The following is a 54,991-nucleotide window of genomic DNA, read 5'->3' on the forward strand; positions in this document are numbered from 1 at the left end:
GGGGTATAGCCAAGCGGTAAGGCAGCGGGTTTTGATCCCGTCATTCAGAGGTTCAAATCCTCTTACCCCTGCCACTTTCTTTGAAGATTCTTTTATTAAAATCCGTCATATAGAATAGTAGCATTGTAATTTACATTTGAGTTTTCTGCAGGGGTATAGCCAAGCGGTAAGGCAGCGGGTTTTGATCCCGTCATTCAGAGGTTCAAATCCTCTTACCCCTGCCACTTCTCAACATCTATAAGTTTCAAAATAATCTCGTTTATACTAAAGATTATGTTATGCGCGGGGTTGGCGGAATTGGTAGACGCGCTGGATTTAGGTTCCAGTATCGCAAGATGTGAGAGTTCAAGTCTCTCACCCCGTACCATTTAATATAAGACTTTTTTCTCTCCTATATATTCACATTCGAAAATCACTTTCCTTAGTAAATCAAAAAAATTTCACCGTTTGTTCATGTTAAAAACTTAAAACATCTCGCATTTATAAACCGCATGCATAAGCCAATGCTTTATTTTTAATAGCACCTGAATGGTTAGCTAACATTAATCCAATATTACGTGCTACTTTAACGATAGTGGATGGGTGGCTAAACGAGCTATAAAGCATATCCATTGTTGTCATCATCATTAAGTTATCGTTTCTTCTTTGCTTTTCATAACGAGCAAGTACATGAATATCAGACCAAGACTCGCCATTACCGATAGCTTTTGCAACAATTTGCTGTAGAGCCTTCACATCTTTAAAACCAATATTAACTCCCTGTCCTGCCATAGGGTTAATGGTATGAGCTGAATCACCTAATAATAAAACCCTACCTTTTTGGTACGAATTGGCATGTTTGCGAGTAAGAGGAAATGCACCTTTATCAATTACCTTTATTTTCCCTAAACGAGTAGGGAAATTATCCATAATTTGCTCTTCAAGCTGATGATTACTTAAAGAAGATAAACGTTTAATCTCACTTTTTTGATGGTACCAAACTAAAGACGCATAACCGCCTAATTCACTTTCCCCGCTGAGAGGCAACATAGCCACGGGACCTGTTTCATAGAATTGCTGCCAAGTAATATTTTGCTGAGGTAATTGTGTTTCAACATTTATTAACATGGCTGATTGATTATAATCCCAGCCAGTAACACCAATATTTGCTAATGTTCTCACTTTACTATTAGCGCCATCGGCTGCAACAAGAAGCTTGGCTGTTATGGTTTGACTCTCCAACTCAACAATCACTTGCTCTGTATTTTGTGTAAAAGCTTTGAGCGTATCTGGACAAAAAGTAGTGATATTGTTATTGCTTGATACCACCTCCCATAAGGAAAGCTGGATAAGCTTATTTTCAACAATATGTCCTAAAATTGGCTGTTCAATTTTTTGAGCATCAAATTCTGTATATGAAAGTTCAGTTTCCCATACACCTAATCTAGAGTATGGACACAGTCTTTTTTGTGATAAAGAATGCCATGCATCAAGTTGCTCAAGTAGTTGTTGAGTAGCTACCGAAATGGCTGACACTCTTAAATCAAAAGAAGATTGAGCAGAAAACTCATGACAAGGAGATAATTCAACAAGAGCAATTTTCAACCCTAAATTTGCTAAAGCTACAGCAGATGCCGCACCAATCATTCCACCACCAATCACTACACAATCAAAATTTTTCATATTTAAAATCTTCAGTCTTTTAATAAACTCATTTTAACTAACCTTACAGATTTATACGATGATTAAATAAAATCCCAGACTATTGGCTATAGATAGTTGAAATAGGTAGTATTTCATTTTAATTTTCATATACTTTTTAAAGGTATAGATAATTACAAATATGCAATTACCCCATAATAATTAATATTACTCCCAAAGGAATAGAAATGAGTCATTTAGATGAGAAATTACAAATAGCAGAAGACATTAATTTAACGTTTGATCTAACCGCAAAACCTAATACGTCAGATTTAAAAGCTCATGAAGACCGTGCAGTAATTGCTAACTTACGAGCAGACCTAGTTCTACCTAACAATAAAATATTAACGGTAGATATAGATTTTAACTCTACAAGTGGCTACCATAACACTACAATGATGATTATGGATGATTTTGGCGTTGAAATGCTCGCAGCAGGATTTGAAACAAAGTATGGCAAAGAGCACGCTGAAAAAATACGACAAGCATGGGCAAATAGGGATCTCCCAACAGACCCAAGAAAACCATCATATTTATTGGTGCAAAAGCCTATTAATGAAAACGAAATGCCTCGAGTTTATGCTCCTTGTGGTAGAAAAGATCATATCAATACCTCACCACTTGCAATCGTTTAAGTCTATATTTAATAAGTGGCTAGTTCTAATGCCGCTTATTATATTTCTAAGTTCCTTTATTCATAACACTGCTCAAGCAGAGTCTAATGAATCAATTTTAAATTATCTTAAAGTTAGTGGCGTCATTGAAGATGAAAATAATTATATCTGGTTTTCTGGGCAAAGTGGTTTAGCTCGATTTGATGGTACTGATCTTATTCATTTTTCTAATAATAATGAAAAATGGAATATCCCTTATACATGGATATATGATGTTATTAAGGATGGTGATGATTTTATAGTTACCACAAGCACACTTGAAATATGGCGACTTAACCCTAGAACAGCTAAAACAACCAAATTAAATGTTAATCAGAATCGCATTTCTGCTGATAAAACAGTTATTTATAAAGGTAAATATTACTTACAAACCCCAAAAGGTGAAATTTATGAATATTCGCAAAAAAATAAAACAACAAAACTTTTAGTCGATGAAATCAAAACCTCTGCTTTAAAAAACACTAAAGATAATTTATACACAGCAGGCTTTAGTGGATTGTATAAGCTAGAAAACGATAGTTTTACTCAGCTACTTAAAAATAAAGTATCTTCTATTACTCCAATTGGTGATGGCTTATTAGTACTTACTGACGCTGTAATTTTGTATCTAGGTGATGATGGCTCCCGTTATGAAATACCCAACACTCAAAAACATGTTATTAGTACAAAATCAAACGATGGTCATGCTATTCTTTTAAGTAAGGAAGGAGTCATATCAAAAATAGCGATTCCTTCATTAATAAACATCACACATAATTACCCTAAAATAGAGTCAATGATCCCAAGAGATTTGATTCAAGCAGAATCAAATACTTTATGGCTTATCAGTAATAAAGGCATACAAAAAATATTTCCTTCTGTCGTTAAAAATCATCAGAAAATTTATAATGTGGCTGACAATGCTAATGAAATAACAATATTTAATAATGAGTTGGTTATTGGTACTTACGGTGATGGTATATATAAAGCTTTTACTCATGGTGAAAGCCTCTCAAAAAAAATTAACCCATCACTTACCTCGTGGGGTAAAAGAACTATGGATTTATTAGTAATAGATGATGCTTTATATATTGCTGCTTTTGATGGTTTGTGGGTATATAAGAAATCAACCAATACAGTAAAAAAAGTCGACTTTATCGATAATAATCAAATTATATTAAAACTCACTAGAAAAGGAGAGTTTCTCTACTTAGCAACAGATGGTAATGGCTTTTATATTTATAATCTAAAAACTCAGCGAATCATTGATCATATAAGCACAAATCAAGGTATTAAAAATCCAGAAATCATTGATATTTTAACCTTAGATAACAACAATATTTGGTTAGCAACGTCTGGTGGTATTGAGATTTATAACCGGTATACAAAAACTAATCGCCAATTAAAGTTATCGGTAAAAAGTAAAGTTATTTCCTTCGCTACACATAATAATAAAGTTTATGCCGCGACTAAAGGTAATGGCATGTATGTTCTAAATTTTCATGGCGATGTATTATCACAGGTAGCTGAAGGCGTAAGTTTTTCAATGATAAGTCTTATTGGTGATGAAGTTTGGGCTCCTGCTTTACAGGGATTATATCGTATAAATACCGATGATGATTCCATATCATTAATGCCAAATACTGAAAAGTATAACTTTACCGATGCTCCGGTTCTGCATAACAATAAAGTCTTTGTACCTCACTACACAGGTCTACTCGAAATCCCTCTTACTGAAGTAGAAAAATATAATTCCAAAATAGTTATTAGCCAAGTAACAGTATCGGGCAACACACAACTATTAAAGAATGAGATTAGAGTAGGATCTGAAAATGATGTTATCTCTCTTAATTTAGCAAGTTTAGATTTTCGCCCAGGGAAAGATAAAAAGTTTAAATACCAAATAAATAGTGGCGAATGGCAAAATATCTATGGTAACCAATTAACTTTAACGGGTTTAGAGTCAGGTACATATAAACTAGCCATCAAAGGAACAAATAGCTTAGGGCAATGGAGTGATATATTAGCTTTTACTGAAATAAATGTTGCTTACCCTTGGTATTTAACACCTCAAATGAAAGTACTTTATATTTTCAGCATCAGCTTTATTTTCATTGCTGTTATTTGGTTACTTTATTTAAGGTATCGCTCGATAAAACATATACATACTATATTATCAGATGATATTCGCAGCCATGGAAAAGTCACTTTTAATGTAGAACGTAACTTATTAAAAGCTAAAGGTTTGCTTTATAACTTGGAAGACTTACCCAAAGAAAATTTGTATCTAGTGTCTAAAATTATTAATCAATGTATAGATTCTTTAGTACAAAACGAAAACATCTTAGAACCTATAACTAACCGAGGTAGATCTTTAGAAGTTGCACTTCCCTATTTTGTTAACTTTGTGCATCAAAAGTATCATGCAAACATCAAATTACATATTGAGACTTTAGAAACTAAACTCAGCTCAGAAATGGAAGCAGATATATATAAAATAATCTATGAAACCATTATCTCAACCATTATTAATGGTAGTGGAAGAAACTTCGAAATTAACTTACAAGAAGTAAAACAAAAGATGTGGTTAACAATCACGAATGATGAAAATGGTTTTTCTAAATTTAAAAGTAAGATTAACTTCGATATATCTATTTATTACATTCGTCAAATTGCAAACAAATATAATGCTTCATTCAATGTTTTTGATAAAGACAATTCCAGTAGCCAACTTACCATCAGTATACCTTTGATGAATATTTCTTGATCATTGTTACATTGATTATCAAGAGCCGAAGTTAACCTAATAAAGCGGCTACCTTTCCCCTATAAAATGACGCCACATTACAAGCCTTTAGCTGAAAACATAATTCGTTTGAACAAATTTTCCTCTTCAAAGAGCAACAACCCTAGCGTCTCATCTAAAGAAAGAGTAAAATACGACTCCTTTTTTAAAATCACTATTGAATATTAGGCAAGTATTAATGAGTAAAAAGCTTTACATCAAAACATGGGGCTGCCAAATGAACGAGTATGACTCGCAGAAAATGGCTGAACTTCTAGATTCGACTCATGGTTACGAGTTAGCAGACGAAGCTGAGGACGCTGATGTTATTTTATTAAATACTTGTTCAATACGTGAGAAAGCTCAAGAAAAAGTATTTCATCAACTTGGCCGTTGGAAAACCCTTAAAGCAACAAATCCTGATTTGGTTATTGGTGTTGGTGGTTGTGTAGCTTCACAAGAAGGTGATGCTATCCGCCAAAGAGCACCTTATGTTGATATGGTTTTTGGTCCGCAAACATTACATAGATTGCCTGAAATGATCCAACAAGTAACAGGCGATAGAAGCCCTGTTGTTGATGTGAGTTTTCCTGAAATAGAAAAATTCGACCGTTTGCCAGAACCTAAAGCTGACGGTGCGACAGCTTTTGTATCAATTATGGAAGGTTGTAGTAAATATTGTACTTTCTGTGTGGTACCTTATACTCGTGGCGAAGAAGTTAGTCGTCCACTTGATGACGTATTATATGAAGTTGCACAACTAGCTGAGCAAGGTGTTCGTGAAGTTAATTTATTAGGGCAAAACGTAAATGGTTACCGAGGTGAATCTCATGACGGTAGCATTTGTCGTTTTTCAGAATTATTGCGTTTAATCGCAACAATAGATGGTATTGATAGAATTCGTTATACCACGTCTCATCCTATCGAGTTTACTGACGATATTATTGAAGTATACAAAGACGTACCAGAATTAGTGAGTCACCTGCATTTACCTGTTCAAAGCGGTAGCGATAGAATCCTTGTACAAATGAAGCGTGGCCACACAGCATTAGAATACAAATCTCAAATACGTAAATTGAAAAAAGCACGACCTGAAATTTGTATGTCATCAGATTTTATTATTGGTTTCCCTGGAGAGACGGATGATGACTTCAATGCGACAATGAAATTAATTAAAGATATTGATTTTGATTTAAGCTTCAGCTTCATTTATAGCGCTCGTCCAGGTACGCCAGCAGCTGATTTACCTGATGATGTATCAGATCAAACCAAGAAAGATCGTTTACAACATTTACAAGACACTATCAGCAACCAAGCACTGCGTATTGCACGTCAAATGTTAGGTACTGAGCAGCGTATTCTAGTTGAAGGTCCTTCGAAGAAAAATCCTATGGAGCTTCGTGGTCGTACTGAAAACAACCGAATTGTAAATTTTGAAGCTCCTCATCATGTTATTGGCCAATTCGTTGATATTAAAGTAACAGATGTTTATGCAAACTCATTACGCGGTGAATTAGTAAGAGAAGAAAAAGACATGGGGTTACGTATTGCGCTTTCTCCTGCAGACATTCTTGCTAATAACCATCACCAGCAAGCTAAGCAAAATACCGATGTAAATAGCACAAATGAGATTGGCGTAGGCACTTTTACACCTTAACTAAATAATACACATAAATTTTTGGATAGTTACTTTGAGCAAAAACAGCAACCACGTATTAACATTAGAACCAGAAGATAATTCACGTCAGGCTTCATTATATGGACCGATGGACGATAACTTAAAAACCCTTGAAAGACGTTTAGGTGTTGAAATAAGTTATCGAGGTAATCAAGTTAAAATTGTAGGTAAAGAAAGTAACTGTTTAGCTGTTAGTAACATATTAAAAGATTTGTATGTAGAAACCAGCACAGTAAAAAATAAACAACAAGATATTACTGATGAAATGGTCCACCTTGCGATTATTGGCTCTAACGCCTTAGAACAAGAACCAACTAGCAGTAACCTTGATGTTAATTTTGATAAGCTAATTACCATTAAAACAAAACGTGGTGTGATCAAGCCACGTAATGAAAATCAACAAAGTTACGTTCATAATGTTATTACCAACGACATTAGCTTTGGTGTTGGTGTTGCGGGTACAGGTAAAACTTACTTAGCTGTAGCTTGTGCTGTAGAAGCTTTAGAAAGACAAGAAGTTAGACGTATTTTACTTACTCGCCCGGCTGTTGAAGCGGGTGAAAAATTAGGTTTTCTACCTGGCGATCTGTCACAAAAAGTTGACCCTTATTTACGCCCACTTTATGACGCTTTATTTGAAATGTTAGGTTTCGAGAAGGTTGAAAAGCTTATAGAGCGGAACGTAATTGAAGTTGCTCCTCTTGCTTACATGCGTGGACGTACACTTAATGACGCCTTTATAATTCTCGATGAAAGTCAGAATACGACCGTTGAACAAATGAAAATGTTCTTAACTCGCATAGGCTTTAATGCTCGCGCTGTTATTACTGGTGACATTACACAAGTAGATTTACCTCGTGGTCAAAAGTCTGGTTTACGCCATGCAATTGAAGTTTTAGAAGACATTCCTGGTGTTAGCTTCAACTTCTTCGATTCAAAAGATGTAGTACGTCACCCTGTTGTTGCAAGAATAGTTGAAGCTTACGATGCTCATGACAAGAAAGTGAACCGTTTGAAAGCAGAAAAAGATGCTATTGCCGCTGAAAATAGAGCCAAGGCACAAAACTAATGGCTGTACTTTTAGATGTTCAAATTGCTTGTGAAGATAATAACCTCCCTTCAATAGAACAATTACAACTATGGGCAGAAACAGCCTTATCAACTCAAAAAGACGATCCTGAATTAACTATTCGTATAGTGGAATCACAAGAAAGCCAAGAGTTAAATCATCAATACCGCGGAAAAAATAAGCCAACAAATGTTTTGTCTTTTCCTTTTGAAGTACCTGAAGGTATAGAAATTAACTTATTAGGCGACCTTGTTATTTGTTCAGACGTAGTTAATAAAGAAGCTATAGAACAAAATAAAAACATTCACGACCATTGGGCTCATTTAGTTATTCACGGGTGCTTGCATTTGCTGGGTTACGACCATATAGAAGAAGATGATGCCGTTGAAATGGAATCACTTGAAATAAAATTATTATCAACTCTTGGTATAGACAATCCTTACCAAGAAGTATAAATTTCATACTTAAAACATTAATTATAGGATGTAGTAAAACTCTATGGGCGAAGACAACCCCCACTCTAGCAACGGTTCTTCAAATAAGTCATTGTGGTCAAAAGTAACACAAGTATTTACCGGGGAGCCGCAAAATAAAGAAGAGTTAGTTGAAGTACTTAACGACGCTGAAGATCGTGAATTAATACGACCTGAAACCAGGTTAATGATCAAGGGTGTGCTGGAAGTATCAGATATGCGTGTACGAGATATCATGATACCTAGATCACAAATGATCACACTCGATATTAATGATTCTCTCGAAGAGTCGATTCCTAAAATAATTGAATCAGGACATTCTCGATTTCCAGTTATTAATGAAGACATTGATAAAATAGAAGGTATTTTACTGGCTAAAGACTTGTTAATTCATGCCTTTCAACCTCAAGACCATGAATCAACTATAGCGACGGTTATTAGGCCTTCGATTATGGTACCTGAAAGTAAAAAAGTAGAACCTTTATTAAAAGAATTTAGATCACAACGCTATCACATGGCTGTTGTTGTAGATGAATATGGTGGCGTATCAGGTGTCGTTACTATTGAAGATATTTTAGAGCTTATTGTTGGTGAAATTGAAGATGAAACTGATGATGCTATTGAAGAAGATATAAAACACCTTGCTGGCCAAGTTTATCAAGTGAAAGCTCTTACCGAGTTAGATGACTTTAACCAATACTTTAACACCAATTTTACGGGTGAAAACGCAGATACTATCAGCGGCATTATTCTTAATCAGTTTGGTCACATGCCTAAAAAAGGTGAAACAGTGACAATTGATGAATTTGAATTTAAGATCACTGCGGCAAACACTCGTCGTATTCAAACAATTCAGGTTACGACACCTAAAGATCATGAAATAAACGGAAAAAATACTGATTAGCAATAATCATATGGAAATTCATGTTTTCGACCTTAATCAGATCTTCAAAAGAGCTTATATCAGCACCTAAAAATTGGCTCAGCTTTATTGCTGGGCTTAGTTTAGTGTTTGCTTATGCACCATTTTCTTTATGGTGGCTCCCTTTTATTAGCATCCCACTTTGGTTTTTTATTCTCAAAGATTGTTCAGTAAAAAACGCAACTAAGCATGGATTTATTTTTGGTTTCGGTTGGTTCGCTAGCGGCATTAGCTGGGTACATGTAGCTATAGATCAATTTGGAGGTATGCCTCTTGTAATATCAATTTTGTTAATGGTATTACTGTGCTTATATTTGGCACTATTTCCCGCTTTGGCAACTTACCTATCAGCTAAGTTATCTACTAATAAAAAAGCTAATTTGTGGTTGTTCTCGTCATTTTGGCTGATCACTGAATATTTACGTGGTGTGTTTCTAACAGGGTTCCCTTGGTTATCTTTAGGCTATACACAAATAGATAGCCCATTAGCGAGTTTTATTCCGATCACCGGAGAGTTTGGCTTAAATTCAATTGTATTACTCTTGTGCATTGCGATACATCTACTAATACAAAGAAAGAACCTAGTATTGTCACTTACAATCATACTCTCGTTAATCACTACTAGTTCAGTTTTACAGGATAAATCATGGGTTATCCCTACCAATAAAACAGTAAAAGTTGCATTAATACAGGGCAATATTAAACAAGAAATTAAGTGGGAGCCAGATCAAGAATGGCCAACCATGCTGAAATATTTAGATTTAACACGTGTAAATTATGATGCTGATATTATTATTTGGCCTGAATCTGCTATTACGGCTGTAGAACCTTTAGCACAAGAGTTTTTAGAGTTAGCGGATAAATCTGCCGCTATACAAAACAGTACAATTATTACAGGTATCTTAAATTATAACTTTGCAAACAAAGAGTATTTTAATAGCTTAATTACCTTAGGTAAGAAACACCAAGCAGATCCATTAGGAAGCTACGAATATAATGCGAGTAACCGCTACTCTAAATATCACTTATTGCCTATTGGTGAATTTGTGCCTTTTCAAGAATGGTTAAAACCTATAGCTCCTCTATTTAATCTGCCTCAATCATCATTCTCTTCTGGTGAGTATGTTCAACCAAATTTAATAGCGAACGATATTCATATATTACCGCTTATTTGCTTTGAAATTGCTTTTCCAGCGCAATTAAAAGCAAACTTTCAAACAACAACAAATATGTTATTAACTGTAAGTAATGACTCTTGGTTTGGTGACTCACATGGACCACATCAACACTTAGACATTGCAAGAATGAGAGCTGCTGAATTTGGACGCCCACTGCTTAGAGCAACCAACAATGGTGTAACTGCAGCAGTAGATCATTTAGGTAAGGTTATTAGTGTTATTCCACAGTTTACTGAAGATGTTCTTAGAACTGAAATAATGTTAGTTGAAGGAGAAACACCTTTCTCTATCTGGGGGCAATTTACTCAATGGCTGTTTGCTTTAATAACATTGATCATTTACTTGGTTCACCATTTTACTAGGCGCTCAAAATAAAAAACCTTATATTATTTAAATATAAGGTTTTTTTAGCTGTTTATTACAAACTTTAATTCATTGCAATTAAACTTTGGAGTGCACGCTTACTTTATTTCGTCCACTTTCTTTAGAGCAATATAAAGCGGCATCAGCATGTTCGATCCACTCTTCATAAGTTTTAATTGATGGATCAATTTCTGCAATACCTAAACTGATGGTATAAGATAAATCAATATCATTATGTTTAACAATAGATTGTGCAACTTCTTTACGTAACCTTTCAGCAAATATTTGAGCATTTTCTAAAGGTGTGTCTGCAAGTAAAATAACAAACTCTTCACCGCCATAACGACCTGAAATATCAGTTTCTCTTACATGCTGTTTGATTAATGATGAAAGATGTCGTATCACATTATCACCTACAGTATGTCCATATGTGTCATTAACATTTTTAAAGTGATCAATATCTAAAATCACTAAGCTGCTCGCACTCTGACTACGTGTCCAACGCTTAAACTCAGCTTGTAAACAGCTTTCCCAATGACTTCTATTAAAGAGCTTAGTTAAACCGTCGGTTTGGCTTAAAATACCTAATTCACCATTTAGCTTCTCAAGTTCTTGTTTGTTAATGGCATTATCTGTTACATCATAAATCAGTAAACATAGATGCGTCACTAAGCCTGTTGCCGACATTAAAGGAATGAATGTCGTATTCTGATACATATAATCAGCAGAACCTGTGATTGGTCTATAATTTTGAAATTTAAATAAATAAGGTCTTTGTTCCCAAATAGTAAAGGCTTTGTTTTTAAGCATAAAAACAGACTCAGCTTTACGCTTAAACCAATCCTTTGGAATTTCTTCAAATAATGAAAAAATCTCTTTATCTTTTACTTCTCTAGGTAACAAGCCACTGTGGTTTTCCATAAAACCATTCCAGATCTGAATTTTATACTGGCGATCAAGGACAACTAAACCAACATCAATCGTATGGAGCATTTCCATAAGCCAATGTAATTCATTAATTTGTTCAGTTTCAAGCGACATATTTAATCCAATAAGTAAGAAATTTTATTGTTCAGGGTTTTCATCGATTCTTCTGTGAATAATAATAATAAATCACATTTTATCGGGTAATTTTCTATGTTGTAGCTTATTTCAATGGCCAAAGTACGTCGCCAGCGAGAAGAATTAGTCGCAATTAATTCGGAAATTTTACGATGTTGCCCAAGGACAACAGGATGTCCTTGGCTAAAATTCATATCAAGTTGCTCTGAAACACCACTTAAGCATGCTCCAATTAATACGTTCGCCATATCCATTAACAATTCAAGTTCAGAGTTTTCATCTAACTCCTGTTTGTAATTCATTAATGTCGCAATATCTTTGAAGCTTGAATCATTAAGAATTAATAGCGCTTCACCGGATATTCCTGCTCCAATAAAGCCTTGGCAAATACCTGAAGTACTTTCATTCACTTCTACGGCCGATAAAGCCATACTTAATTCACTAACTTCAATTAAATTAACATTAGGAATAGGTAATACAACAAATACGTCTAGTAAACGCGCCAGAAGATCGCCCGCTCGCCCCATAGCAACATTAGCAATTTCTTGATAACAATCTCTGAGATCAGACTCAATAAAGTCAATTTGATTTCTTTTGGTCGGTATACTTTGATCTAGTTGAGCTACAGAAACAGGAGGTAATTCAATTTTTTCTGATAATGCTTCAACAATAGCTTCAGGTTTTTCATCAGCTTGTGAAGCCGTATAAATACCATAAGCCGAAAGAATTTGGGTTAGCTTTTCTTTACTAACCGGTTTACGAATAAAATCTAAAGCGCCTAAACTTGTTACCCTTTTATGTGCTGAAGGTTGAATATCACCAGAAATAACAATAACTAAAGTGGGAAGATCTTGTTCAACAATAGCTTGTAATACTTCATAGCCATCCATTCCAGGCATATTTAAATCTAAGAGTAAAACATCGCCTTTACCTGCTTTAATTGCTTCTATTCCTTCAAAACCATTAGTAGCAAAACTAATATCGACATCCCAGCCGTCTGGTAAAGATCGCGCGACTTGCTTACGCGCCATATTTGAATCGTCACATATTAATAACGGAGTTGACATACACACTTATTTCCTAAATTGACTCAAACAGATAAAAACGGGAAACTTTAAAATAACAAGTCTCTTACTAACAATAGATAATAAAAACGAAGACTGCTGATATTTTTACAAAAAAATCCGGTAAACTCTCATAAACTATATTCATTTTACACCATTATACAATGAAATTATTTACATTAATCAGCTTTATTCTATTAACATCCTCACCTTTAGTTTACGCTCAAGACACTAACCTACCTGAAAATAGCAGCTTAGTTAAAGCAGGTAGTAAGTTTGTTACTTTATTAGGTACACAAATTAATGTAGGTGACATAGCACCAAACTTTAAAGTTGTTGATGAAAACTTCTCACCAGTAACTTTTGAGCGTTATTCAGGTAAAAATGTTTTGATTTCTGTAGTACCAAGTTTAGATACAGGGGTCTGCTCTGCTCAAACAAAAACCTTCAACGAAAAAGTAGCAAGTCTATCTGATAAAACTGTATTTATAACAATAAGTAATGACTTACCTTTTGCTCAAAAGCGTTTTTGTAACACTGAAAACATTAATAACATTCAAATATTGTCTGACTCAGTATGGCGAGATTTTGGTGCTAAGTATGGATTACTAATAAAAGATATGGGGTTATTAACCCGTGCTATTTTTATTATTAACCCCGAACAAAAAGTTGTATATAAAGAGTTGGTAGCCAACATTTCAACCCCCCCAAATTATGAAACTGCATTAGAAAAGATTACATTGTTAAGTAGCCAAACCTCTGAATAACTATAAAAACACCGAGTTCTCACAAAAAAATAAACATTAAATATCAATAAGATAAAATAAAAACCAAATAATATTTAAAATTTATTTGGTTTTTTTCTTGAAAAATAACACATCAATCCCATCTCTTATAGTGTAGTCGCCGATAGGGTCTACATTAACCGCCTGTTCATTTTGAAAGGCACAATAATTCGAAGATTAAATTATTTTTGAATCGTTAATTCGCAATATTTATTGGCTTTAACTTTATAGATTTTAACAAAATAGTTTATTTAACGAATACAGCATATTGCTAACTAAATATAGGATATGAATATTATGCGTACATCTACAGATTTCAGCCCACTTTACCGTTCATTTATTGGTTTTGACCACTTAGCTGGTTTAATAGACAAAGCTTCTAGAGCTGATAAACAATCGTCTTATCCCCCTTATAACGTTGAACTTCTCGAAGAAGACAAATACAGAATAACCATGGCAATTGCTGGTTTTGCTGAAGACGAATTAGATATTGAGTCTAAAGAAAATACATTGATTGTTACAGGAACAAAAATACCTGAAGCAAATAAAATTGAACGTAAGTTTTTACATCAAGGTATTGCTGAACGAAATTTCGAACGAAAATTTCAACTTGGAGACCATGTAAAAGTTATTGGTGCTGCTATGGAGCATGGACTTTTACACATAGATTTAGAAAGAGAAATACCTGAAGCACTCAAACCTAGAAAAATAGCTATTAATGGTAAAAGCCAGGTACAAAAACGTGTAGTTGATAATACGGAGGAAAATGCCTCTTAATATTTAACATCATGTTTCCCCCTTATGTTTTTTGCCCAGCTTTATAGCTGGGCTTTTTTTTGCTTTACAAAACGTCGGTATGATGAGTTCTAATAAACTCAGCTATCTTAGATTGAACTATAGGCGCATGAGAAATAACCCCCATGTGCCCTGCCTCAAAGACTTCTTGTGTAACATCATCTAATGCATTCACAATAATATCGGCTAAGACTTTGCTTAATGTAGGGCTTTGGCTACCTGTCATAATCATGGCAGGCGCTGTGATCTTATTTATTTCATCTTTACCATAAGTCTCAGAGATTAATGCGATAGAATCTAAGTTCACCTTATTCATCTCATGGGCTGCTCCCTGTTGCACACGAGAAGGTAAACTTTTAAAAAAGCCTTTTATGTTCCAATAATCCATAAACTCTTCGGCAGCAATAAATAAGTCGTCAACACTAACTCTTTTAAATAAATCGTTCAAAACCTCTTTAATTTCACTACCTTCCTCTATCAAATGAAAGGCTACCGGTTCATATAAAGATAAAGAGAGTACTTTTTCAGGCGCTTCTACAGCTAATTTCAAACCTAAAGCTCCACCAAAAGAGTGACCAACAATATGATAAGGCTGATCCTCAACATGTAAATGCTGCAATGCTTGCTGAATACGTTCTACTTCAATAGATGCTCTGTAGTTTTCAAGAGAACTAAGTGTTTCTTTATCTCCAACCGAGCCATAACCTAAAATATCAACATTAATCACAGTAAAGTCGTTTTTTAAGTGTTGTACTAAGGTTACCCATTGCTTTGAACTACTTAACGAGCTATGCAACAAAATAACCGTAGGCCCTTTGCCCGAAACATGTATGCCTTGCGGTAAATCAATCATCTAAAACCTTATAAAAAACTTAAAAAATAGCGAAATAAAAATAACTAAAACTCCAGTTTAAACAGTAGTTCAGCTAAATCAGGAGTCCATTGAAAATCAGCAAGTTTAACTCTACTGCCCATAACAACAACTTGCTCATCTTGCAGTAAGCCTTTTTGTCGAATAAAAGCATCGCTGCCAGCGGGAAATGATATTTTCCCTTGAGAGTTAATCACTCTATGCCAAGGTACCGCTTGGTTATTCCAGCCACCTTCAGGAACTTTACCTAAAGCTTTCCCTACAAGTCGAGCTCGTCCTGGCAAGCCGGCCAAATCAGCAACTTGCCCATAACAAGCCACATTACCATAAGGGATCGCCTGCACCGTCTTCCATATTTTAATATGTTGTTGGTTTGCACTCGATCTTTCATTCACAGGCTTATGAAGTCTTTCATTAGCGTCTTTATGAAAGAAATCTTCTACCATGGAAGTAATTCACCATTTGAGTGTTTAAAAACACCTGTTTCCTCTAATGATAAGCTATCGATTAAACCTATAATTCGGCTTGCGGCTTCATTCGCTGAAATATCACCACTATTATTTACCATATCCGTTTGAACATAACCTGGATGATAAATACCAACAGAAACACCTTGAGAATATAAATCTTTACTTAATGACATAGCAGCTGCATTTAATGCAGCTTTAGACATACGATAACCATAACGACCACCAGAACCATTATCAGCAATAGATCCCATTCTAGAAGTTATCATTGCAACCTTACTACCTTCAACTAAATTGCTTTGCAAGGTATCAACAATATTAAGCGGTGCTATAGCATTTACTTCAAACTGCTCTCTTATGGTATCTAAATTCAAGTCTGACAGGCTTTCATCACGTAGAATTCCAGCATTACAAATAAGTACATCGATAAATACACCAGTTAATGCCTTTTTCATATTAGCAATACCAGCAGATGTTGCTACATCAACATCATTCACAACATTAATGCCTAATTGTTCTAGCTCTGTTGAAGTATTTCTGCAAATTCCATAGACATTATACCCTTCTGACTTGAAAATCTTAGCCATAGCTAAACCAATTCCTCGGTTAGCCCCTGTAATTACAACTGTTTTATTCATAAAGAAATCCTTTATAGGTTGAAAGTGTTAAGTACTTTACTCTATAGATATATGGCTACCTAATTCACGAAAACAAGGTAATATGAAACTCTTCATAACATTCTAATTGGATCAATATTCAAACATAAAATTTACAGATACACTTTATATAACGTTGCTTAAGCAAAGAACAAAATATATGACTATATTAAAAGAAATAATCACATAATTTTGTATTTTACAGTACAAAACGTTAGTAAGAGTATGTTATAAATGAAGGCACACGCCAATGCTCTTTTGTCTAGGGGGCTCTTGTAACGTTAGCTTCAAGATGTATTGTTTTTTCATCAACAAATTATTGTTTTATCCCTGAACTTTACCCTGAATAGAGAGTAAGTATGAATAGAACCTCACCATCTATAGAAAAATTAGCTGAACTTGTTGGGTTTCATCGAAGCTATGTAAATAGTTTTGGCATTGAACAAACTCCCAAGCAAGAAGCACTTGAAGCTCTACTTAATGCTATGGGGTACGACTTAAGTAATGAAGAAGTCTTGGTTGAACAAATAACAATTCTAGAAGAAAAAAAATGGCGTAACATTTTACCTGCCACCCACATTATAAAAAATACTAATCCAAATTATTATGTGCCGATCAGCTTAGCTCATTCAGATAATATAAAGTCGATAAAATTTATTATTAATACTGAGCAAAATGATGTTATTGAAACGAGTGTTGATCTTACTAATTTAAAATTAATTGAAACAACAAAACTACACGATAAAATATTTAGTCAATACCAACTCCCACTTCCTGAATTGCAAGAAGGTTATCACCAAGTATCTGTAACTATTGGCAACCTTTATTCTCATTGTCACTTAGTTATAACGCCAGCGACCTGTTTCAGTGCTGAAGAAGCGCATAGTAAAAAAGTATGGGGATACACAGCTCAACTGTATTCAATACGTAGTGATGAAAACTTTGGAATGGGGGATTTTGGTGATTTAAGTAACATTATAATCAATACAGCTAAACAAGGTGCTTCAACTGTTGGGCTTAATCCATTACATCCTTTGTATCAGAATAATCCTGAGCACATTAGCCCATATTCCCCCACTAGTCGCTGTTTTCTTAATGTACTTTATATAGATGTTCGCGCTACTCATAATTTTTTAAGCTGCCAAAAGGCTAGCGATACATTTAACAGTGCAGATTATCAATCAAAGTTAGCTTTAACTAGAGCTGAGGATTTAGTTAATTATGCTGCTGTAGCTAGCTTGAAGTATGAATTATTAGAAATACTTTTTGACGATTTCATGTCAACTGGTGGTTTCGAAAATAAAGACGAACATAGCCAAAGTTTCACTCGTTTTATTGAAGAACAAGGTGAAGACTTATATACATTAGCAACATTTGAAGCCTTATATGAACATTTCAGAAATATTGATGCTTCTATTTATGATTGGAAATTATGGCCAGAAGAGTATCAATCACCAAATACAGAACAAATTAAAATTTTCCAAAAGTCTCACGATAAACGTATTCAATACTTTATGTATTTACAATGGTTAGCTCATGAACAATTAACAAAAGCAGCTATTTTAACCAAAACACACAATATGCCATTAGGTTTATATTTAGATTTAGCGGTTGGATGCGATGGTTCTGGTGTTGATGTTTGGTCGAATCAAGAGGTTTATGTATCAGGAGCTTCAGTAGGAGCACCACCTGATGCGATGAATACTTTAGGTCAAAACTGGGGCTTAACTCCAATGAACCCTGTTACTTTAAAAGAGCAAGGTTATCTTCCTTTAATAAAAGCGCTGCGTTGCAATATGAAGTATGCTGGTGCTTTACGAATAGATCATATTTTAGGTTTGCTGCGTCAGTATTGGGTTGCACCTGGAATGGGAGCTCATGAAGGTATTTATATTACATTCCCCCTTGATGACATTTTAAATATTATCGCATTAGAATCTCGTCGGTCACGTTGTGTAGTTATTGGAGAAGACCTTGGTACTGTTCCTGAAGGCTTTAGTGACATTATTGCTAAATCAGGACTACTTTCTTATAAAGTTTTATATTTTGAACGTTGGTGGGAAACAGGTTTATTCAAACGCCCGGAGTTATATCCAAGTCAATCAATAGCCACTGTTTCAACACACGATGTACCTACATTAGTGGGTTGGTGGACAAGCCGAGATTTGACATGGCGTAGAGAATTAAATTTATATCCAAATGACCAATTAAAAGAGCAAGAACAGAAAGATCGAATAAAAGATCGTCACTTTCTAATCTCAGCATTAAAAGATGTTGGTACTTTATCTAACGATGATGTGAGTGATGAAACATTGGAAATAACAAATTCAGATCTTAATATTGCTGTTCAAAAATATATAGCAGTTTCACCAAGCCATATACAATTAATCCCATTAGAGGATGGTTTAGAGCTGATTGAGCAAGTAAATATTCCTGGCACAATAGGTGAGCATCCCAACTGGCGTCAAAAACTCCCTATTGATTTAAATGAAATATGGAAAACGTCTTCTATTGTTAATATACAAAAGCTTATGAATAAAGTTCGGCCAAAATAGCGGTCATATTAACTACCACTTAAACTGCATACTTAAACGTACTAACCATAAACTTTTAGTACGTTTAATTTCATATACCTAATCCTTAAGTTTCAGCCCCCCCTACTCTTTTATGTAAATAAGAAGATTTTTGTTATAAGACTCGTTAAAATATATTTATCTCGCAGACTAATCCCTTAAGACTCTTTAAATTATTTATGGCTAAAGCAAACATTCAACATACGATCACAAGTTTTGGTATTTACGACAAATGGGATAATTCAAATAAAGCTCTTCCTAAAATCACCCAATTCACTTTGAATGTTCCAGCTAAAATAGATATTGAATTTGGTTTTATTGTTAATATCAAAAAAGGCAAAGGTAAAAAAATAACTTATTGTATTTATCACCCTGATATACCTGACGATAAAGGAAAAATTATGCCTCCTTTTGATGGTAATATTTATATTAAAGATAACAACTGGGATTTCTACTTAGGTGATACTATCTGGGAGCCTATACACAATAAAATAGGTGACTGGCGAATGACAGTAGAGTGCGATGGAAAAATCATTGCAGATAAAACTTTTGTTATTGGTGAACCTAATAAAATTGAAGAAGCAAAATTCTGGAAAAGAGCAGGCTATTAACAAAGAGTATATTTCCTCAGGTAATTAGCCTTAAATCATAAAGTTTATGTTTAATTTAGCATCTTCATGTGGTTGCTTTTTTAGAGATATACTCTTCAAAATCAAGCTTTTTGACAGGTACTGAAAAGTAATAACCTTGTCCATAATCACAACCGATATTCGTTAACATATCTTGCTGCTCTTTAGTTTCTATACCTTCAGCGATCACTTTAATATTTAATTTATTCGCCATAACAACCATAGCCTCACATAAAGCTAAATCTTTACTATCTAGAGACATTTTCTGTACAAAACTTTTGTCTATTTTTAAAAAATCAGTTTCATAATTCTTTAAATAAGAAAGTGACGAATACCCTGTACCAAAATCGTCAATTGAAATAGGGATCCCAGATTCTTTTACTTGCTGTAAAATATCTGCCACACCTTTTTTATTTTCCATTAAAAGATTTTCGGTTATTTCAAAAGCAACTGAATCGTTAGAATGTTCTTCACTAACAAGTGTCCCCATCCATGCCGATATATTTCCTGTGTTCTTTTTGTACTGAATGGGCGATGTATTAATACTGACTTGAAAATCAGGATGAATAGTATTTCTCCACTCTTTTACATCAGATAAAACCTCATTAAAAACAAAGTCACTAATTTCTATAATCAAACCTGTTTCTTCAGCTAGTGCGATAAAATCAAACGGGCTCACTAAACCTCTTGTTGGATGTTGCCAACGCACTAACGCTTCTGCTTTATAAACAACATTAGTTTGTAAGTTTATAATGGGCTGATAAACGACAAAAAACTCCTCTCGTGAGATCGCATTTCGTAAGTCTTGGATAAGCTGCATTCTGGCAACAGCTCTATTTCTCATAGATTTAGTAAAATAATGGTAGGTGTTTCGTCCTAAACTTTTAGCTCCGTACATGGCTTGATCAGCATTTTGAAGTAAATCATCTATTTCTGTTCCATCATCAGGATAAATAGTTATCCCAATACTTACGGCACTATGAACTACCTCATTTAAAAGGTAATAAGGTAAGGCAATTGAGCTTAGTAACTGTTCAGCCACAACTTCTACACCATCATAATCTTTAAGGTTAGACATAATAATAACGAACTCGTCACCTCCTAACCTTGCAACTACATCGTTTTTACGAATACTTTGCTTTATCCGTTTAGCCGTTTCCTTGAGTAAAGCATCACCAATATGATGACCCAAAGTGTCATTCACATCTTTAAAGTGGTCCAAGTCTAAGAAGGCAATGGCGAGTTTTTCATTATCACGATTGGCTCTAGCTATAAGTTGAGTTAAATGCCCTCGCATCATATTTCGGTTAGGTAAACCTGTTAGACTGTCAAAATTCGCTTGCTTCCAAATAAGTAAACTGTTTTTTTCTCTCTCGATAGAAACACTAGCTAAGTGAGCAAATTGTTCCACTAAGAAGAAATCCTGTTTTGTGGGCTTATATTCTATACAGTGATAAATCCCAAATACGCCAATAACTTCACCTTTAGAACTAATTACCGGTTCAGCCCAGCAAGCTTTTAGATTTGCTTTATCGGCCAAGTTTACAACCCCACTTAAGCGAGGGTCTTGGCTAATATCTTCAACAATGATTCTTTTTCCATAAAAGGCAGCCGTCCCACATGTTGAGCTCTCAGGTCCTATTTCAGAGTTATGTATTTGCTTTACCATGGCATCAGGTAAGTTGGGTGCCGCACCTACCATTAAGAATTGTCCTGATTTATCAAAGAGAGAAATACTGCAGTAAACGTTTGAATTTTCTTGTTCTACACTTTTAACAATAAACTCTAAAATATGAGATAAAGGATGAGAGCCAACAATAAGTTCTAATGTTTTATTTCTTAAACGTCCCCATCGTTCACTTTTGATTAATGAACTATGTTTTTCACTAATATTACGTGCTGAGAAATAAGCGAACATATTTGCCATCGACAAAGTGGCTATTATTGTAGCGAAGTGAAATAGATTTATTTGAGAAAACGTCATTAACCCCACAATAAACATAAGGGCCAAACTAGAAATTACAGCAAATTTAATTCTTAGTAGATAATACGCTGCAATAGTGACAGGATATTCCCAATAGATTTGTGATGCTCCTTTCATCCAAATAAGCAACACTGTTGATAACATGAGAAAAGTGGACAAGATTATACTAGCTTTTTCCACATTCCTTGTTTTATAGACATAACAAAAAAGAGAAAAAAGAGTAATAACAATCAGAAAATCTAAGGCAGCCGTATTCCAATCTTGTTGATAAATCCGAATCAACATTAATAAGGCGATAACAAACGCACCTGAAGAGGTAAAATATAAGAGTAAAGTCTCTTTAATTGAGCGTTGGATCATTAGCGCTCACCTAAAACGTTTAAAAACATAAAATCCTTTTATTTGCTTCAAGCTCAAACTTATCTAGAATACGATTAAATGAAAAACTAGGTAAAAATAAAGAATAAACAACTACTTTATATAATAGGTGTAAATATCCATTAAACCAAGTAGAAATAAAAATATAAGCCTCAAGGCATTTAATAAAACACTTATAGATAAAAGCAAGTATCATTAACTTCGGCTTGATAATCTGTGTCTTCAAATTTATGATGGCACTATCTCCTTTCTTTGATGAAACTAACTTAATTTCATCTGCATTAATTCTCTTAGTAGGAACTCTCTTTGGAACATTTAATTTGGAATATTGATCCGGTATTAATTTCTTTCGGTGCAATAAAAATTCATTGGTATGGCGTATTATTTTCTGCAGCTATCCTTTCTGGTTTACAAGTTATGAAATGGATTTATAAAACAGAAAACATAGAGCTAGGAACGTTAGATACACTTTTAGGTTATGTTGTTGTGGGAATAATAGTAGGTGCTAGATTGGGCCACTGTTTTTTTTACGACCCAAGTTATTACTTCGCAAACCCTATGAAGATATTAGCCATATGGGAAGGTGGACTCGCCAGCCATGGTGGTGGATTAGGCGTTATTCTCGCCATTGGTTTATATGTTAAAAAATACAAAGTCAGTTACTTATGGATTTTAGATAGACTAGCAATAGGCACCGCGTTATTTGGTGTATTTGTTCGTTTTGCAAATTTTATTAATTCAGAAATACTCGGCGTACAAACCAATGTCCCTTGGGCTGTAGTATTCGCTAGAGTAGATAATGTTCCACGACATCCTGCACAGCTTTATGAAGCTTTTGCTTATTTATTTATATTTATTATTCTAATCGGTTTATATAAAAAGTTTAAAAGTAAATCTCCTAACGGATTATTACTAGGTATATTTTTGATCTTGGCCTTTACTGCTAGATTTCTAATTGAGTCTGTAAAACAAAAACAAGCAGCTTATTCCTCAGAATTTATTTTAAATACAGGACAAATGTTAAGTATCCCATTTTTCATTGCTGGGATTGTATTAGTTATTTTAGCGCTGAAGCAGCTTAAGCAACCCTCAACCATTTCAAATAAGAAGTAGAAAACAATGAGTAAAAAACATTACGTTATTTGGAAAGGAAAAAAAACTGGGGTTTTTGATACTTGGAGTACAGTGCAATCATTAGTTGCAGGTATGAATAATGCTCAATACATGGGGTTTGCTTCTAAAGCTGAGGCCGAAGCTGCTTATAAAGAAACTTATACTAAAGCCCTGATGAAGCGCTCTTTAGCGAAAGCCCCTAATTCAAGCTCAAAACCTGCAACAGCTTCTAAATCAACATCAGTTAAAAGCACAAAAACATCTCTTAATTTTGCTGATTACAATATATATTGTGATGGAGCTTGTTCACCAAACCCGGGGAAATCAGGCTCAGGTATTGCGATATATGAAAAAGAGCAAGTTAAAGAGTTATGGTATGGCTTATATGACAAACATGGCACTAACAACACAGCTGAGTTACATGCCCTGCATGAAGCATTAAAACTCGCAGCTTCATATATTCAGCAAAACCACTCAGTACAAATACTATCTGATTCAAAGTACTCAATTGATTGTATTACTAAATGGGCAAAAGGCTGGAAAAACAAAGGTTGGACGAGAGGAAAAGGAGAAGAAATAAAAAATTTAGACGTTATAAAAGATTGTTATGCGCTCCATGAAAAATTAAAACAAAACCTGACAATTTCTCATGTAAAAGGCCATGCAAATATTGAAGGTAATGAGCTTTCTGATAGAATGGCGGTTTTGGCTAGAACTCAAGCTGAAAAAGGTTTTGTGAAGTACTCTCAAGCTATTGATATACATTCAATCCTTGCGATGGCGTCAGGGTAAACCTAGAACAAACTATAGGATAAAAACCAACTATACCTACAATGACTAATGAGTTGTTGAAAAGAAGATAAAACTAAGGGATAGTTGTTGTTATACAAAGGAATAAATAACGCCATGTTTTATATGGATTGTAACTTATCTAATAATAATTAAAGAATTTATGTTGCATATTGATCAAAATGTAATTGAAGATATTGAGCGTGGTTTTTCTGTACCTGCGCAACCTAAATTACTTCAAAAGCTACAAGATTTGGTTACCAAAGAAGAGCCTGAATTAAATCTTATAGCTAAAACAATTTCACAAGATGTTGCTATTTCATCCACAGTTCTAAAAACTATAAACTCGCCTGTTTATGGTTTAGCAAGAACGGTTTCTGACATCCCTAAAGCTGTTCGTTACATTGGTTTAGAAGGTATAATCACCTTAGTTACCTGTAGCTTAATCAAACAAACCTTCAAACAAAAAGATTGTTCTATTGCTTTAAACGAATTTTGGTCAAATTCAACGAGTATAGCGAATGTTTGTGTTCAAATTGGCAATACACTTAAACAAGCCATTTCAAAAGACATTTTATTCTCATTAGGCTTATTTCATGATTGTGGTGTGCCAATTATGGCAATGAAGCACTCTGACTATCATAAAACCTTTGCTCGTGCGTTAAAGTTTCCGAATATTCCTATCACAACAATTGAAGATACAACTTATAAAGCTAATCATGCGACCATTGGATATTATGTTTCAAGCTCTTGGCGATTACCTAAAGAAATTTGTCAATTAATTTTAGCTCATCATGAAAGAGACTTTATTGATAACCCTTTTAGCCGTATTCAAAAATTCTACTTTGCTATTTTAAAAATGGCTGAAAATATTGTTCATCAAAAAAGGTATAACAAAGATACGCCTGACTGGAGGTTTTTAAAGGATAAAGTTCTTAATTTGTTAGTATTAACTGAAGTAGAATACATCGAGATATTAAATAGTGCCGATGAAAATATCCAAAGTTGATAATAACTAAAGATTAGTAATATAAAGCCAAGTTTGTTATTGCCATTAACAACAAACCACCTACTTTGATACCTGTCTCATACCTGTCTCATACCTGTAACTAAGCGAGAAAACCAAGCATAACAGTCTAGTTCAAGTTCAATCTACTTCGATTATTTAATAAAATTTGACCACTTAACAAGTAGCTCTTTAAAATCTTCGATACCGCATTCTGCAGAACTATCAAAGTCAGTATTTAAACCTTGTTCAATCTCTACATTTTCTAAATTATGTTCTATTTGTTCAAAGTTTGCATTTGAGATAATACTGACTGAATCTTCACTAAAAATAAGCGTGTATTCCACACCATTTACAACAACGTCTTTCGTTTGTCGTTCTTTAAGGTTATCAATAACCTTAATTAACTCTAATAATTTAGTCGTGTTTTTACCAATCTCGACTTCTAGCCATGGCCCCATTATTTCATGTTCCATTGAAAACCTAGCCGTTGCTGATCCTGTTAATGAATCATGAATAAATTCGTATTCCATATCTTCGCTATAATTAAATGTACTATTCATTAATTATATCAAACATAAACTATCTCTACCCTGTGAATGCATTAATTAATACTAAAAAACTCAATGGAACTTATTAATAAATCCCCTATCTAACTTTTAAATTTGGTGATGTAAGTTTTTATGGTGAGTAATTTAACAAGGAAGGAATTATTCATATCAGTATTTATTCATACTGTTATTATCCTGTGCTTATTTTATCAATACTTAAATAAATCTCCTCAACTTATTATTAAAAACAAAGTTAAAACAATCCCTATAGAAAGCTACTTATACTTTATTCCTAAGCCAACTCAAATAAGTGAAATTCAAGATTCACCAGACCCTATACTATCGTTAGAAGGTTCCTCTCTTGCCAAAGAAGCCAAATTAATTGCAAAAAGATCTAAATCTATTGAAAAAAACACTGTGATAAAAACGAATCAACACAAAGCTACAAACCTACCAATATCAAATAACAATCAAGTCACATCTATTAAACCTGACAATCAACTAATCTCTAAAAAGGCAGTAACAAAACAAAATTTAAATGATCAAATAAAAAACATTCACAAATATATTCCTACTGAAAATAAACCAATTAATTATAGTTCGCAGATTAAGAGCATATTCAACCCAACACCTGTTCTTGTGCCAAAATCAACAACAATATCTTCTGCGCAAATGGAATATAGAAAACAACAACGAATAACAAACTACGGTAAAGATATGAAAATAACAAAGGACGACGAAGATAACTGCACAATAACGCAAGATTTAACCGCTGTAGGTATTGAAGGCGTTACTGCCACTCAATATTTTAAATGTGGTGGAAAAACTAAATCGGAAAAGAATTTTTCTCGGCATATGAAAGCCTAGATGGAACGTCATAAGTAAATGGGCAGGTGAAATGATATTTTATAACAAACGATAAACCATGATTACAATGACTGACAATGCTCATTCATGAGCAGAGAGGTTTAACCAGAAGGATAAGCATTGCTTAAATGCAATGTGTTACCTAAACTAAATTGTTTTTAAATGTCTCTACAGAACACAAGGTTACTACCAAAGACATATAACTATAGTTTCTACAAGGTATAACCATTATGAATAGTGTTTATTTTATCAAATGATTCATAGTAGATAAAAAATCAGGTAAAATAGACGCAAAAAATTTGTCCTAGCTAATTATAATATTATTAGCGCCTTATAGCTAAAGAGAGAGTATCACATGAGCCTGTATTTAGAGTATATAGAAGAAATTAACAATCGAAAGAATGAGCTAGGATTAGCACCTAAGCCAATTGATAATGCTGAATTATTAGCGGAAATTATTGAGCAAATCAAAGATAAAGATCACGAACATCGTGAAGATTCTTTAAACTTTTTCATCTATAACACTTTACCAGGCACAACCAGTGCTGCTGGTGAAAAAGCGGCCTTTTTGAAAAAAATCATTTTAGGCGAAGAAACTGTAGCAGAAATTACTCCTGAATTTGCTTACGAATTACTATCTCACATGAAAGGTGGTGCATCTATCGGTGTACTACTTGACCTAGCATTAAGTGATGATGTTGCATTATCAACTCCTGCTACAGCTGTATTAAAAACTCAAGTATTCTTATACGACGCAGATACATCTCGCCTTGAAGCAGCTTACAAAGCAGGTAACACTGTTGCTAAAGATATTTTAGAAAGCTATGCAAACGCTGAATTCTTTACCAAATTACCAGATATTGAAGAAAAAATTGAAGTTGTAACTTATATTGCTGGTGAAGGTGATATCTCAACTGACTTACTTTCTCCTGGTAACCAAGCACATTCACGTGCAGACCGTGAGTTACACGGTAAATGTATGATCTCTCCAGAAGCTCAAGAAGAGATTCAAGCTCTACAAGCTAAGCACCCTAACGCAAAAGTAATGCTTATTGCTGAAAAAGGTACTATGGGTGTTGGTTCTTCACGTATGTCTGGCGTGAATAACGTTGCACTTTGGGCTGGTAAACAAGCAAGCCCATACGTTCCATTTATTAACATTGCTCCTGTAGTTGCAGGTACAAATGGTATTTCTCCAATTTTCTTAACAACAGTTGATGTAACTGGTGGTATTGGTCTTGATCTTAAAAACTGGGTTAAGAAAGTAGATGCAGATGGCAATACTGTTGTTGATGAGAATGGCGATGCTGTATTAGAAGAAGCATACTCAGTTGCTACTGGCACTGTATTAACAATTGATACTAAAGCTAAAAAGTTATTAAATGGTGATAAAGAGCTAGTAGACATTTCTTCAGCTTTTACTCCACAAAAAGTTGAATTCATGAAAGCTGGTGGTTCTTACGCTGTTGTATTTGGTAAGAAGCTACAAACATTTGCATCTGAAGCTTTAGGCGTACCAACTAAACTTGTTTATGCTGCTTCAAAAGAAATTTCACATGAAGGTCAAGGACTTACTGCTGTTGAGAAAATTTTCAACAGAAATGCAGTAGGTGTTCTTTCTGAAACTGATCTGCACGCGGGTTCTGATGTTCGCGTTAGAGTAAACATTGTAGGTTCGCAAGATACTACGGGTCCTATGACATGCCAAGAGCTAGAAGCTATGGCTGCTTCTACTATTTCTCCGTTAGTTGACGGTGCTTATCAGTCTGGTTGTCATACTGCATCAGTATGGGACAGCAAAGCTAAAGCAAACATTCCTAAACTAATGAGCTTTATGAACAAGTTCGGTCTAATTACAGCGCGTGACCCTAAAGGTGTTTACCATGCAATGACTGATGTTATTCATAAAGTATTGAATGATATTACTGTAGATGATCGCGCTATCATCATCGGTGGTGACTCTCATACTCGTATGTCTAAAGGTGTAGCATTTGGTGCCGACTCAGGTACTGTTGCTGTTGCTCTTGCTACAGGTGAATCGGCTATGCCAATTCCAGAGTCAGTAAAAGTAACATTTAAAGGCACTATGCAAGGTCATATGGATTTCCGTGATGTTGTACATGCAACGCAAGCACAAATGCTTAAGCAATTTGGCGGAGAAAACGTATTCCAAGGTCGTATAATCGAAGTACATATTGGTACTTTATTAGCTGACCAAGCATTCACATTTACCGATTGGTCTGCAGAAATGAAAGCTAAAGCTTCAATCTGTATTTCAAACGATGAAACTTTAATTCAATCAATTGAGCTTGCTAAGAGCCGTATCCAAATCATGATTGATAAAGGTATGGAAAATGAAGCTGGCACGCTTAACGGATTAATCGCATTAGCTGACAAACGTATTGAAGAAGTTAAATCAGGTACAAACCCAGCATTAGCACCAGATGATAATGCTAAATACTACGCAGAAGTTGTTATTGATTTAGATGTTATCGATCAACCAATGGTTGCTGACCCTGATGTAAACAACGAAGATGCGTCTAAGCGTTATACTCATGATGTTATTCGCCCTGTTTCATACTACGATGGTAAACATGTAGATTTAGCATTTGTTGGCTCTTGTATGGTTCACAAAGGTGATATGCAAATCATCGCTCAAATGTTACGTAATATTGAAAAGCAAAACGGCAAAGTAGAATTTAAAGCGCCATTAGTTGTAGCTCCACCAACGTACAACATTGTTGATGAACTTAAAGCTGAAGGCGATTGGGACATCTTACGTAAGTACTCTGGCTTCGAATTTGATGATGCAAACCCTAAAGGTGCTGCACGTACTAAGTACGAAAACATCATGTATCTTGAACGCCCAGGTTGTAACTTATGTATGGGTAACCAAGAGAAAGCTGAACCAGGTGATACAGTTTTAGCAACATCAACTCGCTTATTCCAAGGTCGTGTTGTAGCTGATACTGCAGAGAAGAAAGGTGAATCATTACTTGGTTCAACACCTTTAGTTGTTCTTTCATCTGTATTGGGTCGCTTCCCTACAATCGAAGAATATAAAGCAGCTGTTGAAGGTATCGATTTAACTCGATTTGCTCCTCCAACAGAAGAAATGACTACTAAGTACGCTGTACCAATTAAAGTAGTTTAATGTTGAAACGTATGCTTAATTAAGAGTACGTTATAAAATAAAGGGTTAATATTTGCTAAAATGAGATAAAACTCAATTAGCTACAATATTAACCCTTTTTTATTTTTAGAAATAAGCCTAAGAAAAGTATACAAAAAGAGACTTTTCAAAGTAGTAAGTCCTGAAATCCCCTCTCTCCCATAACTTTACAATGACTTAAGCTAAGAAACTAAAGCGACTATTTTCAGATAAAATGATTTCAAAGGTTAGTGTGATTATTAATTGGGAAGGTACTTGCCTTTAGTGGTGATAAAAGCGATATTATATCGTTTAAAAATAAACTCACATAGTTCACTAAGATTAGTAAATAACAACACTACAAAGCTATTTAGGAAGGTCTAAGTGCTATTATTTACTTTGCGTTAACAGAGTTTTATTTTTATTGAGCTACTACAGGCGCACATTCAATATTTGCTTGTAAAGATGCAGGAATGAAACTTGTGATATAACGCTCATCGTTGTAACTCTCTACACCATCTAATACTTCAATTTTGTAACCATAACTTTTGCAAAGCTTAAATGACTGACGTACTAAAAAAGTGGCAAGCGTTGAAAAGCGTGTTTTACTGGTAGAGCGAATAGTTAAACTATATACGTTATCGCTTTTTTTGTGCTGTTCAAATTGAATATTATGATCAAAATCCCATATCGTGCCATCCACTACACTTGGCTTATTATCGAATAATTGAGCACAACCAGAAATAAAAAAAACTAGAATAATCAATACTGCTTTCATATTTATCTCCTATAAAAAAGCTCATTGCATGCTTAATAATACACTATTCAACAAGTGAATGAATGTAATAGTTAAGAAACACAATGAGCTGTAATCCTAAACATCAATAAAAGAAAAGTACTTACAACGTACTTTTCCTTCTGTTAATACATTTATTGAATATTCATTTTCTTTTTGATCATGACACAGCGTTCGTCACTTTGAAGCGCTGTTAATAATGAACGTTTAGTACCTGCCGACATTTCTGTAAACTTATTCGCAGCTTGTTGTAAACGTTGAACACTTTCTACTGTACAGTTTGTAGGAATTAAGTAGCGTCCATAGCTTCTCATAAAGGTGTGATCATTCGCTGCATCAATTGCTACTAAGCTATTAATACGTTCTTCAGCAGTAAGTTCAGCTAAATCACCTTGATCCGATGTATATAACACTGTCATAGCTGAACGTAACTTTGAAAATGGCATGTCGGTGTTACTGTCTTGAATTTTAGCTAACCAACTCGCTTTAGTTACTTTATTCGGAACAATAACTTCAGCCTGAATAGCAGATTTCAACCCAGTATCAGAACTGTCACTCTCTAACTCTTTAGCAATTATATTTTCAGCATTAGCATATTGGAATCGACTTAACTGTTTAATAATATCCCAACGTAAATCTTGGTTAATCACTAAACCATCTATTACCTTATTACCCGTTAATAGATTATGTAAATTATCTAAACTGTCCTGTGTGCTGGTTACAGTAATATAAGCGTCAAACCATCTACGCATATTGTTACCAGAATTATGTACTGTGCCATTCCAAGCAAGTTGCTCAAGTTTTAATGCCATACTTTTTACATAAGTATGATTAGCACCGTATATTTTATTAAGGTAAGACTTACTTAATTCAAGCTGACCAATAACTTGGCCTAAAATAGTATAGTCTTGCTCTTCTGAAATATTTTTTAAAGCAACATCTAAGTAGCTATTCAGAGCAAGTTGACCATCGCGAACGCTATCCCAAAGACTTTGCCATAACATAGAGCGTAATAATGGGTCAGCTACTTTATTTACATGTTCTTTAGCTGTTTCAAAAGACTTACCATCAAGTTGTACTTTTACAAATCCCCAATCTTCATAGTTTGGATAAACTAAATCAGGACATTGCACACCATTCAATTCAGTAACTGGTGTTGTTTTACCATTATAAATGTAAGGTAATGACTTCACTTTATTAAGTTTGTTACCTTCAACATTGAAAAGTGCTAACTGAATTTTTTGCTCACGTAATGTTTGTGTTGCGTCATCAGGCGATTGGTTAATTTCGAAATGAGTAATCACATCATTAGCACATTCAAAACTAACATTAATGCTATTCACACCTGCATTGTATAACCACTGATCTTTCCAAGTATCTAAACTACGGTTACTCGCTTTAGCTAAACTTGCAATAAAATCATCTAAAACAGCGTTTTTATAAGCATTCTCACTTAGGTACTGGTGAATACCTTTTTGAAAGGTTTCTTTACCTAACAAGAAGCGTAGCTGGTTTAAAGCCGAAGCTCCTTTTGAATACGTAATTGCATCAATGTTATCAAATGCATTCGCTGATGAAGGAATAGGAACTTCGATAGGATGAGTTGTTACACTTTGGTCAGCACGGTAAGCCGCTTGTTTACCACCGGCATAAAATGTTCTCCATGCTTCAGTAAATTCTGTTGCTTCAGCAGTAGCTAAAGTAGCCATAAACGCAGCAAAACTTTCATTTAACCAAAGTCCATTCCACCATTTCATGGTTACTAAATTACCAAACCATTGGTGTGCCATTTCATGCATAATTACATTAGCAAGTCGCTCACGTTTACTTTTACTCATCTCACCATTAGTTAAGAAACTTCCTTCAGCAAAAGTAATTGCAGCAGCATTTTCCATAGCACCATATAAAAAGTCAGGTACTAATACTTGGTCGTATTTAGTGAATGGGTAATCAACACCGTAATAGCTTTCAAAAAATGTAATACCCTGAGTTGTATATTTAAACCAATCACTTGGTTTTACTTGGTCAGCAACAGACTGACGTACAAATAAACGTAAAGGATATTTAGCATTATTATCTTCCCATACTTTATATGGACCAGCATGAAGAGAAAAATTATAAGGGCTTAGTTTAGGCGTTTCTGCAAAATACCAAGTTTTCATTTGACCTTTTTTCTCAACACGACTTTCTTTCATCGCAGTGATAACAGACCAATCTGCAGGAGCAGATACTGACATAGTGTAAGTAGCTTTAAGATCTGGCTGATCAAACAAGGCAAACATTTGTTGAGCAGCTGCAGGTTCAAAGTGAGAATATAAATAAACTTTATTATCTACTGGATCTTGAAAACGGTGTAAGCCTTCGCCATCGGTGCTGTGCTCACGAGTGAAGCTAACACTTACTGAGTTATCTCCTTCTACCAATGCACTTGCTGGTAAGGTAATAAACCATTGGTTATATTCTGGTTTTACCGTTTTACCGTTAACAAGTAATTGAGTAATTTGTGCATCATTTAAATCAACCGTTAACGGGATTTGAGCATTATCTAAATGAAAATTAATGTGTGAGGTAGCAGAAAAAGCGCTGTTTTCTGATAAAGAGAACTCTAAATTGTAATTAACATTAGAAACTCGAGCTGAACGCATAAAGGCTTGCTCTTGAGACAAATAAGCATTTTCAGCTCTTTGTTGAACACTTGATGCGCTCTCATCTTTTGAGTTACCACTTAACTGACATGCAGATAGTAACAAAATAAAAAACGAGGAAACCACGGGACGAAACAGATTCATTCATAAATCCTTATAAAATATGTTTATTTAATTTTTGATGCTTAACTATCTTAATAAAACGACATAACTCTAATCGACTTTATTTATAAATAGCGTACAAATATTCACCCCTTAATAACCAATTCCATTGCACACAAATTAAAATAAATACAATATATTAATAATTACATTTATTAAGATATAGCTTAAGTACTTAGTGATTAAACATGTGGAATGAACAATTAATAAGAGGAATTGTTGTAAGATAAAATTTTATCTTGGGTCTGTTAGATTTTTCACGACTAAATATTTTATCGATCTAATTCAACAGACACAGTAACTTAAGTATATCTTAGAAACCAAAAAGACACCTAAAAAGGTGCCTTTAAATAATAATAAAAATTGTAAACATACGTTAACAGAGAAAATTAATTACTCTTTACTAAAGCTTTTTACATTAGTTTCTATAGGATAATAATAATCCGCATCTTTGATCATAGTTAACTTATCTTTTAACCATTTTTCATTAACACTTTTACTATAGTTCAAATAGAGTTTATTTTCATGAATATGAAAAGCATCTGGATCTATTCTAACTGTATTACCTTCATCAGCCATTGCATAAGCACACCAGCCGCCATATTGAGGCGCATACTTTTCAGGATCTGCTTCAAACAAAGCTTTATTTTCTTTATTATCAAAGTACCAATAAGCATCACGCCATTTAACTTTAAAGGCTTTATCACCTTCTACAGCTCTATTTTGAGTAAAGTATGCAACGGTATCATAACCATCAATAGCAATACTATTGAAACGACCAGTATTTACGGCATCATCAACTGCGAAAGCAGATAAACTAAAAAACATCATCATAAAGGTAGCTAATTGAGCTGACTTTTTAACTAAAAACATCTTCATTTCCTTAAAAATAAATAACTACTTATAAGATAGGTTATAAAGGATTTTTCTTTCATAGGTTAATAAATTTATTAAAGTCCTAATGAAACGCCTACTCTCCACATTAAGGCCAAAAATGAAAAAAGCACCTAAATAGGTGCTTTGAAATAGTGTCCGCTAACTAAGACCAATTTTTGGTAAGAAAACTTTTTATATTCGTTTCAAACGGTTAATGATAATTAGCTTCTTTGATACAGCAATCTTTATCTTTAAGCCACTTACTTTGAACGATTCTAATCTAAATGCTCTTCTAAGAATTCACCTATTTTTTTAAATGCATCTAATCTATTACCTGGCTCATCTAAATAATGTGTTCCGTATTTATACTCGGTGTATTCCACATCAACGCCTGCTTTCTTAGCTTTATCATAAAAGTTGGAAGATTGATCTAACCTAACTTGTGTATCATAAGTACCATGCAGAAGTAGAATCGGCGCTTTTATTTTATCAAGATGATTAATTGCAGATACACTTGCTAATTCTTTGGCTACTTCACTCTTTGAAGGATCGCCAATCTCGTTAATAACATGAGCACGTAAACTGCCTTCCCATCGATAATCATCTTCCGCCAACTCAAGTAAATCACTTACGCCGGCAACACTTACAATACATTTAAATGTATTTGGTTTTTGGAAAGATGCCGTTAGTGCCACATAACCACCATAACTATAACCTGCTAAACAAGCATTATCAGTGTTAACCAATTTTTGAGCTTTTAACCAATCAAATGCATCATATACATCTTCTTGCATTAATTTACCCCACTCGCGGAAACCTGATACTTCAAAGTCAGAACCAAAGCCACCTGAGCCACGATAATTCATTTGTAAAACAGCATAACCTTTACTTATAAAAAATTGAACAAAGGTATCAAAATATTGATAATCTCGAACACCGATTGGGCCACCGTGAGGCCATACAACTACAGGTGTTTTTTCAGGGCTAGCATTATGTGGTAAGGTCAAGTAACCAGAAAGCTCTGTTCCATCTTTTGCTTTATAGTTATAAGGAGTTACATTAGGGAAATTCTTTTTTTCTAGATAAGGGTATTGTGTAAACCAAATCCCTGCTTTTTTAACATTTAAATCCATCCATAAAAATTTACTTGGGCTGTTATCACTGGCAGCTAAAATAAGCATTCTTTGTTTGTTTTGACTAAGGCTATAAATACTTGTCTCAAAGTTTTTAAATGTATTTTTAACTAATGTTGCAATATTATTATCAGCATCTTCTATGTAGTGACTTCTGCGGAAGTTATCAAAATAATAAACACCTAAAACTCTATCTCGATCAGCGGAGTATATAACACCTTCAATATCATACTTATCATGACTATAAATAATACTATCGAATTCGCCTTTTTCTATATCATATTGCCATAAAGAAGCTCTACGAGTTTCTCTATCACTAATAACCAATAATTTATTATCTTGTACAATAATAGGTCTGAAGGTTTCACCTTGATATGCTTTTTTCTTATGTAATAGGCTCCATTCAGATGATGCATCTTTTCGATACCAAATGGTTCTTACATCACGTTCAACTTTATCTGTTCCATAACCAAAAACAACAACACCTTCACTGTTTACAACCCAAGAATGAACATTATATGTATTAGCAAATAGCTTCTCTAAACTACCGTCGTTAACATTAAATTTAAAAACAGCGTGATCTTTATCACGTTTATCATATAACTGAACTAAAATATGTTCTTTATCATTTTTAAGTAGCGAAACTAAACTAACATCTCCTGCTGCAATTTTTTCCCAATTATTTAGCTCTCTTTTCCCACGCTGTTTAATCTCACGTAAATTCTGACCATCGATATCTATAGCAAATAAACGTGTCATTCTAAAATAACGATCAACTATCCTTTCAGAATAACTTGCAGAAACTAATACACGCTTTTCATTTATCCAATAAACATCATCGATTCTGTCTTTAGCTTTTTTTAGCTTAACGAGAGTTGAAATCTCTTGCCCACCAAAGTCACTCAAGACCACACTAGGACCATCATCAGTATTAAAAATAGCAACGATCTTATTACCATCAGGTGAAACTGATGGCTTTTCAAACATAGGTAAAACACCAAAATCTTTATAGGAAAGCGCTGATTGCGCAGAGAAACTACTAAAAGCAATACTGTAGATAGCGATTGCTATGATGAACAAACTCTTCATTAATACATCCTTGTCGATATAAATATATAAAATAATATTTTGACGAATAAAAAACAAAAAGCCAATATAAATATTGGCTTTTAAACTAATAATTAATTTTTTGTAAAATTATTTTTTCTTTTTAACTGCTTTAGCATTTGGTAAATCAGTGATTGAACCTTCAAAGATTTCTGCTGCTAAACCAATTGATTCGTTTAACGTTGGGTGAGCATGAATAGTTAAACCAACATCTTCAGCATCAGCGCCCATTTCAACCGCTAAACAAACTTCACCAAGCATTTCGCCAGCATTGATACCAACAATAGCACCACCAAGAACACGACCTGTTTCTTTTTCAAAGATCATCTTAGTTTTACCTTCAGTACGTGCAGAAGCGATAGCACGTCCAGAAGCTGCCCAAGGGAAGTTAGCAACTTCAATGTTTAAACCTTGTTCTTTAGCTTCACGCTCTGTAACACCAACCCAAGCCATTTCAGGATCAGTATAAGCGATTGAAGGAATACAACGAGGTTCGAATGTATGTTTCTTACCAGAGATAACTTCAGCAGCACAATGAGCTTCATGAACAGCTTTATGAGCAAGCATTGGTTGACCAACTACGTCACCAATAGCAAAAATGTGATTTACGTTTGTACGTAATTCATTAGTCACATTAATGAAACCACGTTCATCAACATTAACACCAGCTTTGTCAGCGTCTACTAAGTGACCATTTGGTTTACGACCAACTGCAACTAAAATTTTGTCGTAACGAACTTGCCCTTCAGGAGCGTTCTTTCCTTCAAATGTTACGTATAAACCATCGTCTTTCGCATCAACTGCAACAACTTTAGTAGACAACATGATGTTGAATTTGTTTTTGTTGTAGTTAGTGTAAATTTTAACAATGTCTTTATCTGCAGCAGGTACAAGTTGGTCAGCAAATTCAACAACTGAAACGTTAGAACCTAACGCGTTGTATACAGTACCCATTTCTAAACCAATGATACCACCACCTAGAACTAACATTTCTTCTGGAACATCTTTAAGCTCTAAAGCACCAGTTGAATCGATAACGCGTGGATCTTCTGTTGGTATAAATGGTAAATCAACCACTGAAGAACCCGCAGCAATAATTGCATTATCAAAAGTAATTGTAGTTGTACCATCTTTACCTTCAACAGCGATTGTTTTATCGCTAGTGAATTTGCCGTAGCCGTAAACAGTTGTAACTTTACGTGCTTTAGCCATTCCGCCTAAACCACCAGTTAATTGACCGATTACACTTTCTTTCCAACCACGAATTTTGTCTAAATCGATTTCAGGCTTACCAAATGTAACACCGTGAGATGCCATTTCAGCAGCATCATCAATTACTTTAGCTACGTGTAATAATGCTTTTGATGGAATACAACCAACATTTAAACAAACACCGCCAAGTGTTTCACGACTTTCAACTAATACTACATCTAAACCTAAATCGGCAGCGCGGAATGCTGCTGAATAACCACCAGGGCCTGCGCCTAAAACTACTACTTGAGTTTTAATTTCGTTGCTCATGCTAACCTCAAATTTTGTATGAATATTTATTGCGTTGTTTAAATAAGCTTAATAAACACAACAAAGAATTTATTTTTATAATTCTGACAAGAAGTCTACTTAAACTCCGTCAAAATCTCTATCATTAATGAAAGATAATGTCGGTAAATATAAAAACTTTCAGTATATGTTACTGATGGGCTAATTTACCGACCTATTCATTAAGACACTTGTTACTTATAAAATACTTAAATTATAAAACAAGCTTTCTAATGTCTGACATAACACCCGCTAAATGCACAGTAAAGCGTGCTGCAAGTGCACCATCAATTACACGATGATCGTAAGACATAGACAATGGCAACATTAACTTAGGCTCAAAGTCTTTACCATTCCACTTAGGTTTCATTTCAGATTTAGATACACCTAAAATAGCAACCTCAGGTGCATTAACGATTGGAGTAAATGCTGTACCACCAATGCCACCTAAACTTGAAATAGTAAAACAACCGCCCTGCATATCAGCAGCTTTAAGTTTACCTTCACGTGCTTTAACACTAATTTCTAAAAGCTCACGAGATAATTCGTAAATACCTTTCTTATCAACATCACGCACAACAGGAACAACAAGTCCGTTTGGAGTATCTACAGCAACACCAATGTGGATGTACTTCTTAAGGATCAAGCTTTCGCCATCTTCACTTAAGCTTGAGTTGAATGTTGGGTATGCACGTAAAGCGTCTGCAGCAGCTTTTAAAATAAACACAAGTGGTGTAATTTTAAAGCCAAGTTTTTGCTTTTCACAAACAACGTTTTGTTCCTTACGGAAAGCTTCAACGTTAGTAATATCAGCTTCATCAAATTGAGTAACGTGTGGAATTGTTACCCAGTTGCGATGTAAGAATGGACCAGATATTTTCTGAATACGTGATAAGGCTTTAGTTTCAATCTCACCAAATTTAGAGAAATCGATAGCTTTAGCGCTTACAACTTGTAATCCACCTTCGCCAGCAGCTACTGAACTACCTGCATTCGCTTTCGGACGAGACAATTCATATTTAACGTATGATTGAACATCTTCTTTTAGGATACGACCTTTACGACCAGTACCTTTAACTAAGGTTAGATCAACACCAAACTCACGAGCCACTCTACGGATAGAAGGAGAAGTGTAAATAGCTCCTACCGCTTTATGTGTACCCGCTTGAGGATGATGAGGAACAGGCGCAGATTTAGCTTTAGTTGCAGGTGCTGTAACTGGAGCTGAAACAACAGCTGGAGTTTCAACCGGTACTGGCGCAATAGGAGCACCACTACTTGTTTCAAGCTTAATAACTAAAGTGCCTTTTTTAACTTTACCGCCAGTAGACACTAATACTTCTTTAACTGTACCAGCATGAGTAGATGGTACATCCATAGTCGCTTTATCAGTTTCTAGGGTAATTAAGCCATCTTCTTCATTGATTTCATCACCAACAGCAACAAGTACATCAATAATATCAACTTCGCCGTCTTCACCAATATCTGGAACAACAATATCAATAATTGCACTTTCAGTAGCAACCGGTGCAGCAGCCTGAGCTACAGGAGCCGAGGCAACAGGTGCAGGCGCTGCAGTTTCAGCAACAACAGAACCACCAGAAGTTTCTAGTTTAATAACAAGCGTACCTTGTTTAACTTTATCACCATTTGAGATGAAAACTTCTTTAACGGTTCCGGCATGAGTAGACGGTACGTCCATTGTTGCTTTATCTGTTTCTAAGGTAATTAAGCCATCTTCAGCTTCGATTACATCGCCAACAGCAACAAGTACATCAATAACGTCAACTTCGCCATCTTCACCAATATCAGGTACAGCAACGTCAATGACTTCACTTGCGCCTGAAGCTGCTGGCGCAGCTGGAGCTTCAACAGCAGGCGTTTCTGCTACAGGTGCAGCTGGTGCTTCAGCGGCAGGAGCTTCAGCCGGAGCCTCTGCACCTGATGCTTGTAATTCACCAATTACGTCACCTTCTTTAATTTTGTCGCCAACAGATACTGAAAGACTTGATAATACTCCAGCAAAAGGTGCTGGAATATCCATTGAAGCTTTATCAGTTTCAACAGTCACAATACCTTCGTCAGCTTCTAATGTATCGCCAACAGCAACACAAATTTCAATAATCTCAACTTCTTCGCCACCAACATCTGGGACTAGAATTTTTTGAATATCAGACATTTCTTTGATTCCTTCTCTAGTCACTATTACGCGTAAAGTGGGTTAAGTTTATCAGTGTCAATGTTAAAGCGTTTAATTGCTTCAGTTACAAGACTTCTTTCTACTTCGCCACGGCTTGCTAATTCGAATAATGAAGCAACAACAATGTAGCTAGCATTAACTTCGAAATGCGTACGTAAGTTAGCACGGCTATCACTACGACCGAAACCATCAGTACCTAAACAACGGTAGTCTGTGTCAATAAATGCACGAACCTGGTCTGAGTATGATTTAACATAATCAGTTGCAGCAATTGCTGGACCCGCATCTTTAGTAATTACACTAGAGATATGAGCAGACTTTTGTTTTGCTTCAGGGTTAAGCATGTTCCAACGAGTAACTTCTTGACCTTCACGAGCTAACTCGTTGAATGAAGTTACAGAGTAAACGTCACTTGAAACGTTGTAATCTTCACTTAATATTTGAGCCGCTTTACGTACTTCATTTAAGATAGTACCAGAACCCATTAATTGAACATTTGCTTTGGCTTTTTTAGCTTCTACACGTTCAAGTTTGTAAATACCTTTAATGATATCTTTAGCAACTTGCTCGCCTTCAGCACCTTCAGGCATTGCAGGATGTTGGTAGTTTTCATTCATTAATGTCATGTAGTAGAAAACATTTTCGTTCTCACCGTACATGCGACGTAAACCATCTTGAACAATAACAGCAACTTCATAACCGTATGTTGGATCATAAGTTACACAGTTAGGGATCAAGTTAGCTTGAACATGTGAATGTCCATCTTGATGTTGTAAACCTTCACCGTTAAGTGTTGTACGACCAGCAGTAGCACCTAATAAGAAACCACGTGCTTGGCTATCGCCAGCTGCCCATGCTAAATCACCAACACGTTGGAAACCAAACATTGAGTAGTAGATGTAGAACGGGATAGTTGTCGCGTTACAAGTAGAGTAAGACGTACCAGAAGCAACCCAAGAAGCCATTGCACCTAACTCGTTGATACCTTCTTGTAATACTTGACCTTTCTTATCTTCACGGTAGTAAGCAACTTGGTCAGCATCTTGAGGAACATATTTTTGTCCTTCGTTTGCATAAATACCAACTTGGCGGAATAAACCTTCCATACCGAAAGTACGTGCTTCATCAGGTATAATTGGAACAACACGCTTACCAATTTTCTTATCTTTTAAAACAGCATTTAATACACGAACAAACGTCATTGTTGACGAAACTTCACGCTCACCAGAACCTTTCAAAATAGCATCGAATATTTTCAATCCAGGCATTTCTAATTGTTCTTCAGCTTGTTCACGACGAGCAGGTAATGAACCACCTAAGGCTTCACGACGAGCTTTCATGTACAAGTATTCAGGGCTATCTTCCGGGAATTTGTAGAATGGTAAATCTTCAATTTGATCATCAGCGATAGGCATATTGAAACGATCACGGTATCTCTTGATAGATTCAACGTCCATTTTCTTAACGTTATGTGCAACGTTTTGCGCTTCGCCTGATGCACCTAAACCAAAACCTTTAACAGTTTTAGCAAGGATTACTGTAGGACGACCTTTTGTTTCCATTGCTTTTTTGTAAGCAGCGTAAACTTTAACAGGATCATGTCCACCACGGTTTAAGCGGTAGATATCTTCGTCAGACATGTTAGCAACTAATGCAGCTGTTTCTGGGTATTTATTGAAGAAGTTTTCGCGAGTGTACTTACCACCTTTCGCTTTACAGTTTTGGTATTCACCATCTACTGTTTCACTCATCAATTGTAATAATTTACCTGAAGTATCACGGGCGATTAATGCATCCCAGTATGAACCCCAAATAACTTTAACAACTTCCCAACCTGCGCCACGGAATGTACCTTCAAGTTCTTGAATGATTTTTCCGTTACCACGTACTGGTCCATCTAAACGTTGTAAGTTACAGTTGATAACGAAACATAAGTTATCTAAACCTTCACGTGAAGCTAAACCAATAGCACCTAATGATTCTGGTTCATCAGTTTCACCATCACCTAAGTAACAGTAAACACGTTGACCTGAACAATCTTTAATTCCACGGTCTGTAAGGTATTTTAAGAAACGAGCCGTATAAATAGCTTGTAATGGACCTAAGCCCATAGAAACTGTAGGGAACTGCCAAAAATCTTTCATCAAATGAGGATGCGGGTATGAAGATAAACCTTCGCCATCACACTCTTGACGGAAGTTATTCATTTGCTTCTCAGTTAAACGGCCTTCTAAAAATGCGCGACCGTAAATACCTGGAGAAATATGACCTTGTGCGAAAATAAAATCGCCGCCATCTTTTTCTGAAGCAGCTTTAAAGAAGTGGTTAAAACCTACATCGTAAAGTGTCGCAGAAGAAGCGAAGCTGCCAATGTGACCACCTAAGTCTAAATCTTTCTTTGAAGCACGTAATACAAGTACTAAAGCATTCCAACGAATTGCAGCACGAATGCGCGACTCGATAGTTTGGTCTGCAGGCATGTGTGGTTCTTGCCCAGGAGGAATAGTGTTTACGTATGCTGTTTTAGCATCAAACGGTAAATGTGTACCGCTACGACGTGCACTATCGATTAATTTTTCCAATAGATAATGAGCGCGCTCAGGCCCTTCATTTTCTAATACAGACTCCATTGATTCTAACCATTCTTGCGTTTCTAAAGAATCAATATCAATTTTCGGGAGCTCAGACATAATTACTTAGTCTCCAAATGTTATTAAAGCCACTACATATTGTGGCTTTGGGATTAAAGTTAAATATTAAAATTTACTTAAAAATTACTTAAACAATTAAAGGCAATTAACCTTTAATAATAATGTTTAGACTATACGCCTATGTTTTACGTTGCATCCGTCTCATTGAACGCTCTACACGACTATTTTCTTGTGTGAGTTTCAACAAAACTTCTTCAATAAAAGCTAAATGACTATGGCTAGCTCCCCAAGCACGCTGAGGTTTACCACTAACTATAGCTTCTAATAAATTCTTTCGGTAATCTGTATTCTGAGAGAAAATATCAGGCCGCTTAGCCATCATTGTTAAATTCTTTTCTATATTGTCTACTAGTAAGCTTTTCATACTGCGAGATAAGTGCAAAATAATCGCGTTATGTGAAGCCGCACAAATGGCTAAATAAAAATCGAATACTGCATTAGCTTCTAATTTGTAGTCGTTTTCTAACTGTGCATTACCAATATTGTCGTGTTTCTTTTGTATCTCACTGAAGTCAGCTTCTGTGCCTCGCATTGCAGCGTAATATGAAGCCATGCCTTCTATTCCGTGTCTAAACTCTAACAAATCAAACTGCGATTCATTATTTTGAGCCATTAACTCGAAAAGTGGATCAGACAAACCACTTAGAATGGTTTCGCTAACAAAGGTTCCACCACCTTGTTTACGTACTACCAATTTTTTTGCTTCTAGCTTTTGTATCGCTTCTCTTAAAGATGGACGCGATACATCAAATTGCTTAGCAAGTTCACGTTCAGGTAACAATTTCTCACCTGCCTGTAAGCTTCCTTCAAGTATCATAGTTTCCAATTGCTCTTGAATAACATCAGATAACTTTGGTTGCTTAACTGTTTTTATTAAACCGCTATACGACATTTTGCTTACTACCTCTACCACCTAACAGGCTTAAAAAAGCTTGGTAAATTGGTCTTACCATTAATATTTTGGTGTAAAAATAACAAAACTTCGTGGTTTTGTAAACGTAACATAGTTTAATTCGAAGCATTTTCCAAGTGAAATTTTAGAGTTAAAGCTTCAAACAAACGTTTAACTCCAATATTAATGACTATTGATAATCATGTAAAAACATGAAATTACAACAACTTGGCTTAGACCTACTTAATGCTTTATTTATCTAAATCTAAAGTAACTTTTATATTTTGTTTATTACATAAATAAGCTTAGTTTATGTAATAAAACAACATAAGCTTTAAAGTTGCATACTAAAACTTAACGCCCTTAAAGTACTCCAGTGAGTATTAAAATAGAAATAAAAGCTAAACAAAGTAATAAGGTTCTTTTTGCTAATCTAACTAAAGTACAAGGCTCAGCTGAGCAATCTTCAGTTTCAATCATAATGTCTTCAGATTTTTGCGCTACAGAAATTAACACCTCAGAAGATGGCATATTTATATCAAATAAATTTGCTAACCAAACAGGAACAGCTTTTGAAAAATGACCAACTAACATGTAACCCAAAGCTATAATTCTCACTGGCAACCAATCAGCAACAAAAAGTATTTTACTAGAAATACAAACCTCTAGCCTTTGCTCTTCTTCTGTAACTGACGCGATATTTTCTGATGTAACGGCTTCAGTAGTTTCAGAAGTAACTTCTTGCTTAAATTCTTGGGTAATTTCTTTTGTGTCTTTTTGTGTAACACAGCGTTCGTTTATACTTGTCAGCAAACGATAAAATACTGCGCCTGGCGCACCAAAAACCACAAAAAACAACATCACGGCAATAAAGTAACGGTAATTCAACCAAACTAAAGCCTGCCCAAAGCCCATTTGTGGTAGCTGTTTATTTTGCAAGAACTCTTGATGAATTAAATCACACGTTGTGGTTTCACCTTTAAAAGCAGCTACTAAATATCTTTTATAAGTATCTCGTGTATGCGAACAACCAAAACAAACAATCAGAGTTATCGTTGAAGCCACTAAATATAAAAAACCATTACCTAATTGCTCTAATAGAAAATAACAAAGCAAAGTAGGTAATGATAATATAAGCACCATCATAATTGCAGATTTGGTGTTTGAACCTGCAGTATCGTCTTTTAAAGCTAACTGACTATATTGCTTATAATACGTGTTAAAATGCCACCATTTATTTGTTAAATAACGTTCAGACAACAACGCAATTAGTAAACTGATCAAACTCATATAACTTAGCCTTACTTATTATGAATGTAGAATTAGTGAAAATTAATACTTGGTTATTCAAGGTGTTTATAAAAATCTAGATACCTGATTATACTCTGCTTATATTTATTGTACTTATATAGGTACAGTTATTTATAAAGAGTAATGTTATTATTTTAGCGTTTTGATTTACGCTTTTTGTATTTGTTGTAAACAAGTATAAAAGTAGTGCCAATCAAATGCTTCACCAGGATCTGTTTTTCTCCCTGGCGCAATTTGATTATGACCTGAAATATTATCTTTAATATTTGGATATTCTTGTTGAAGTGAAAAACATGCCGTAGCTAACGTTTTGTATTGTTGTTCAGTATAAAGAATATCATCAGCCCCTTCTAGTTCAATTCCAATAGAAAAGTCATTACATTTATCTCTACCTTTATACTCAGATACTCCAGCATGCCAAGCTTTATCTAAAAATGATACATATTGCACTAAACTGCCATCTCTTTTAATAAGACAATGAGCAGACACTTTCATCTCATGAATGGTTTCAAAATATGGATGCGCATCTTTATCTAATTTTCCTAGAAAGAAATCCGTAATGTAATCTCCACCAAACTGATTAGGCGGTAAAGAAATATTATGCACAACTAATAAACTAACATCAGAACAGTCTTTTTTGGGGCTGAAATGTGGAGATGGGCATCGCGTAATAAAATTGGTTTGAGCCGTTTGCTCTTTTTCTTTAAAGCGAGATGAGTTTATTGCAAGCTCTGATGTTTGAGGTAAATCACAAAACCAACCATCAACAATTTCAAACATAATGTCTACTTTGTTATTTGTTTTTTTATTTAAAGTGTCGGCATTTAATTGGCTAACCGAAGAATTAGTCATACAATATCAATCTATATTTAAACTATACGGGCTATTATGACTGAAGAAGATACAACAAACAAAATAGGAAAGTATTTTGGTTGGATTGCATGGATAATAGCAATTGGTATGCTGGTTTTCTTTTTTCAAGAATTGTTAGATAAGCAACAAAACCCTAATAGTTCACCCACCAGTTATTTATCAGAAAATGGTTTGAATGAAGTTCACCTAAAAAGAAACAAACAAGGTCATTACATAACTTCAGGTAAAATTAACCAACAATCAGTTATCTTTTTATTAGATACCGGCGCGACGGATGTTTCTATACCAGAACATATAGCAGATAAATTAAATCTACCACGTTATAATAAATACCAAGTATCTACAGCAAACGGTTATACCTATGTATATCGTTCTGTGATTAACGAATTAAAGATCGGTGATATTACACTATATAATGTAGAGGCTAATATTAACCCTTCATTTAAAAGCGACGAAATACTCTTAGGTATGAGCGCGTTAAAGCAGCTAGAACTTCATCAAAGCGGCAATACATTAAAATTACGAGAACAAAACTAAATGCAAACACCTCAAGTTACAGCTCCTATTACAGCACAGCTACAAAAAGACATTATCAACACTATTACTTTTGCACTTAAAGAAGACCTAAATGATGGCACTGATATTACCGCTGAACTCATTCCTGAAATGGAAACAGCTCACGCTACCGTAATAACCCGCGAAGAATGTATATTTTGTGGCGTTGCTTGGGTTAATGAAGTATTTAAACAGCTTGATGAAATTGTTACTAGAAAGATAAAACAAGAAAACCCTAATGAAGTTTTTGTTCCTACAAGCATCACCTGGTTTGTTAATGACGGACAACATGTATCAGCAAACACCACCTTATTCGAACTATCAGGTTATGCTCGTACCTTATTAACAGGTGAACGAACTGCATTAAACTTTGTACAAACACTTTCGGGTACTGCCACTATTACCAGTGAATATGTGAAAGCACTAGCAAGCACAACTACTAAATTATTAGATACACGCAAAACTATCCCTGGATTGCGTAATGCACAAAAATACGCGGTAACTTGTGGCGGTGGCTACAACCACAGAATCGGCTTATTCGACGCCTTCTTAATAAAAGAAAACCACGTAGCAGCTTGTGGCGGAATAACTCAAGCCATTAACAGAGCTCAACAAAATCATCCAAATAAAAAAGTTGAAGTGGAAGTTGAATCCATCGACGAACTAAACCAAGCATTAAGCGCAAGTGCCGACATTATCATGTTAGATAACTTCAGCCATGCAATGATCGAACAAGCCGTTATACTAAGAAATGAGTCAGCAGAAACATTGAATAAAAGAACTCAGCTGGAAGTTTCAGGTAATATGACCTTATCAACTCTAACAGATTATGCAAAATCGGGTATCGACTTTATTTCAGTAGGCGCATTAACTAAGCAAGTTAATGCTATTGATCTTTCTATGCGATTTTCATAACAAATAATCATCAGTAAATAGGGTTTAAAAATAGAAAAAAACAACAAACAAGAATTAATATTGGCAAGATAATGTGTAATAGCTAGTAACAATATAGAACTTGCTTAATCTTTAACGTGCCAACAATTGTATAATTAACAAACAACAAAGGCAGTTTTTTGTATACAATCTAAAAAGTACACGCTTAAATTAAAGAGATAACTTGTTAAAATAAAGTGACTTTTTTAACAGAATGTAAATTTTTTGCTAAAAATCAAATAAAAAGTAAAAAAACACAAAAAAATGCATAAGAATGTTTTACATATTTAAAAAAGTGTCGCAGTATAGATACAACCCTCGTAACAAAAAATGAATGGAAACTTAAAATATGAAAACTTTAAATAACAAAAACAGAATCAACAAAGCAAAAGGTTTTACCCTTATTGAATTAATGATCGTTGTTGCGATTATCGGTATTTTAGCAGCGGTTGCATTGCCTGCTTATCAAACTTATTCAGACCGAGCTAAGTTTGCTGAAGCAGTATTAGCTGCTACGCCTCTAAAATCAGCAATTGAAGTAGCAGTTCAAACTAAAAATCCAGCTAACCTTGCAGCTTTAGCTCCAGCTACATTAGGTATTCCTGCTGATATTACAGCTACAACTGATGTTCATGGCTCAGCAGTTGCTTCTGGCGTAATAACAATTACATGGAAGAGTGATAGTTCAGATTTAGCAGGTATTACTTATACATTAACGCCTGATGGTGTTACAGCTCCAGTTCAATGGACTCAAGGCGGTACGTGCTTAACAAATGGTTATTGTTAATAATTAACTTATAAACACAATAATATATGTTGACTAAAAAGCTCCCAAGGGAGCTTTTTTTATTATAAAGTTAAGGTAATGTAATGAATAATCAAACTAACAGTTCAAACCAAAATGGCTTTACTTTAATTGAATTAATGATAGTTGTAGCTATTTTAGGAATATTAATAGCTATTGCACTACCAGCATATAATACATATTTTGATCGAGCAAAGTTTGCTGAAGCAACTCTTGCCGCATCACCATTAAAGCTAAGTATTGATGTTGCAATTCAAACTAAAAAACCTTCAACCTTGTCAGAGATCAATGGGGGAGTTTTAGGTATAGCTGACAATATATCAAGAACATCAAGTACTCATGGTTCATCTGTATCAGGTGGGATAATAACAATTACTTGGAAAAATGATGGCTCAAATTTGGATGGCATTACATATACTTTGCAAGCTGATGGAGTTACCTCACCTGTAAAGTGGACGCAAGCTGGTACATGTTTAACAAATGGCTATTGCTAAGATCTTTTTCCTAAAAAAGTTAAACTCTTTTTTGTTTTTCTCTTCGAATGAAAGTACACTCAAGTTATAATTAATCTAATGTAAATAAAGGTATATGAAAGGTAATCATAAACAGTCCAGTTTACTTTCTGCGTTATCGAAATATGATGTTGTTCCCGCCAACATGGTGGAGAGCATAAACTCTGACTTTCAAAAACAAAAAAAACCTTTTATTCGTTTTCTTGTAGAAGATAAAGAATACGATGCCAATAACATTGCCAACACACTATCGCGTACTTTTGGTTATCCGTTAATAGATTTAGCGACTTTTGATACAAGCTTAGTTCCTGAAGGTGTGCGTAATGAATCGTTAATTAGAAAACATCATGCTTTGCCTTTATTTTTAAGGGGCAAAGTTTTATTTGTTGCCCTCTCCGATCCAACCAACCTAGAAGCTCTTGAAGAAATACAATTTAATACAGGTTACAGCACCGAACTAGTTTTATCTGATGAAACCAGCTTAAATACCTGTATTGAAAGAGTATTAGATGAAGAAAATGATAGTTTAGATATATCTGATATAGATGCCGATGAATTAGCCGGCATTGATGTTCAGGAAGATCGTAATGATGATGACAATGGACATGTAGGCAATGACAAAGAAGATGCACCAATTGTTGTTTACATTAACAAAATTTTATTAGATGCCATCAAAAAAGGCGCATCTGATTTACATTTTGAACCTTACGAAAAGTCTTACCGTATTCGCTTTCGTGTGGATGGCATATTAACTGAAATTGCTCGCCCTCCTGTCAACTTAGCATCAAGAATGGCAGCACGTTTAAAGGTTATGTCTAAACTTGATATTGCCGAACGACGAGTACCGCAAGATGGTCGTATTAAATTAGCATTATCTAAAAAGAAATCAATCGACTTTCGTGTAAGTAGTCTCCCAACCATGTGGGGTGAGAAAATAGTAATGCGTATTCTAGACTCATCCAGTGCTATGTTAGGCATTGAGATGCTGGGCTATGAAGACGCACAAAAGAAAATTTATACCGAAGCGCTCGATCAACCTCAAGGTATGATTTTAGTTACCGGACCTACAGGCTCAGGTAAAACAGTCTCTTTATATACTGGCTTGAATATATTAAACACCCCTGAACGCAATATATCTACAGCGGAAGATCCGGTAGAAATTAATTTAGAAGGTATTAACCAAGTTCAAATAAATGTTCGAGCAGGCCTAACCTTTCCTAATGCATTACGTTCTTTCTTACGTCAAGATCCCGATATCGTCATGGTAGGTGAAATTCGTGATTTAGAAACGGCTGAAATATCAATTAAAGCCGCACAAACAGGTCATTTAGTTTTATCAACACTCCATACTAACTCTGCAGCTGAAACACTTAGCAGATTGCTTAATATGGGCGTACCTGCTTATAACGTGGCGAGTTCCGTTAGTATTATTATTGCCCAACGCCTTGCGCGTCGCCTTTGTATGCAATGTAAAGAAGAAGAACATATTCCAGAGCATGAACTCATAAATCAAGGTTTTACTCTAGAACAACTACCTAAAGTTAAAATATTTAAAGCCATAGGTTGTGACCATTGTACTAATGGCTATAAAGGCCGTGTGGGTATCTATGAAGTGATAAAGATCACTGAAAGGATTGCCACTATTATTATGGAAGGCGGAAACTCTTTAGATGTTGCTGAACAGTGTCAAAAAGAAGGTTTTAACAATTTACGTCAATCAGGTTTAATAAAAGCGATGAATGGCATTACAAGTTTAGAAGAAATTAATCGCGTAACAAGTTCATAGCAACTTATAAAATAGGCAGCTGTTTTATAAATATATATATCAGCAATATAATAAAAAATAAAAAGCTAAAACATAAATTACAATAAAAAACACTTATCAATATTACAAAGACTTAGGTATTTACATGGCAGTATCAAGTACTAAATCAAAAAAAACAGCAGCTCCTAAAGCACTAGATGTATTTGTCTGGCAAGGCGTTAACCGTAAAGGCAAAAAAATATCTGGTGAACTTCCTGCTCCCAGCTTAATGGCTTTAAAAGCCCAATTACGTAAACAAGGTATAACGCCAGGTAAAGTAAAGAAAAAAGCTAAACCGTTGTTTGGTATGAGTGGCGAAAAACCAATCACACAGGGTGATATTGCAGCTATTACTCGTCAAATTGCAACTATGCTGGGTGCTGGTGTACCTCTAGTACAAACTATCGAAATGATAGGGACAGGCCATAGTAACCCTAAAGTGCAAAGGCTATTGGGTGATATTGGTAATAAACTTCAATCAGGTTTACCTTTATCTGATTGCCTAAGAGATCACCCTTTACATTTTGATGGCCTTTATTGTGATTTAGTAAATTCTGGTGAACAATCAGGCTCACTAGAAACGATTTACGACAGAATAGCAACATATAAAGAAAAAGCTGAAATACTTAAAGCTAAAATTAAAAAAGCCATGACTTATCCGATAGCTGTTTTAGTTATAGCCTTAATAGTAACTTCAATATTATTAATATTCGTAGTACCTGTATTTCAAGAAATATTTGAAAGTTTTGGTGCTGAACTGCCTGCATTCACTTTATTTGTAGTCGGTATATCTGAATTTATGCAAAGTTATTGGTATATTGGTCTAGGGGGTATTTTTCTTGCTAGTTTTTTATTTAAACGAGCCCATAGAAATAGTGCAAAATTACGAGATAGTGTAGATAAGAAAATATTAAAACTCCCTGTCATTGGTGACTTACTGAAAAAGGCTGCAGTTGCACGTTTTGCTCGAACATTATCCACCACTTTTGCTGCCGGTGTTCCTTTACCTGATGCATTACAGTCGGCAGCAGGAGCTTCAGGAAATGCTGTATTTAGAGATGCGATATTAGATATTAGATCGGAAGTAACCTCGGGTATGCAAATGAATTTAGCCATGCGTAATTCAAGTATCTTTCCAGACCTAGTTATTCAAATGGTGGCTATTGGTGAAGAGTCTGGTGCTGTTGATGATATGCTATCTAAAGTTGCAACAGTATATGAAAGAGAAGTAGATGATGCAGTTGATAACTTAACAGCCTTGATAGAACCAATGATAATGGCAGTATTAGGTGTAGTTATTGGTGGTTTAATTATTGCCATGTACTTACCTATTTTCCAAATTGGTATGGTTGTATAAGCCGATATTCGAACTTTATAAGAATATAAAAAACCCATTAAGCTATTCTTTTGAATGGCTTAATGTTTTTAATGACGATTTAAATACTCCCTAATAACTTTCCTATAGGGTTTAACCTGAGGCTTTAAATGTTTACTGACCTAATGACTGCTTTTGAGCAAAACTTAACTATTTTTTATGGTGTTGTTGCTTTATTTTCTTTATTAATTGGTAGTTTTTTAAATGTCGTTATCTATCGCTTACCTAAAATGATGGAACAAGGCTGGTATAAAGAATGTCGTGAATTTTTAGCTGATGAATTAGTAGATAATAAACAAAAGCCGGATCAAAAAAAAGAACAAGAAGCTAAACCTGAGATTACACTTTCTAAACCTGCATCCACTTGTCCTAAGTGCGGACATTTAATTCGTTTCTATGAAAACATTCCTGTTATTAGCTGGGTGTTTTTGCGTGGTAAATGCAGCCAATGTAAAAATAAAATATCGGCACGATACCCTTTTATTGAGCTTGCTACAGCCATATTAAGCACTGTAGTCGCGGTTAATTTTGGCGTAACAATAACAACCCTTTTTATTATCTTATTAACTTATGCGTTAATTACCTTAACTATGATTGATTATGATCACATGCTATTGCCTGATCAAATCACTCTACCCTTTCTATGGCTTGGTTTACTGGTCAACATTAATGGCACCATAGTTCCATTGCAAGATGCTGTTATTGGTGCAGCAGTGGGTTATATGAGCTTGTACAGTATATTTTGGGGATTTAAGTTACTTACGGGTAAAGAAGGTATGGGATTTGGTGATTTTAAACTAGTTGCTTTATTTGGTGCTTGGATAGGCTGGCAACTTTTACCTATACTTATTTTAATGGCATCTGCTGTTGGTGCAATTATCGGCATTAGCTTAATGGTGTTTAAGAATCATCAACGTGAACAAGCTATTCCATTTGGTCCATACCTAGCAATAGCCGGTTGGATAACAATGATCTGGGGTAATAGTATTTGGAGTTGGTATTTAAGTACCCTTGTATAGATTTCAAATAATATTAATAAGTAATTAACTCGGAACTATTTATGCCATGTGTACCATGAAAAAACTTGTTGTTGGTTTAACTGGCGGTATTGGCAGTGGTAAAACCACAGTAGCGAATATGTTCCATGATCTAGGTGTTGAGCTAGTAGATGCCGATATTATTGCTCGTGAAGTGGTAGAACCTAATTCTTTTGCTTTAGATCAAATTAAACAACATTTTGGTGATGATTTTATCCAAGCTGATGGTTATTTAGACCGCACTAAATTACGCCACAAAATATTCAGTTCTGAATTAGATAAGCAATGGCTTAATGCTCTATTACACCCGCTTATTCGCGAATCTATCCTCTCTAAAATATCTGAAAGTTCTGGACAATATTGTATTTTGGTTGCGCCATTACTTTTTGAAAATGAATTAACTCAATATGTAAATCGCACTTTAGTTGTCGATGTTACGGAATCAATACAGATTGAAAGAACCGTTAAAAGAGATAACAGTAATAGCGATATCATTGAAAAAATTATCGCAAGTCAAATATCGAGAACTCAAAGGCTAAAACTTGCTGATGATATTATTGATAACTCGACTACCAATTTAAGTTTAATAGCTAAAAAAGTTGATGAGCTTCATCATTTGTATTTAAGTTATGCCTAAAACATACCTGTGTTCTATCTAGTAAATACTAAGTTTAAACACAATTACAGTCAGTCTTAGCACCTGTTACCGTTATACAATATACCAACCTCGTCTGCTCTACTTCTATATTCATTGCAAACAAAACACCTCAAAATCACATTAAATTGAACCTCTAAAGCTCGATAGACTCTAATAACCCTGTAAAGTGTAAGATTTTATGAAATACAATAGCCATTTTATCTTTGCGGCGCTAAGATGGTGCAATTCTAAGGAGCTAGATGATTGTTATGTCGCCTGTATTATTTGAACACCCATTAAACGAACGTATTCGTAACTATTTAAAACTTGAACAATTGTTTAAGTATTTAGACATTAGCTCGTCTGGCGATATTAATTCCTCTCATATAACATTCTTTAATGGCCTGTTTTCGATTGTTGACACACTTGAAAGAAACGATATTCGTGGCGATTTAATTAAAGAATTAGAAAAGCTAGAACAACATCTTGTAGTTTGGTCGCAAGCACCAGATATTGACACTTCCCTACTAGAAGAAAATCTAAAACAGACGGTTTATTTGTTGTGTGAGTTGAAGAAAAAAAAACAGCAATGGTTAAACTACCGAGATATCAAATTTTTAACAGGCCTCAAACAAAGATTCGCTATGCAAGGCGGAACGTGTGCTTTTGATTTACCTCAATTACATTTTTGGTTAAGCCAAGATAACAGTATATTACAAGCTGAAATGAAGTCGTGGATAAACCTATTTTCTTCTATTTCTAACAGCTTATTTTTAACATTAAAGTTTATACGTTTACGTGGCGACTTTATAAAAATAAGTACAGATAATGGTTTTTACCAAGACAACGGTGAAAGCTTATCTCTACTTCGTATAAGAACACCAGAAAATGCTAACTTCTACCCTACGGTGAGCGGCAATAAATTCCGTTATTCAATCCGTTTTGTTGTACCTTGTAATGAAATGGGCCGACGTTATTTAAACCAGCCAACAGACTTTGAATTAGCAAGGTGTTAGTACTTTACTAATTCAAGCTATTTGGGTTTATAATGCTTAAATTCGTAACATTCCAGTTTATAATGCGCTGCTTTATACTGTACAAAGTAATTTTATCTTAAAGAGTTTTCTCATGACCTTAAAAGTTCCATGCCCTAATTGTAGTGCCAGTGTTGTTTGGCAACCAGAAAGTACTTACCGACCATTTTGCAGTAAACGTTGTCAGCTTATTGATCTAGGTGAGTGGGCGGATGAAGGCCATAAAATAGCTCAAAACATAGATCCTAACCAAGAAATTACAGAAGAAATGCTGGACGCTTTAGAAGGTGAGTTTTTACAAAACAATAAGTTTTTTGTAGAGCCTGAATAAGTACTAAGATTTGAATAATCTAAATTCTGGTCATTGAAAATGACAATCTGTTGATTAACTCAGTCAGAAAAAAACAAGATAATGATCAGAGTTTGATTTATAAATAATACCAATTTGATTAATTAAGTGATCTACTTTTTCATGAGGAAAAATGGATAATTACAAGGCATAAAATTTAGTA

Annotated in this window: 44 protein-coding genes and 2 tRNA genes; 28 read left to right on the forward strand and 18 right to left on the reverse strand. The window is 34.8% G+C overall.

Translation table 11 applies throughout. The features are described 5' to 3' along the window. Positions 1-149: 149 nt before the first annotated feature. Positions 150-224, forward strand: a tRNA-Gln gene (locus Q5N69_RS16225). Positions 225-282: 58 nt separating this feature from the next. After that, a tRNA-Leu gene (locus Q5N69_RS16230) sits at positions 283-367 on the forward strand. Between the two features lie 113 nt (positions 368-480). On the opposite strand, the gene Q5N69_RS16235 is transcribed toward Q5N69_RS16230, so the two are convergent. Beyond that, the gene (locus Q5N69_RS16235) at positions 481-1,662 is read right to left on the reverse strand and encodes an FAD-dependent monooxygenase (RefSeq protein WP_304370133.1); all 1,182 of its coding nucleotides are present in this window, start codon (positions 1,660-1,662) and stop codon (positions 481-483) included. Between the two features lie 206 nt (positions 1,663-1,868). On the opposite strand from Q5N69_RS16235, the gene Q5N69_RS16240 reads away from it, so the two are divergent. The 7 genes from Q5N69_RS16240 to lnt all read left to right on the forward strand — a co-directional run bounded on the left by Q5N69_RS16240 (position 1,869) and on the right by lnt (position 10,813). Next, positions 1,869-2,315 (forward strand): hypothetical protein, encoded by a 447-nt coding sequence (locus Q5N69_RS16240; RefSeq protein ID WP_304370134.1) that lies wholly within the window; start codon positions 1,869-1,871, stop codon positions 2,313-2,315. A 28-nt stretch (positions 2,316-2,343) separates the two neighbouring features. Next, positions 2,344-5,100, forward strand: a complete 2,757-nt coding sequence (locus tag Q5N69_RS16245; RefSeq protein ID WP_304370135.1) for a triple tyrosine motif-containing protein — start codon at positions 2,344-2,346, stop codon at positions 5,098-5,100. Between the two features lie 217 nt (positions 5,101-5,317). Further along, positions 5,318-6,775, forward strand: coding sequence for a tRNA (N6-isopentenyl adenosine(37)-C2)-methylthiotransferase MiaB (gene miaB / locus Q5N69_RS16250; protein ID WP_304370136.1), 1,458 nt, complete (start codon positions 5,318-5,320; stop codon positions 6,773-6,775). 109 nt (positions 6,776-6,884) lie between these two features. Then, positions 6,885-7,865 carry a PhoH family protein gene (locus tag Q5N69_RS16255; protein WP_304370174.1) on the forward strand — a complete coding sequence of 327 codons (981 nt, stop codon included), beginning with the start codon at positions 6,885-6,887 and terminating at the stop codon, positions 7,863-7,865. Continuing rightward, complete coding sequence (gene ybeY, locus Q5N69_RS16260) at positions 7,865-8,320, forward strand: rRNA maturation RNase YbeY (RefSeq protein ID WP_304370137.1); 456 nt, start codon at positions 7,865-7,867, stop codon at positions 8,318-8,320. The genes Q5N69_RS16255 and ybeY overlap by 1 nt, the downstream gene beginning before the upstream one ends. Positions 8,321-8,363: 43 nt before the next feature. After that, on the forward strand, positions 8,364-9,242 hold the full coding sequence (locus Q5N69_RS16265) for an HlyC/CorC family transporter (RefSeq protein ID WP_304370138.1): 879 nt from the start codon (positions 8,364-8,366) through the stop codon (positions 9,240-9,242). A 20-nt stretch (positions 9,243-9,262) separates the two neighbouring features. Next, the gene (gene lnt / locus Q5N69_RS16270; protein ID WP_304370139.1) at positions 9,263-10,813 is read left to right on the forward strand and encodes an apolipoprotein N-acyltransferase; all 1,551 of its coding nucleotides are present in this window, start codon (positions 9,263-9,265) and stop codon (positions 10,811-10,813) included. A 66-nt stretch (positions 10,814-10,879) separates the two neighbouring features. Here lnt and Q5N69_RS16275 read toward each other — a convergent pair whose 3' ends face one another. Further along, positions 10,880-11,842, reverse strand: a complete 963-nt coding sequence (locus Q5N69_RS16275) for a diguanylate cyclase (RefSeq protein ID WP_304370140.1) — start codon at positions 11,840-11,842, stop codon at positions 10,880-10,882. Between the two features lie 2 nt (positions 11,843-11,844). Then, entirely contained in the window at positions 11,845-12,930 is a 1,086-nt protein-coding gene (locus tag Q5N69_RS16280) for a response regulator (protein ID WP_304370141.1), read from the reverse strand. A 161-nt stretch (positions 12,931-13,091) separates the two neighbouring features. On the opposite strand from Q5N69_RS16280, the gene tpx reads away from it, so the two are divergent. Then, on the forward strand, positions 13,092-13,694 hold the full coding sequence (gene tpx / locus Q5N69_RS16285) for a thiol peroxidase (RefSeq protein WP_304370142.1): 603 nt from the start codon (positions 13,092-13,094) through the stop codon (positions 13,692-13,694). A gap of 315 nt (positions 13,695-14,009) precedes the next feature. After that, a complete protein-coding gene (locus Q5N69_RS16290) occupies positions 14,010-14,489 on the forward strand; it encodes an Hsp20 family protein (protein ID WP_304370143.1) in 480 nt (159 codons plus the stop codon). Positions 14,490-14,553: 64 nt separating this feature from the next. On the opposite strand, the gene Q5N69_RS16295 is transcribed toward Q5N69_RS16290, so the two are convergent. From Q5N69_RS16295 to Q5N69_RS16305, 3 genes are read right to left on the reverse strand one after another with little or no spacing between them, the layout of a single operon-like run. Next, positions 14,554-15,360 (reverse strand): alpha/beta fold hydrolase, encoded by an 807-nt coding sequence (locus tag Q5N69_RS16295; protein WP_304370144.1) that lies wholly within the window; start codon positions 15,358-15,360, stop codon positions 14,554-14,556. Between the two features lie 44 nt (positions 15,361-15,404). Further along, complete coding sequence (locus tag Q5N69_RS16300; protein ID WP_304370145.1) at positions 15,405-15,824, reverse strand: MGMT family protein; 420 nt, start codon at positions 15,822-15,824, stop codon at positions 15,405-15,407. Continuing rightward, positions 15,818-16,483, reverse strand: a complete 666-nt coding sequence (locus Q5N69_RS16305) for an SDR family oxidoreductase (RefSeq protein WP_304370146.1) — start codon at positions 16,481-16,483, stop codon at positions 15,818-15,820. The genes Q5N69_RS16300 and Q5N69_RS16305 overlap by 7 nt, the downstream gene beginning before the upstream one ends. Positions 16,484-16,860: 377 nt before the next feature. On the opposite strand from Q5N69_RS16305, the gene malQ reads away from it, so the two are divergent. Next, positions 16,861-19,056, forward strand: a complete 2,196-nt coding sequence (gene malQ / locus Q5N69_RS16310) for a 4-alpha-glucanotransferase (protein WP_304370147.1) — start codon at positions 16,861-16,863, stop codon at positions 19,054-19,056. A 197-nt stretch (positions 19,057-19,253) separates the two neighbouring features. After that, positions 19,254-19,685, forward strand: coding sequence for a DUF3859 domain-containing protein (locus Q5N69_RS16315; protein WP_304370148.1), 432 nt, complete (start codon positions 19,254-19,256; stop codon positions 19,683-19,685). A gap of 64 nt (positions 19,686-19,749) precedes the next feature. Here Q5N69_RS16315 and Q5N69_RS16320 read toward each other — a convergent pair whose 3' ends face one another. Continuing rightward, positions 19,750-22,047 carry an EAL domain-containing protein gene (locus Q5N69_RS16320; protein WP_304370149.1) on the reverse strand — a complete coding sequence of 766 codons (2,298 nt, stop codon included), beginning with the start codon at positions 22,045-22,047 and terminating at the stop codon, positions 19,750-19,752. Positions 22,048-22,371: 324 nt separating this feature from the next. Here Q5N69_RS16320 and lgt point away from each other — a divergent pair, with 324 nt between their 5' ends. From lgt to Q5N69_RS16335, 3 genes are all read left to right on the forward strand, one after another. Further along, positions 22,372-23,178, forward strand: coding sequence for a prolipoprotein diacylglyceryl transferase (gene lgt, locus Q5N69_RS16325; protein ID WP_304370150.1), 807 nt, complete (start codon positions 22,372-22,374; stop codon positions 23,176-23,178). 6 nt (positions 23,179-23,184) lie between these two features. Further along, complete coding sequence (locus Q5N69_RS16330; RefSeq protein ID WP_304370151.1) at positions 23,185-23,970, forward strand: ribonuclease H family protein; 786 nt, start codon at positions 23,185-23,187, stop codon at positions 23,968-23,970. Between the two features lie 160 nt (positions 23,971-24,130). Next, positions 24,131-24,976, forward strand: coding sequence for an HDOD domain-containing protein (locus tag Q5N69_RS16335; RefSeq protein WP_304370152.1), 846 nt, complete (start codon positions 24,131-24,133; stop codon positions 24,974-24,976). A 152-nt stretch (positions 24,977-25,128) separates the two neighbouring features. Here Q5N69_RS16335 and Q5N69_RS16340 read toward each other — a convergent pair whose 3' ends face one another. Continuing rightward, positions 25,129-25,536 (reverse strand): YacL family protein, encoded by a 408-nt coding sequence (locus Q5N69_RS16340; protein WP_304370153.1) that lies wholly within the window; start codon positions 25,534-25,536, stop codon positions 25,129-25,131. Positions 25,537-25,659: 123 nt separating this feature from the next. Between Q5N69_RS16340 and Q5N69_RS16345 the strand changes: the two genes are divergently transcribed. Beyond that, entirely contained in the window at positions 25,660-26,391 is a 732-nt protein-coding gene (locus Q5N69_RS16345) for a hypothetical protein (protein WP_304370154.1), read from the forward strand. 355 nt (positions 26,392-26,746) lie between these two features. Continuing rightward, positions 26,747-29,545 (forward strand): bifunctional aconitate hydratase 2/2-methylisocitrate dehydratase, encoded by a 2,799-nt coding sequence (locus tag Q5N69_RS16350; RefSeq protein ID WP_304370155.1) that lies wholly within the window; start codon positions 26,747-26,749, stop codon positions 29,543-29,545. 418 nt (positions 29,546-29,963) lie between these two features. Here the strand turns inward: Q5N69_RS16350 and Q5N69_RS16355 are convergent, their stop codons facing one another. The 10 genes from Q5N69_RS16355 to ampD all read right to left on the reverse strand — a co-directional run bounded on the left by Q5N69_RS16355 (position 29,964) and on the right by ampD (position 45,766). Beyond that, the gene (locus Q5N69_RS16355) at positions 29,964-30,320 is read right to left on the reverse strand and encodes a hypothetical protein (protein WP_304370156.1); all 357 of its coding nucleotides are present in this window, start codon (positions 30,318-30,320) and stop codon (positions 29,964-29,966) included. A 152-nt stretch (positions 30,321-30,472) separates the two neighbouring features. Further along, entirely contained in the window at positions 30,473-33,127 is a 2,655-nt protein-coding gene (pepN, locus tag Q5N69_RS16360) for an aminopeptidase N (protein WP_304370157.1), read from the reverse strand. 411 nt (positions 33,128-33,538) lie between these two features. Continuing rightward, positions 33,539-33,979 carry a YHS domain-containing (seleno)protein gene (locus Q5N69_RS16365; protein WP_304370175.1) on the reverse strand — a complete coding sequence of 147 codons (441 nt, stop codon included), beginning with the start codon at positions 33,977-33,979 and terminating at the stop codon, positions 33,539-33,541. A gap of 317 nt (positions 33,980-34,296) precedes the next feature. Beyond that, a complete protein-coding gene (locus tag Q5N69_RS16370; RefSeq protein ID WP_304370158.1) occupies positions 34,297-36,243 on the reverse strand; it encodes a S9 family peptidase in 1,947 nt (648 codons plus the stop codon). A 108-nt stretch (positions 36,244-36,351) separates the two neighbouring features. After that, entirely contained in the window at positions 36,352-37,782 is a 1,431-nt protein-coding gene (gene lpdA, locus Q5N69_RS16375; RefSeq protein ID WP_304370159.1) for a dihydrolipoyl dehydrogenase, read from the reverse strand. Between the two features lie 232 nt (positions 37,783-38,014). Then, the gene (gene aceF, locus Q5N69_RS16380) at positions 38,015-39,979 is read right to left on the reverse strand and encodes a pyruvate dehydrogenase complex dihydrolipoyllysine-residue acetyltransferase (RefSeq protein ID WP_304370160.1); all 1,965 of its coding nucleotides are present in this window, start codon (positions 39,977-39,979) and stop codon (positions 38,015-38,017) included. A gap of 26 nt (positions 39,980-40,005) precedes the next feature. Further along, positions 40,006-42,690, reverse strand: a complete 2,685-nt coding sequence (gene aceE, locus Q5N69_RS16385; protein WP_304370161.1) for a pyruvate dehydrogenase (acetyl-transferring), homodimeric type — start codon at positions 42,688-42,690, stop codon at positions 40,006-40,008. Between the two features lie 139 nt (positions 42,691-42,829). Next, positions 42,830-43,603 carry a pyruvate dehydrogenase complex transcriptional repressor PdhR gene (gene pdhR / locus Q5N69_RS16390; RefSeq protein WP_304370162.1) on the reverse strand — a complete coding sequence of 258 codons (774 nt, stop codon included), beginning with the start codon at positions 43,601-43,603 and terminating at the stop codon, positions 42,830-42,832. Positions 43,604-43,966: 363 nt separating this feature from the next. Next, positions 43,967-44,893, reverse strand: a complete 927-nt coding sequence (ampE, locus tag Q5N69_RS16395; RefSeq protein WP_304370163.1) for a beta-lactamase regulator AmpE — start codon at positions 44,891-44,893, stop codon at positions 43,967-43,969. Between the two features lie 168 nt (positions 44,894-45,061). Further along, positions 45,062-45,766, reverse strand: coding sequence for a 1,6-anhydro-N-acetylmuramyl-L-alanine amidase AmpD (gene ampD / locus Q5N69_RS16400; RefSeq protein ID WP_342866550.1), 705 nt, complete (start codon positions 45,764-45,766; stop codon positions 45,062-45,064). 36 nt (positions 45,767-45,802) lie between these two features. Between ampD and Q5N69_RS16405 the strand changes: the two genes are divergently transcribed. The 10 genes from Q5N69_RS16405 to yacG all read left to right on the forward strand — a co-directional run bounded on the left by Q5N69_RS16405 (position 45,803) and on the right by yacG (position 54,810). Further along, on the forward strand, positions 45,803-46,324 hold the full coding sequence (locus Q5N69_RS16405) for a TIGR02281 family clan AA aspartic protease (RefSeq protein ID WP_304370164.1): 522 nt from the start codon (positions 45,803-45,805) through the stop codon (positions 46,322-46,324). Then, positions 46,325-47,257: a carboxylating nicotinate-nucleotide diphosphorylase gene (nadC, locus tag Q5N69_RS16410; protein ID WP_304370165.1), complete on the forward strand. Its 933-nt coding sequence runs from the start codon at positions 46,325-46,327 to the stop codon at positions 47,255-47,257. 367 nt (positions 47,258-47,624) lie between these two features. Further along, positions 47,625-48,062 (forward strand): pilin, encoded by a 438-nt coding sequence (locus tag Q5N69_RS16415; RefSeq protein WP_304370166.1) that lies wholly within the window; start codon positions 47,625-47,627, stop codon positions 48,060-48,062. Positions 48,063-48,145: 83 nt separating this feature from the next. Beyond that, on the forward strand, positions 48,146-48,574 hold the full coding sequence (locus Q5N69_RS16420; protein WP_304370167.1) for a pilin: 429 nt from the start codon (positions 48,146-48,148) through the stop codon (positions 48,572-48,574). 94 nt (positions 48,575-48,668) lie between these two features. Continuing rightward, positions 48,669-50,378: a type IV-A pilus assembly ATPase PilB gene (gene pilB / locus Q5N69_RS16425; protein ID WP_304370168.1), complete on the forward strand. Its 1,710-nt coding sequence runs from the start codon at positions 48,669-48,671 to the stop codon at positions 50,376-50,378. Positions 50,379-50,502: 124 nt separating this feature from the next. Then, on the forward strand, positions 50,503-51,753 hold the full coding sequence (locus tag Q5N69_RS16430; RefSeq protein WP_304370169.1) for a type II secretion system F family protein: 1,251 nt from the start codon (positions 50,503-50,505) through the stop codon (positions 51,751-51,753). Between the two features lie 128 nt (positions 51,754-51,881). Beyond that, a complete protein-coding gene (locus Q5N69_RS16435; protein WP_304370170.1) occupies positions 51,882-52,790 on the forward strand; it encodes an A24 family peptidase in 909 nt (302 codons plus the stop codon). Positions 52,791-52,845: 55 nt separating this feature from the next. Further along, positions 52,846-53,445, forward strand: coding sequence for a dephospho-CoA kinase (coaE, locus tag Q5N69_RS16440; RefSeq protein ID WP_304370171.1), 600 nt, complete (start codon positions 52,846-52,848; stop codon positions 53,443-53,445). Between the two features lie 260 nt (positions 53,446-53,705). Further along, positions 53,706-54,461 carry a cell division protein ZapD gene (zapD, locus tag Q5N69_RS16445; protein ID WP_304370172.1) on the forward strand — a complete coding sequence of 252 codons (756 nt, stop codon included), beginning with the start codon at positions 53,706-53,708 and terminating at the stop codon, positions 54,459-54,461. Positions 54,462-54,573: 112 nt separating this feature from the next. Then, positions 54,574-54,810, forward strand: coding sequence for a DNA gyrase inhibitor YacG (gene yacG / locus Q5N69_RS16450; protein WP_304370173.1), 237 nt, complete (start codon positions 54,574-54,576; stop codon positions 54,808-54,810). Positions 54,811-54,991: the final 181 nt, after the last annotated feature.

Source organism: Pseudocolwellia sp. AS88, assembly GCF_030551755.1.
GTDB lineage: Bacteria > Pseudomonadota > Gammaproteobacteria > Enterobacterales > Alteromonadaceae > Pseudocolwellia.

Excerpts from the sequence above, each read along its gene's own strand:
- Q5N69_RS16235 (WP_304370133.1), bottom strand. The coding sequence starts at position 1,662 with ATGAAAAATTTTGATTGTGTAGTGATTGGTGGTGGAATGATTGGTGCG.
- Q5N69_RS16240 (WP_304370134.1), top strand. The coding sequence starts at position 1,869 with ATGAGTCATTTAGATGAGAAATTACAAATAGCAGAAGACATTAATTTA.
- Q5N69_RS16245 (WP_304370135.1), top strand. The coding sequence starts at position 2,344 with ATGCCGCTTATTATATTTCTAAGTTCCTTTATTCATAACACTGCTCAA.
- miaB (WP_304370136.1), top strand. The coding sequence starts at position 5,318 with ATGAGTAAAAAGCTTTACATCAAAACATGGGGCTGCCAAATGAACGAG.
- Q5N69_RS16255 (WP_304370174.1), top strand. The coding sequence starts at position 6,885 with ATGGACGATAACTTAAAAACCCTTGAAAGACGTTTAGGTGTTGAAATA.
- ybeY (WP_304370137.1), top strand. The coding sequence starts at position 7,865 with ATGGCTGTACTTTTAGATGTTCAAATTGCTTGTGAAGATAATAACCTC.
- Q5N69_RS16265 (WP_304370138.1), top strand. The coding sequence starts at position 8,364 with ATGGGCGAAGACAACCCCCACTCTAGCAACGGTTCTTCAAATAAGTCA.
- lnt (WP_304370139.1), top strand. The coding sequence starts at position 9,263 with ATGTTTTCGACCTTAATCAGATCTTCAAAAGAGCTTATATCAGCACCT.
- Q5N69_RS16275 (WP_304370140.1), bottom strand. The coding sequence starts at position 11,842 with ATGTCGCTTGAAACTGAACAAATTAATGAATTACATTGGCTTATGGAA.
- Q5N69_RS16280 (WP_304370141.1), bottom strand. The coding sequence starts at position 12,930 with ATGTCAACTCCGTTATTAATATGTGACGATTCAAATATGGCGCGTAAG.
- tpx (WP_304370142.1), top strand. The coding sequence starts at position 13,092 with ATGAAATTATTTACATTAATCAGCTTTATTCTATTAACATCCTCACCT.
- Q5N69_RS16290 (WP_304370143.1), top strand. The coding sequence starts at position 14,010 with ATGCGTACATCTACAGATTTCAGCCCACTTTACCGTTCATTTATTGGT.
- Q5N69_RS16295 (WP_304370144.1), bottom strand. The coding sequence starts at position 15,360 with ATGATTGATTTACCGCAAGGCATACATGTTTCGGGCAAAGGGCCTACG.
- Q5N69_RS16300 (WP_304370145.1), bottom strand. The coding sequence starts at position 15,824 with ATGGTAGAAGATTTCTTTCATAAAGACGCTAATGAAAGACTTCATAAG.
- Q5N69_RS16305 (WP_304370146.1), bottom strand. The coding sequence starts at position 16,483 with ATGAATAAAACAGTTGTAATTACAGGGGCTAACCGAGGAATTGGTTTA.
- malQ (WP_304370147.1), top strand. The coding sequence starts at position 16,861 with ATGAATAGAACCTCACCATCTATAGAAAAATTAGCTGAACTTGTTGGG.
- Q5N69_RS16315 (WP_304370148.1), top strand. The coding sequence starts at position 19,254 with ATGGCTAAAGCAAACATTCAACATACGATCACAAGTTTTGGTATTTAC.
- Q5N69_RS16320 (WP_304370149.1), bottom strand. The coding sequence starts at position 22,047 with ATGATCCAACGCTCAATTAAAGAGACTTTACTCTTATATTTTACCTCT.
- Q5N69_RS16330 (WP_304370151.1), top strand. The coding sequence starts at position 23,185 with ATGAGTAAAAAACATTACGTTATTTGGAAAGGAAAAAAAACTGGGGTT.
- Q5N69_RS16335 (WP_304370152.1), top strand. The coding sequence starts at position 24,131 with ATGTTGCATATTGATCAAAATGTAATTGAAGATATTGAGCGTGGTTTT.
- Q5N69_RS16340 (WP_304370153.1), bottom strand. The coding sequence starts at position 25,536 with ATGAATAGTACATTTAATTATAGCGAAGATATGGAATACGAATTTATT.
- Q5N69_RS16350 (WP_304370155.1), top strand. The coding sequence starts at position 26,747 with ATGAGCCTGTATTTAGAGTATATAGAAGAAATTAACAATCGAAAGAAT.
- Q5N69_RS16355 (WP_304370156.1), bottom strand. The coding sequence starts at position 30,320 with ATGAAAGCAGTATTGATTATTCTAGTTTTTTTTATTTCTGGTTGTGCT.
- pepN (WP_304370157.1), bottom strand. The coding sequence starts at position 33,127 with ATGAATCTGTTTCGTCCCGTGGTTTCCTCGTTTTTTATTTTGTTACTA.
- Q5N69_RS16365 (WP_304370175.1), bottom strand. The coding sequence starts at position 33,979 with ATGATGATGTTTTTTAGTTTATCTGCTTTCGCAGTTGATGATGCCGTA.
- Q5N69_RS16370 (WP_304370158.1), bottom strand. The coding sequence starts at position 36,243 with ATGAAGAGTTTGTTCATCATAGCAATCGCTATCTACAGTATTGCTTTT.
- lpdA (WP_304370159.1), bottom strand. The coding sequence starts at position 37,782 with ATGAGCAACGAAATTAAAACTCAAGTAGTAGTTTTAGGCGCAGGCCCT.
- aceF (WP_304370160.1), bottom strand. The coding sequence starts at position 39,979 with ATGTCTGATATTCAAAAAATTCTAGTCCCAGATGTTGGTGGCGAAGAA.
- aceE (WP_304370161.1), bottom strand. The coding sequence starts at position 42,690 with ATGTCTGAGCTCCCGAAAATTGATATTGATTCTTTAGAAACGCAAGAA.
- pdhR (WP_304370162.1), bottom strand. The coding sequence starts at position 43,603 with ATGTCGTATAGCGGTTTAATAAAAACAGTTAAGCAACCAAAGTTATCT.
- ampE (WP_304370163.1), bottom strand. The coding sequence starts at position 44,893 with ATGAGTTTGATCAGTTTACTAATTGCGTTGTTGTCTGAACGTTATTTA.
- ampD (WP_342866550.1), bottom strand. The coding sequence starts at position 45,766 with ATGACTAATTCTTCGGTTAGCCAATTAAATGCCGACACTTTAAATAAA.
- Q5N69_RS16405 (WP_304370164.1), top strand. The coding sequence starts at position 45,803 with ATGACTGAAGAAGATACAACAAACAAAATAGGAAAGTATTTTGGTTGG.
- nadC (WP_304370165.1), top strand. The coding sequence starts at position 46,325 with ATGCAAACACCTCAAGTTACAGCTCCTATTACAGCACAGCTACAAAAA.
- Q5N69_RS16415 (WP_304370166.1), top strand. The coding sequence starts at position 47,625 with ATGAAAACTTTAAATAACAAAAACAGAATCAACAAAGCAAAAGGTTTT.
- Q5N69_RS16420 (WP_304370167.1), top strand. The coding sequence starts at position 48,146 with ATGAATAATCAAACTAACAGTTCAAACCAAAATGGCTTTACTTTAATT.
- pilB (WP_304370168.1), top strand. The coding sequence starts at position 48,669 with ATGAAAGGTAATCATAAACAGTCCAGTTTACTTTCTGCGTTATCGAAA.
- Q5N69_RS16430 (WP_304370169.1), top strand. The coding sequence starts at position 50,503 with ATGGCAGTATCAAGTACTAAATCAAAAAAAACAGCAGCTCCTAAAGCA.
- Q5N69_RS16435 (WP_304370170.1), top strand. The coding sequence starts at position 51,882 with ATGTTTACTGACCTAATGACTGCTTTTGAGCAAAACTTAACTATTTTT.
- coaE (WP_304370171.1), top strand. The coding sequence starts at position 52,846 with ATGAAAAAACTTGTTGTTGGTTTAACTGGCGGTATTGGCAGTGGTAAA.
- zapD (WP_304370172.1), top strand. The coding sequence starts at position 53,706 with ATGATTGTTATGTCGCCTGTATTATTTGAACACCCATTAAACGAACGT.
- yacG (WP_304370173.1), top strand. The coding sequence starts at position 54,574 with ATGACCTTAAAAGTTCCATGCCCTAATTGTAGTGCCAGTGTTGTTTGG.